Source organism: Rathayibacter sp. AY1C4 (genome assembly GCF_002932195.1).
GTDB lineage: Bacteria > Actinomycetota > Actinomycetes > Actinomycetales > Microbacteriaceae > Rathayibacter.
In genome coordinates this window covers 56816-98234 of sequence record NZ_PSWE01000013.1, presented here as the reverse complement: position 1 = coordinate 98234, position 41419 = coordinate 56816, and the positions used below count along the sequence as shown (strand labels likewise).

The following is a 41419-nucleotide window of genomic DNA, read 5'->3' as shown; positions in this document are numbered from 1 at the left end:
CCCCCGAGCCGACCGAGGCCCCGCAGCCGACGGCGGAGCCCCTGCCGCAGCCCGAGCCCACCGCGGTGCTCCCTCCGCGGACCTGCGCCGACGACCCCCGCCTCTGCACTCCTGCGCCCGAGCCGACCATCGGCGGGCCCCTCACCTGAGCCCCGGCTCGCGGCCCGCCCCGCCTGCGGCGATAGTGGAGGCATGAGCAGACTCCTCCTCGGCCTCCTGACCAACGCCGTCGCGATCTGGCTCACGACCCTGGTCGTGGCGGGCGTGCGCGTGGACCCGTACGAGGAGGGCCCCGCCGCGGCTGTCCTCACGTACCTGCTGGTGGCGGTGATCTTCGGCGTCGTCAACGCCGTCGTCGGCGGAGTGGTGCGGGTGGTCGCGTTCCCCCTGTACGTGCTGACGCTCGGCCTGGTCTCGTTCCTCGTCAACGGCCTCCTGCTGCTCCTGACCGCCTGGATCAGCGGCCTCTTCGGCTTCGGCCTCGTCGTGGACGGCTTCTGGTGGGGCGTGCTCGGCGCCCTCGTGCTCGCCCTGGTGAACTGGTTCATCGGCCTGCTCCTGCGCCCCTTCCTCCGCCGCCGTCAGGACTGACACCGCGGGCTCGGCAGTCAGCATCGGCCGCGCCGCCGCCGCCCGGGAGGCCGCGCGCGCCATCGGTGGACGGCGGCCGCGATCGGCCTGCTGTGGAGGAGCCGCGGTGCGCCATGATGGGCGGGTGACCCCCGACTCCCCTGCGCCCTCGGCCTTCGCCGTGTGCTTCGTCTGCACCGGCAACATCTGCCGGTCGCCGATGGCCGAGGTGGTGCTGCGCTCCCTGGCGGAGCAGGCGGGGCTCGGCTCCGCGATCGAGATCAGCTCGGCCGGCACCGGCGAGTGGCACCTCGGCGAGCACGCCGACAGCCGCGCCCTCGCGGCGCTGGAGCGGCACGGCTTCGACGGGGGCCGCCACCGCGCCCAGCTCTTCGACCCGTCCCGCTTCGCCGAGTTCGACCTGGTCGTCGCGCTCGACCACGGGCACGAGCGCGCGCTGCGCTCCTGGGCGCGCACCGAGGTCGACCGGCAGAAGATCCGCCGCCTGCTCGACTTCGAGCCCGGCCTCTCCCCGCAGGGCGACGTCCCCGACCCCTACTATTCCGATGCGGCGGCGTTCGACTCGGTGCTCGCGCTCATCGAGCGCGCCTGCCGGGCCCTCTTCGCCCAGATCGAACCAGGACTGCGCGGCAACCGCTCGGTCCGCCCCGACTCCACCGACGCGCGCGCCGCCCTCGCGCAGGACACCTGAGAACCGGAAGGCACCACCGCATGACCTCGCTCCCCACCCAGCCGCTGAGCCCTCTCGACGGCCGCTACAGCGGTGCCGTCTCGTCGCTCGGCGAGTACCTCTCGGAGGCGGGGCTGAACCGCGCGCGGGTGCACGTCGAGGTCGAGTGGCTGCTGGCGCTGACCGACCGCCGCCTCTTCGGCTCCGAGCCCGTCGACGCGGCGACCGCCGAGGAGCTGCGCCGCCGCGCCCGCGACTTCGGCCAGCCCGAGATCGACGAGCTGGCCGCCCTCGAGGCCCGCACCCGCCACGACGTGAAGGCCGTGGAGTACCTCGTCCGCCAGTGGCTCGAGGAGCTGGGACTGCAGCGCATCGCCGAGCTCACCCACTTCGCCGCCACCAGCGAGGACATCAACAACCTCTCCTACGCGATCGTGGTCCGCCAGGCCGTCGGCGAGATCTGGCTGCCGAAGCTGCGCTCGGTCGTCGCGTCGCTCCGGGAGCTGGCCGTCCGCTACCGCGACGAGTCGATGCTCAGCCGCACCCACGGCCAGCCCGCGACCCCGACCACGATGGGCAAGGAGTTCGCGGTCTACGCGTACCGGCTCGAGCGGGTCGTCGCGCAGATCGAGGCGACGGAGTACCTGGGCAAGTTCAGCGGAGCGACGGGCACGTTCGCCGCGCACCTCGCCGCCGACCCCGGCACCGACTGGCCCGCCCTCGCGGAGGAGTTCGTCACCTCCCTCGGCCTCGTCTTCAACCCGCTGACCACCCAGATCGAGTCGCACGACTGGCAGGCCGAGCTCTACGGCAGGGCCGCGCACGCGAACCGCATCCTGCACAACATCTGCACCGATGTCTGGACCTACATCTCGCTCGGCTACTTCCGGCAGATCCCCCAGGCCGGGGCGACCGGCTCGTCCACGATGCCGCACAAGATCAACCCGATCCGCTTCGAGAACGCCGAGGCGAACCTCGAGCTCTCCAGCGCCCTGCTCGACTCGCTCGCGCAGACCCTGGTCACCTCGCGCCTCCAGCGCGACCTCACCGACTCGACCACGCAGCGCAACATCGGCGTCGCGTTCGGCCACTCCCTCCTCGCCCTCGACAACATCGCCCGCGGCCTGCTCGAGATCGACCTCGACCCGACCGCCCTCGCCGCCGACCTCGACGGCAACTGGGAGGTGCTGGCCGAGGCGATCCAGACGGTGATCCGCGCAGAGGTGGCGGCCGGCCGCTCCTCGATCACCGACCCGTACGCGCTGCTGAAGGACCTGACCCGCGGCAAGCGCCTCGGTGCCGACGACCTCGCCGTCTTCGTGCAGGGTCTCGACATCGGCGACGCGGCGAAGGAGCGCCTGCTGGCGCTGACGCCGGGCGGCTACACGGGCCTCGCCTCGTCGCTGGTCGACCGCCTGAGCTGATCCGCCGGGCAGCGAGCGCGCGGGTGCCGCCGTCCTCGAGAGCGAGCACTCCGACTCCTGCGTGCTCGCGGCGGCGCGGTCGACGGCGGCGCGATGTCGGGGGTCGCACCTAGCGTCGGCGGCATGTCAGCGTGCGCGATCGGAGGGTGCGCCTCCTCGGCCGAGACGGGCGCCCCCCTCGCGCTCTGCGCGGCGCACCTCGAGCTCGCGCACGACTGGGTCGCCCGCGAGGACGGCGTGATCGACGCCCTGCCCTCGCCGTGCGCGGCGTGCGGGTCCCGCCTGGGCGTCCGGCTCCCCTCCGCCTGGCTCTGCGCCGCCTGCGAGTGGCGGCTCGGCGATGCTCCCGACGGCGAGCTCCCGCCGCCCCGGGTCGACGTCGTCTACTACATCCGCTTCGGCGAGCGGATCAAGATCGGCACCAGCGGCAATCCCCGGCAGCGCCTCCACCGGCTCCGGCACGAGGAGCTCCTCGCGTTCGAGCGCGGCGGGCGAGCACTCGAGCAGCACCGGCACGCCCAGTTCGCCGACGAGCGCCTGGAGCGCACCGAGTGGTTCGCGCGCAGCCCCGTGCTCGACGCCCACATCGAGACCGTGCGCGCCGGGGAGCCCGACCCCTGGGCCCTGCACCGCCGCTGGCGCAGCGAGGCGCTGGCCCTGCGGCTCTGACGCGTCGGCTGCGAGCCGGCGGCGACGACTCGACCGCTCCGACTCGCCGGCTCCCACTCGACGGTTCCCACTCGCCGGCACTGCATCCACGGGTCCCGCTCCGCCGAGCCGGACACCGCGACGGAGTGCCGGGGAGGGCGCGCCGGGGACGGGTCCCCCGAGGACCGTCCCGCAGCCGCCGCACGACGCGCTCAGCGCCCCCAGGCGTCGACGAGCAGCGGACCGCGGACATCGCGGAGCCGGTCGACCAGACGGTCCGCCAGCGCGGCCGTGACTCCCGTGGCGACCAGGTCGTGGGGGCCGAGCGGCAGCAGCTTCCCCGTGCGGATGCGCACCACCTCCCACCCGGCGGAGCGGAGCGCGCGGTCCTTCCGCCGGTCGGCCTCCTCGCGGTGCCCGACGTGCTCGAGTCCGTGACGGCCGGTGGAGTCGTACTCGATCGCGACGCGCAGCTCGCCGAGCACCAGGTCGGGCCACGCCTCGCAGTGCTCGAAGAACGGCCGCTTCAGACGGACCGCCGTGTGCGCCGGGTCGAAGACGAGCCGCTCGGCGAGGAGTGCCCGGAGCCGGGCCTCGACGGCGGAGGCGGGAGGAGGCGCGCACCGGCTCGCGAAGGGCTCGCCGACGGGGAGGTCCGGCGTCTTCGGGCACACGCGGGCGGGCCGTGGTCGGGAGCGCGCCGGGCGGGCGGCGGGGCCGGCGGACGGGACCGCGGCCGGAACGGCCGAGGCGGCGGCGGGAGGGGCGGACGGGAGCGCGGCCGGAGCGGCGGCAGTTGGAGGGGTGGATCGAGCGGACGGAGGAGTCGACGACGCGGCGGGCGCGGATCCGCTCGGGTCGGCGGGTGACGCGGACCCGCGGCCGGTGGGCGACGCGGACGTCGGGAGCCCCCGCGCGATCACGGCGGGCGGCGCCAGGAGGACGAAGGAGCCGTCGCCGGGGGCGGACGTCGGCGCGAGCACCTCGGCGAGCCGACCGCCGATCATCGGCGCGGCCCGGGGCAGGCGCGGCGAGGCGAGCTCGGCGCAGTCGGGGCACCAGGAGGAGCGGCGCCGCTCCCGGCCGGGACGGTGGCGCTGCTCCTCGGGGGTGGCGACGAAGACATGCCCGGCGTCGCAGAGCCAGCACAGGTACACGTCGGCCGCGGGCGGGATCTGGCTGAGCACGATGCCCTCGTTGTACTCGGGGCGGTACTGCCGCACCAGGACGGGGTAGGACGCCCACGCCTCCCGGTAGGTGCCGACCGCGTAGGGGACGTCGGCGCCGCGCGAGAACCGCCGCCGCTGCCACCACCGCCCGATCGCCTCCGCCACCCTCCGCACGCTACGCGCGACCACCGACGCGGAAGCGGCGCCCGCGTGCGCAGGCGGGATCTCGAGACGCCCTCCGGGCTGCTCCATCAGCATGCGCGGCGGAAGGGACTATCCGCCCGCGCGGCGTGCTCCCGGTCGACTGGGAGCGGCGGAGCCGTCCCTCGCCTAGTGAGCGGAGTCCTGCTCGTCGATGTCCGCGATCTCGGCCTCGTCCGGCTTGAAGGTCAGCGAGAACATGGCGATCGCGACGAGCACGACGATGAAGGCGACGCCGAACGAGATGAGCGCGACGACCGGCTCGCGGGTCGAGAGCATGACGACCAGGCCGACGAAGGCCGCCATCACCGCGGAGAAGCCGATGAGCTCGAGCGGGCGCAGGCGGTCCTTGCGGGTCGGCTGGAACGTGCGGGGCGTGAACTCGCCGGGGTCGCGCGCCGGGGCGGAGTCGGCCGCCGAGGCGCGGTCGGCGGGAGAGGCGGGGTCGGGCTGCTGGCCTTCGGCGGTCATCGGTCTCCTCCGGAGGTCGGTGTCGTGGGGGCGACGGGATCGTGTCCGGTGGCTGCGTCGGCGCCGGCGGCCCATTTGAGCGAGAACGCCGCGATGGCGAGGAAGACGGCGACCATCACGGCGTAGGCGCCGAGGAGGCCGACGGTGACGACGGGGTGGGGCGGGAGGAGTCCGAAGGCGGCGCCGAGGAGCATCGTGCCGACGCCGACGATCACGGAGTCGCGGGCGGCGAGGCCCTGACCGCGGCGGCCGCTCGAGAACTCGAGGAAGCCGGAGAGCAGCGCCCAGCCGGCGACGAGGGCGACGAAGGAGAGCAGGTTGGCGACCGGGAGCGCGACGAGCGCCGCGACTCCGGCGACCAGGGTGAGCACCGCGGAGCCGAGGGCGAGCGGGCGGGCCCGGCCGCTCCAGCTGCGGAGCCCGAGGGCGAGCGAGACGGCGCCGGTCGCGATCGCGAAGCCGCCGAAGACGGCGAGGCCGAAGGCGGGCCCGTGGTCGGGCGAGAAGGTGACGACGCAGCCGGCGACCGCCGCGATCACGGCGCGCGCGAGGGGCAGGGTCCACAGGCGGCGGTCGGAGTCGGCGGCGATGGCCACGGTCGAGCCTCTCTGGGATGGAGGGAGAAGGCGTCCGGGAGCGGACGGCTGGGCGCGCGACGGCACGGCGACGCGGACTCCAGCGATTTTACGCTCCCGCGGCTCCGCCCAGGCCCGGAGCGGGGCCCGGGGCGCGATCCGGGGCGAAGTCGCAGGCGGCTCAGCCGAGCCAGACCTCCTCGACCCGCGGGAACACGGCGTCGGCGGAGAAGCGCTCGCGGAAGCGCGCCCCGGCCTTCTCGACGACCTCGGCCCGGGCGTCCTCGTCGGTGATGAGCTCGGTCAGCGCGGCGGCGAGGCCCTCGACGTCTCCGGGCGCGACCACGCGGCCGCAGCCGTCGCCGAGGACCTCGGGGATGCCGCCGACCGCGGTCGAGACGACGGCCGCGTCGCGGGCGAGGGCCTCGAGGATGAAGATCGGCATCGCCTCGTCGCGCGAGGGCAGGACGGCGATGGACGCCTCGTCGAGCAGGGCGAGCAGGCGGGCGTTCTCGAGCGAGCCGAGGAACTCGATCCCCGGGACGCCGCGGTCGACGACCTCCGGCTCGCGGATCGGACCGGCGACAAGCAGGCGCCAGCCCTCCTTGCCCTCGACCTGCGCCCACGCCTTCTGCAGCACGTCGACGCCCTTGCGGTGGCTGACGACGCCGCCGAAGACGACGGTGCGGGTCTTCTCGCGCGGGGTGCCCTGCTCGAGCGCGTTGGGCACGAGGTGCACGCGCTCGGCGGGGACGTAGCGGCGGCAGATCGCCGAGGTCTCCTCCGAGAGCGAGATGATCTCGTCCGCGCTGCGCAGCACGTCCTTCACCAGGCGCGGGTGCGCGGCGGTGAAGGCGGCGAACTCACTGCCGTGCAGGTGGGCGACCGTGCGCAGTCCGAGACGGTGCGCGAGGCGGAGGAGGGACCCCTCGCGGAGGAACGAGCCGCGCTCCGAGAGGTGGACGACGATCACGGCGCCGGGCTCCCGGCGCGCGATCGCGACGATGCGGGCGGCGGCGCCGGCGGCCAGGCGGGCCGCGGCGACGTGCTCGCCCGGAGCGGTCCGGGAGGAGATCACCCGGACGTCCGAGCGCTCGAACGGCCAGCGGAGGTACCCGTTGACGACCTGCGTCATGCCTCCGGGGACCTCTCCGCTGCGGCCGACGTGGTACACCCGCGTCTTCGGGCCGGCAGGGGCTGCCGCGGCGGCCGGGCGGCTGCGGGGCGGCACGGCGAGCAGCGCCTGGATGTCGTCGCGGACGCCGCGGAGGCGTCCGCGGGCGACGAGCAGCTTCTCGAGCAGCTCGCTCCGGCGGGCGACCACGGCGGAGAAGGTCTCGACGCCGGCGGCCGGGGTCGTCCGGGACATGTCGACCGTGACGTCGTGGATCCCGATGGTCTCGAAGTGGCGCGAGGCCTTCGTCGATCCGTCCATCTGCAGGCTCACCGGGGCGGCGCCCTCGGTGAACGCCATGATGATCACGTGCAGGCGGTCGCTCATCGCGACGCGGGCCGTGCGGTAGAGCTCGCGCAGCAGGATCTCGTGCTCGTCGTGGGTGTGCGCCGGATCCCAGTCGAGGATGTCCGCGTCGAGGTCGGCGGCGAGACGGCGGGAGCGCTCGGCGTCGACGGCGACCTGCGTGACCACGACGATGTCGAGGTCCTCGCGCTCGGCGAAGCCCTTGATCGCGGCCAGCCACTCCTGCTCGGGATAGGGGCGGGCGTCCACCTCGTGGTCCTCGCGGAGGGAGAGGACCAGCACACGCCGCTCCTCGTCGGGCTGCGCGGCGAACGCGGTCAGCTCCGCGTCGCTCGAGCCCTCGCCGTAGCCGAGGTCGGGCATGGCGGCGCCGACGCGCATGTAGCCGGCGGTCTTGTCGTCGCGCCAGCGGGTGTAGCTCGAGAGCGCCATCGAGGGCCACATGATCGCGCGGGGCAGCGGGGCGAAGTTGCGGGTGCCCACGCCGGCGCGGATCACGCGGCCGCCGCCGAGGCGCACCAGGGCGATGCCCGGGAGCATCACGAGGTGCTCCTTCATCCCGATCAGGGTCAGCTGGATCTCTCCCGGCTTGAACACCGAGTTCGCCCGGCCGGCGAGGGCCTCGCGAGCGAGCGCCGCGTACCAGCGCAGGAGCGAGCGGTACACCGTGTCGTCCGGGCCCAGGCGCAGGCCGTCGTCGTAGCCCCACGGCGAGTGGCCCACGTAGACGTGGAGCGGACCCGACTCGCGGAGCCAGTCGAGGAGCTGGCGACGCAGGATGATGTCGCCGATGTTCTCGTACTGGCCGCGGCCGACGGCGAAGATCGATCGGGCAGGTGTCACGGGCGGGCCTTTCGGAGGGGTTCGCGTGGGGGTGACCGGTGCGGAGCGGGGAGCGTCGCGGGTCTCCCCGGTCGATCCTCCTGCCGCGCTGCCGTCGTGGGCCGGGCCGGCCGGGCTCCGCAGGAGCGGGCTCGGGGCCGATGGCGCCCCGGGCAGACTAGCGCAGGCGGGCTCGGCGGCTCGAGGAGGAGTGCTCGCGTCAACAGCCGTTGGTGACCAGGAAGGCCTTGAGGAACGCGCCGGTCTGGTAGACGTACTGGTTCACCAGGTAGTCCAGGCCCATCGGCTCGCCCGAGGGCACCATCGAGAGCTCGCCGGAGTAGCAGCGCTCGATGATCATCTCGGCGCGCACGAGGTGGGAGGCGTTGGTGATCACGATGACGTGGTCCCAGCCGTACTGCTCGGCCATGTCGCGCAGCTGCCGGGCCTCTCCCTGGGTCGTGAGCGGGTCGGCGGAGTAGCAGAGGACGTCGCCGCCGGGCTCGTTGCACTTCTTGTACTTCTTGGCCTCGTAGGGAGCGTTCATCTCGCCGGGGCCGACCGAGAGCACCATCGTGTCCGTCGCCCCGGAGGTGATGATCCGGCGGGCGAACTCGACTCGTGCCCTCGTGGAGGGGCCCAGCACGAAGACCGCGTCCGCCTGCTCAGGGATCGGGTCGATCGGGGGCGTGACGTAGAGCGGGATCCCGGCGCCGAAGAGGGCGAGCACCACGAGGGGGACGAGCAGGAGCCGTCCGATCACGGTGCGAGCGCGGACCCGGGGGCGCCTCGGGCGCTCCCGGGACGGCGGGGTGGACGGGCGGTCGCCGGTCGCGGTCGTGGCCGTGTCCATCGCGTCCTCCCTCTCGTCGGGACCGCCGCTCGCCCGCGGCGGGTGATCCGCGACGCGGGTGCGACGGCGATCACCAGTGGAGAGCCCATCATCGCAGTGTTTCGGCGAGGGGTCGGCCCGGTGAACGCCCGGTCAATTCTCTCGCCCAGCGGCCCGGCCCGGGGCCGTGTCCAGAGTCGCCGGGTAGGGTCTCCGTTCCTCGACCGAGCAGCACTCCCCCTCGTCCATTCCGCGGACGGGCATTCCCGGAGTCCCCTCCCGATCCGACATCCGCCCTCCGATCCGTCGTCGACAGCGCGTGTGACCGTTCCGTATACACGCATGCGCGGCGGTCCGCCAGTCCTTCAGCGGAATCGCTGATACAGGCCCGACCACCACGCCCGAATGGGGTACTACAACCTGAATCCGTCTCATCCAGCCATCAGTCGCAAGGCCCGTCTATAGCGTCGGGAGGACCAGCACCACCCCCTTGAGCAGCCCCCTCGAACCGCCCCCGACGCCCCCTCGAAGACCCGGAGCCGATCGTGAATCCTCAGACCACGCCAGACCCGACCCGCCCTCGCCGACGACGCGCACGCCTCTCCCTCACCACCGCACTGATCGCCGCTCTCGGCATCCTGGTCGCCCCCCTCACGGCGCCCGCCGCCTCCGCGGCCACTCTCGACCCGGGCGCCGGGCAGAGCACGCGGATCCAGGAGACGAACTCCTCGCTGACCTACAGCGGCTCGTGGCGCACGATGACGGGCGGCGACAGCGGCGGCGGGATCAAGTTCCTCAACAGCACCGGCTCCGTCTCGTTCAGCTTCCGCGGCACCGGCTTCAGCTGGGTCAGCCGCACCACCGCCTCCGCCGGCATCGCCACCGTCACGGTCGACGGCGCGAGCACCTCGGTCGACCGGTACACGAAGACCACGGCGTACCAGGTCCCGGTGTTCACGAAGAAGGACCTCGCCGACACCGTCCACACGGTCAAGATCGCCTGGAGCGGCACGGCCAACAGCTCCGCGAGCGACAAGAACCTGGTCATCGACGCGTTCGACATCACCCGCGCGACTCCCGCCACCGAGGAGCCGACCGACGAGACCGGCGGCGGCGAGGACGACGGCCCCGTGCTCGATCCTTCCGGAGCGACCAGCCTCCTCGTGCAGGAGACCGACCCCGCGCTGCAGTACACCGGCTCGTGGAGATCGATGGCGGGCGGCGACAGCGGCGGCGGGATGAAGTACCTGACCTCCGCCGGATCGGTGAAGTTCACCTTCGTCGGCACGTCGTGGCGCTGGATCAGCCGGAAGACCTCCTCCTCCGGCATCGCCGCGGTCTCGGTCGACGGCGGACCCGTCACCAAGGTCGACCGCTACAGCTCGACCGCGCAGTACCAGGTGCCGGTCTACGAGACGACCGACCTCGCCGAGGGCACGCACACCGTGACCATCTCCTACACGGGGACGAAGAACTCCCAGTCGACCGACAAGAACCTGATCATCGACGCGTTCGTCCTCGCCGAGGACGGCCTCGCGACCGACGCCGTGGAGCTCTCCCCCCTGACCGACGGCTACACCGTCGCCTGGGACGCGCCCTTCAGCTCGCGGGTCGTCTCGTACGACGTGCACCGCTCGAACGAGGACGGCTCCGGCGACACGGTCGTCGGCACCGTCGCCGACCCGGTGCGCCAGTACCGCGACGAGACCGCCGAGGCGGGACGCGCCTACACGTACACCGTCACGGCGACCGACGACGCCGGCCGCGACTCGCGGCTGAAGGAGTCGGCCACCACCACGGCCGACCTCCTCGCCTCCCGCGCCTCGCTGCTCGCGGCCTTCGACTGCCCCGCCGCCACCAAGACGGTGTCGACCTCGGCGCAGCTCGTCACGGCCCTGACCAACCCCTCGTCCGGCGACGTCATCCGCCTGGCCGACGGCGTCTACACCGGCAAGTTCGCCCTCCGCGGCACCGCCGCCCAGCCCGGGTCGATCTGGATCTGCGGCTCGCCCAACGCGGTCCTCACCTCCGGATCCACCTCGAGCGGTACCGCGCTCATCCTGAACACGGTGAGCGACGTGCACCTCGTGGGCTTCTCGGTCCGCAGCTCCTTCCAGGGCATCCAGGTGCTCGCCAGCAAGGGCGTCCAGATGGCCGGCCTGACGGTGAGCGAGATCGGCTACGAGGCGGTCCACTTCCGCAACCAGACCACCGACTCCCTGATCGTCGGCAGCACCATCCGCCGCACCGGCCTCGTCTCCGCCAAGTACGGCGAGGGCGTCTACGTCGGCACCTCCGACCGCAACTGGTGCGAGTACAACAGCTGCAACCCTGACCGCACGGCCCGCATCGCGGTCGTCGACAACGCGATCAGCGACACCGGCGCCGAGCCGATCGAGGCCAAGGAGGGCACCCTCGACGGCGACATCATCGGGAACACGGTCCTCGGCGGATCGCGGCTCGCCTCGGACGTCGTCTCGCTGATCCTGGTCTCGGGCAACAGCTGGCTGGCCGCGGGCAACTCCGCCGCGGGCACCACCACCTACGGCTACCAGGTGATCACCCGCGCCGACGGCTCGGGCAACGACAACACCATCAGCGGCAACCTCGCGCTGAAGACCAGCAACGCGGTGGTCTACCTCCACCAGCCGTCCAACTGGTCCACCAGCGGAAACACGCTGAGCTGCTCCAACTCCGGGAAGGACCTGATCGGGAACGTGGCCTGCACGCCGTGACCTGATCCGCTCCCCGCGCGCAGAACCGCCGCCGTCGTCCCCTCGACGGCGGCGGTTCTGCGTGTGCCCGCCTCCCGCCGACCACGCGGGAGCCGGCGGAGTCGCGCGCGACGACCGCGACCACCGCGGACTCGCGAGGGCGCGGGCGGGCGCTCGGCGTCTCCGGGGCCGCAGGAGTGGGCCGGTCGGACGGTGACGCGATCAGAGCCCGGCTGACGCGCCCGCGCCTCTCCAGCACGCAGAAGTGGGCGGAGTCGCGCGCGGGTACCGCGACTTCTGCGGCCTCGCGGTCTCAGCGGGCTCCCGGGAGCCGGTGAGGCACCTGGTCCGGCCACGGCGGGCGCTGGAGAGGCCGGAGGAGGTCCGGAGGGGCCGGCCATGCCCTGGAGAGCCCGCACGGGCCCGCCCCGGAGAGCCCGCTGGCCTAGGACGGGGACGCCGCCTCCTCTCGAGTCCGCGGAAGTCGGCGTGCTCGCGCGCGACTACCGCGACTCGTGAGGACTCGCGGGGTGAGCGGGCTCGCAGGGGACGGAGAAGGGTCCGGTCCGGCCACGGCGGGCGTTGGAGAGGCTTGGAGGACGGACGCGCCGGCCAGGCCTCGCAGAGCCCGCACGGGCCTGCCCCGGACAAGCGGCGCAGTCCCCGGACGCAGAAGAGCGCACCGCGGCCGGGGCCGGGGTGCGCTCTTCCGCAGCGTGCGAGGACGCGATCAGACGATCGCGGGGGCCTTCTGCAGCTTGTGGCGGGCCAGGACGACCGCGCCGACCACGGGGGTGCCGGCGGTCTCGATCCAGTGCACGTCGGCGGCGGCCTGGGGCGAGTCGACCCTGCCCTCGATCAGGACGAGGACGGCGCCGTCGGCCACGCCGCGGAAGGTCGGCGACTGCTCGGTCGCGCCGAGGGTGCCGGTGACGATCAGGACGATGTCGTAGACCTTCTCGAGCTCCTCGACCAGCGCGCGGAGGGCGTCGGTCGGCATCGGCGTGCCGGCCTGGGCGCCGCCCGCGGGGAGCAGGTCGACGCGGTCGGTCGAGCGCTTGATGATCGCGTCGTCGAGCGAGGCGGCTCCGGCGAGCACCTCGCGCAGGCCCGGGCGTCCGCCCGAGGCGGAAGCGAGAGCCGAGCCCTCGGCGGTGCCGTCCACGATCACGACGGACGAGCCGAGCACGGCCAGCGCCTTGGCGAGCAGCACCGCGCTGGCGGTGTGCGGGGTCTTCTCGGACGCCGGGGCGATCGCGAAGGAGGAGTACGAGCGGGTGCGCGCGATGGCGGAGAGCTCGAACGCCACGGCCGAGTAGCGGGCCGGGATCTCGGTCGAGTTCAGCATCTCGTCGAGCTTGGTGGCCTTGACCGGGACGATGCCCAGCAGCGGCCGGTCGATCGCGGAGCGGACGTCGTCGCCGCTGCGGAGGCGGCGGTCGAGGGCGGTCATCACGATCGCCACTCCCACGCCGACCACGGCGCCGCCGAGGATGCCGAGCGCGAGCAGGACGAGGATGCCACCGGTGACCGGCAGCTCCGGCGGGAGCGCCTGGCTGAGCACCTGGAGCTGGATCTGCGGGACGGCGACGCCGTTCGTGGTGGTCGCCGGATCGGCGCCCTTCACGGCCGCGTCGAGCTGGGCGGCGATCGCGTTCGCGATGACCGCGGCCTGCTCGGGCGAGGGGTCGGTGGCCGAGATCGTGATGACCACGGACTCCGGCTCGGCGAGGACGGTCACGCGCTTGGCGAAGTCCTCGATGGGCTCGTCGATGCCGAGGCCGTCGATGACGCCCTGCAGGACGGTGTCCGAGGTGCCGAGGGCGACGGAGGTGACCGTGGCCTGGGAGGCGGCGCTGTTGGCCGCGACCCGGTCCGCGGTCGAGAGGACTCCGGACGAGGAGACCGCGACGTACACGCGTGCGTCCGCCTTGTACTGCGGGAGGAGGACGGCGTTGAGTACCAGGGCCGCCACGGCGCCGAGCAGAGCGAAGGCGACGATGTAGACCCACCTCCGGCCGATGCCGGCGAACAGTCCGTTCAAGGTCATGGTGTGTGGTGTCCCTTTCGTCGACTGCACCGGAGTGCAGGGGGTCTGACTGTAGCGTCGTGATGTGTCGTCCGCGTTGCGCGGAACCGGCCGCGAGGTTTCGCGCGGGAGCGGTGGATCAGAGGTGTGCCTGCAGGAAGGCGAGGATCGCCTTCTTGTTGTTCGGGGTGTTGTTCTGGAGCCCGTGGTGGCCGGAGCCGTCCACGCCGACCTCGGACGCCACTCCGGCGTCCTGCAGGGCGACCTGCATCGCGTCGGCCTGCTCGACCGGGACGAGCTCGTCCTCGGAGGTCAGCCAGATCTGCGGGGCGTCCGTGGAGTCGACCGAGGTGATCGGCGACGCGGGGATGCTCTGCGGGCAGGTCGTCGAGTCGATCTCGTCGCAGTCCAGGTAGGAGAGGATCTGCTCCTTCGCCTCGGGCACCGGCGTGCCCAGCGACATCCCGGTCTCGGTCATGTCGGCGACCGCCGAGAAGGCGACGACCGTCTTGACCCGCGAGCCCTCGGTGAGGGAGCCCTCGCCGAGCGTGCCCATGGTCGCTCCGATGATCGCTCCGGCGGAGCTGCCCATCACGCCGATGCGGGCGGGGTCGAGGCCGAAGCGCGTGACCTGCGCGGGCTCGCGCAGCCACTCCACGGCGGCCTGCGCGTCCTCGATCTGCCCGGGGTACCGGCTGTCCTGGAGGAGGCGGTAGTCGACGGAGACCGAGACGAAGCCGCGCTCGGCGTAGTACTCGCAGAGCTCGGTCATCCCGCCCTCGTCGCGGGCGCCGTCGACGAACCCTCCGCCGTGCAGCATCAGCAGCGCGGGGCGGTCGGTGCCGCCCGCGGTGGGGAGGCAGGCGTCGGCCTTCAGCGAGACGCCGTCGACCGAGCGGTACTCGATCGCCTTCTCCGTCGTGAAGCCGTCGGGCGTGCGGACGGGCTCGGGCTGCGAGGAGCAGCCGGCCAGCCCGAGGGCGACGGCCACGACGGCCGCCAGGACTCCGGCTCTGCGTGCTCGTGTCGTCTTCACTCGTGGGACTCCGCTCTCTTCTTCTCGTAACTGGGGGAGGTGCCGGGCTCATCGGCCGGGACCGCGACGGGATCGGAGACGACTCCGGGGCCGCGCGCAGGGACGGGCACGGGCTTGCGCCGCTTGCCGGGGCCGCCGAGGGCGGCCGGGGGGACGTAGATCCACTTGACCTTCGAGAGGTAGCGGGTCACGAAGAGCGAGAGGACGACCGCGAGCACCATCACGACCAGCAGCAGCGGCACCTCGAAGCCGCCGATCTCGGAGCGGTCCTCGGGGAGGATCACCCGCAGGATCGTGATGGCGATCACGATGAAGTAGAGGTGCAGCAGGTAGATGTGCAGGCTGCGCTCGCCGCAGATCGTGAAGAAGTTCAGGAATCGCACTCGGGAGAGGGCCCGCGACACGAGGATGCCCATCGCGACGGCGGCCATCTGGCCGGCGAGGGCGAGGAACGGAACCCAGCGGATCGGGAAGAGGAAGAGCACCGCGCTCAGCACGACGAAGACCGGAGTGACGTAGAGGAACGCGCGGCTCCCCTTCTGCTCGACGAAGTCGATGATCCTCTTCGAGTAGAGCGTGCCCACCAGGAAGAAGACGAACAGGGCGCCGATGCGATTCCAGCCCACGTTGGTCGTGTTGAGGAGACCGGTGGTGAACATCGTCCCCATCACCGCGGCGAGGGCGACCTGCACACGGTGGTCGACCTTGCGCAGGAGCCACGCGCCGAGCGTGAAGAGGACGAGGCCGTAGATGAACCAGTAGCTGCTGCTGGGCCAGAAGAACAGCAGGAGCAGGTTGAGCGGGTCGGTCGCGGGGAGCTCGCCGAGTCCGCCGTTCGCGAGCGGCACGACCAGGTAGAAGGCCATGCGGATCACGGACCAGACCACGTAGAGCCAGAGCAGCGGGTAAAGCCTGCGACGCCAGAGGTCGGGGAAGCTCCAGGTGCGGATGCGCGAGCCGAAGAGGCCGGACACCAGGAAGAAGAGGGGCATCGGGAAGAGCTCGAACACGACCTTGATGCGGCCGAGAGTGTTCTCGACCCCGATGTCGCCGAGGTACAACGACGTGTGGTAGTACACGACCATCAGGATGGCGGCACCCTTGGCGAAATCCACCCATTCGCGGCGGGCCCCGCCCGCAGGCTTCAGCAGCTTCATTCTCTCCCCCTTGTGCCCGGTCGTACCGCTCGTGAATTCCATCCGAGGTGAACAAGGCTCAGAGAAGGACGCAGGCTCGGTCGCAGAATGCGACCGAGGATCAAGACTAAGGGTGTACCGTCTGCGCCGCACATTCGTCGGAATAGTGACGAGGACTCGATTGCCGGGAAGCGCACTCCGGCCTCTCCGCTCACCGAGGAGACGACGGTCACCGGCGTCCGTTCCCGGCGCTCATCGCCGCACGGTAGAGCGCGGGCGCCGCGGCGGCGAGCCCGAAGAGGACGGAGCGCTTCAGGTCGCGCCGGCGCACGAGCGCGACCAGGTGCCGGAGCCCCGCCTCGTCGTGCGCGGCCCGCCAGAGCCGGTCGGCCTCCTCGGGGCTGTGCGCGCCCGAGGTGGCGTCCTTGAAGCGGGAGAGCAGGGAGAAGCGCGCGCGGTAGTAGGAGTAGTCCTGCGAGTCGAGGAGGCGCGGGTCGAGCCCGCGGGCCGTCCGCTCGATCACAGCGGCGAGCCCGGCGAGCGAGTCGGCGCGCTTCGCGCCCGAGCGGATGATCGAGCCGGAGCGGAGGCGGTACTCGTAGACGGAGTCGGGGACGACGACGACCTCGTCGGCCGCGGCGAGCAGCTGCGCGACCTGCGCCTGGTCCGAGTGCTGGCGGATCCGCGTGAAGTCGATGCCGTCGAAGAGCTCGCGGCGGAACAGCTTGTTCCAGAGGTGCCCGGTCAGCTCCCCGACCAGGAGCGCGGTGAAGGCGCCCCGGCCCGAGAGCGCGAGCGGGCCGCGCAGGGAGCCGACGGGCGTGGATCCGGTGGCGTCGACCGTGACCGCCTGGGCGACCACCACGTCGGCGCGGCCCGCCTCCCCCGCCGCGAGCATGGCCTCGACCGCGGTCTCCGGCCACTCGTCGTCGGCGTCGACCAGCCAGACCCACTCGCCGGCGGCCTCGCCGACGGCGCGCTCGCGAGCGGCGGCGACGCCCTGGTTCTCGTCCTGGCGCAGGTAGCGGATCCGCTCGTGCTCCTCGGCGAACGCGCGGCCGATCGCCTCGGTCCCGTCGGTCGAGGCGTCGTCGACCACGAGGATCTCGAGCTCGGCGTGGGTCTGCCGCAGCAGGCGCTCCAGGGCGGAGGCGAGGTGCGCCTCCTCCTGGTGCGCCGGGACCACCACCGAGACGAGGGTCACTTCTGCCCCACGACCCGGCGGAGCACCGTCTCGAGGTCGCGGCCGCTGGACTCCAGCGAGAAGCGGTCGAGCCAGCGGTCGATGCCGGTGATCTCGAGCTCGCTCGCGCGGATCAGCGCGTCGGCGAGGTCGGAGGCGGAGGGGGTGAGCGCGAGCTCGCCGGTCAGGCCGGGGACGATCGCGTCCGCGACTCCGAGCGCCCCGGACACGGCGACCGAGGGGACGCCGGCGGCGGCCGCCTCGACCAGCACGTTGCCGAAGCCCTCGCGCAGCGACGGGAGCAGCACGACGGCGTTCTCGTCGAAGTGGTGGAACCAGTCCTCGACCCAGCCCATGTCCTGGAAGTCCACGCCGCGCGCGGTCGCCTCCGCCTTCATGCTGCCGAGCAGCGGGCCGCCGCCGAAGGAGACGACCTTCGCGGGGATGCCGCGGCGCTCCAGCTCCTCGGCCGCGAGGATCGCGAGCTCGGGGCGCTTCTGGACGACGAGGCGGCAGGGCAGCACGATCTGCAGGCCCGCCGCGGTGCCGGGGGTGCGCGAGACCTGGCGGGAGCGGTCGACCTTGGCGGTCGCCGGGTTCGGCACGACGGTGCAGCGCTCGCCCGAGACGCCGAAGCCGGCGACGAGCTCGCCTGCGACGGGGTGCGAGATCGCAATGACGTGGTCGGCGCGGCGGTAGAGCGTCTTGGCGAGCCCGAGCTGCACCTTCTGGGTCCTCGAGAAGCCCGGGATGCCGAGCGAGACGAGGTTGCGCTCGCTCACGATGGTCTTCGGGCGGTCCGCCTTCGCGGTCATCTCCGCCGAGGCCAGGAGCACGATGTTCGGGTAGCCCTGCAGGGCGACCGCGACATCGGGGGTGCGGCGGCGGAACAGCTCCTTGAGCATCCGCGCCTTGCCGACGTGGCCCTTGCCCTCGCCGATGCGGTGCAGCACCGCGCCCTCGGGGAGGTACTCGTCGGTGCCCTTCACCGACGTGGTGACGACGTCGACGTGGTGGCCCTGCTCGAGGAGCCAGCCCATCCAGGTGCGGGCGACGAACTCGGCCCCGCCGCCGTGCAGCGACGTGACGACGAACATGATCCGCATGCGCGGTCCCTTCTCCTGCGCCGCGCTCATCGCACGACCTCCGCGCCGAGGCCGCGGGTGTTGAGCGCCGAGAGGCGGCGCACCTCGGGCATGGCCGAGTCGATGGTGGCGCGCACGCCGCCGTCGCCCGGCTCCGCGAGGATGCGGTCGATCACCGGGAGGACGCGGTCGGCGAAGCCGGGGACCGGCTCGACGCACAGCTGCGGCAGGCCGATGAGGCGCATGATGCCCTCGACCTTGCCCTGGGTGGCGAGGGTGATCGCGGGGACGCCGAGCGAGAGCGACATGATCGCGAGGTGCATCCGCCCGGTGACGGTCAGCAGGGCGTCCTCGGCGAGGCCGCGGATCTCGGCGGGCATGAGCACGCGGTCGACGACGGTGACGCCCTCGGTTCCCACGCGCTCGGCGACCGCGCGGACGGCCACCTTGTCGTCGCCGATGGGGCGGGAGACGTGCGGGAGGAGCACGACGTGAACGCCGGCCGCGCGCAGGCGGTCGACGATGCGCTCGTACTCCGGCACCTGGTCGACCATGCCGGCGACGAGGGCGCTCGCGTTCACGAGCGCGAAGGGGACGCCCTCGGGCAGTCCCAGCCCCTCGCGGAAGCTGCGGTCGCGGGTGCGCGCCGAGAAGACGATGTCGGTGACCTCCTCGACGCGCTGCACGCCGATGCTCCGGGCGCGCTCCGCCGAGAGCGGGTCGCGGAGCATCGGGACGACGCCGGCGCGGGAGGCGGCGATCAGGGAGCGGCGGGCGGCGAGGCGGGCCGCCGCGTTCCAGGAGAAGCCGAGGACGCGCGTGGGCACCCCTGCCTCGGCGGCGGCCTGCGCGAGCAGGGAGCGGCGGACCGAGCCGCGGAGGCTGTACTTGCCGTCCATCATGTCGGCGCCGACGACCGAGACCGAGCGCGCGCGGCGGATCAGCGCGGCGTAGGCGCGGAGATCGGCGGCGTGCGCGTCGCCCACTCCGTAGACCAGGTGCGGGAGCGGGACGACCTCGACCCGGTCGGCCTGCTCCTCGGGGATCACGACGTCGCCGGCGTAGCGCTGGACGACCACGACGGGGCCGGTGGTGTTCTCGAGGAACGCCTCCAGCATGGCCTGGTCGCCGATGTTGCCGCTGCCGGGAGCGGCGATCACGAGGTGAGACTCGGGCTCGGGTCGGAGGTCCGCGAGGGCGGCGCGGAGCACCGCCGCGTCGCGTCGGGCGGGCAGGCGGGTCGTCGTGACGAAGTCCTTCTTCCAGGACTTGACGACGCCGAGCTTGAGTTTCATCGATCTCTTTCGGTGGGAGGAACGGCGGCGGGAGGCCGCTCGGAGTCGGGGATGCCGGCCGTGACGGCTCCGTCGACCAGCGCGCTGTCGCCGGTGGGGCTGATGGCGTCGACCGTGGCCGGGGCCGGAGCGGCGGCCGGGCGGCTGCGGCGGAAGTGGCGGCGCAGGTCGGCGAGGCTGAGGATCTGGCGGCGGAACGCGGGGAGGATCAGCATCCAGAGCCCGACCCCGACCAGGACGGCGGCGCCGCCCAGGAGGAGGCGGAGGACGGGCTGGTCGGCGGCGATCCAGACGGTGGAGAAGTAGGCGCCCACCGTGATCGATCCGAACGTGATGCCGCTGCGGAGGCCGTTGGTGAACATCTCGCGGACGGGGGCATCGGAGGTGCGGCCGATCCAGATCAGCGCGGTCGGCCAGGTGAGGGCGAGCGAGCCGGCGTACGCGACCGCGACGCCCGTCACTCCCCAGTTGGAGCCGAGCAGGATCAGGACGACCATCAGCGGGCGGGTCGCCAGGCTGTACCAGACGCTCTGGCGCACGAGACCCTTGGCGAGGAACACCCAGTTGGAGCAGTACGCCGTGGCCTGGAAGAACCCGGCCACGAGCAGGATCTGGAAGATCGGGACCGAGGCGAGCCAGCGCTCCCCCACCAGGATCCGGATGACCGAGTCGGACTGGGAGCCGAGGACGGCGAGCACGAGGCCCATCGCCGTCAGCATCGCCGACTGGCCGAAGAGGATGAACGTGCGGAACCGCTCGCGCTCGTCCTGCAGCTTGGACAGCACGGGCAGTGCCACGCGCTGCACCGGAGAGTTCAACTGCTGCAGCGGCAGCATCATCAGCTGGAACGCGCGGTTGTAGAGGCCGAGGTCGACCGGGCCGAAGCGCGCGCCGATGATGACGGAGTCGACGTTCTTGCTCACGTAGGTCAGCGCCTGGGTCGCGAAGACCCCGCCTCCGTAGCGGAGGAAGTGGCCCATCGCCTCGCCGCGGCGGTAGCGGCCGGGACGCCAGCCCGTGATGAAGACCAGCATCAGCACGCTGATGAGCGGCTGCACGATCTGGCTCCCGGCCAGCGCCCAGTAGCCGGCGCCGCCGAGCGCCATCAGCACGCCGACCACGAGGCCCAGCACCTGGGCGACGATGTCGACCAGGGTGATCTTCACGAAGCGGAGGTGACGGGCGAGGTCGGCGCGGAACTGCGTCGAGATTCCGTTGAGGAGGAACGTCGAGGAGAGCACGACGGTCAGCAGCTGGAGCCGGTCGTCGCCGTAGAGGGCGGCGATCGGCCAGGAGGCCGCGATGACCACCAGGGTGAGGGTGAGGCCGATGCCCGAGTTCATCCAGAACAGGTTGCTCTTCTGGCCCGGCGTGATCTCCTTCGCCTGGATGGCGGCGGAGGAGAGGCCGAAGTCGCGGAAGATCTCGCCGATGCCGATGATCGCCGTGACCATCGCGAGCAGGCCGTAGTCGGCCGGCGAGAGCAGGCGCGCGAGGATGACGATGCCGCCCAGCTGGACGGCGATGCGGATCGCCTGCCCGCCGATGGTGACGGCGGCGCCGCGGCTCGCCGAGCGGCTGAGGCTCGGTGACGGCTTCTGCGTGGTCCCGGTCATCGGGTCGAGCCCTTCTTGGTGGCGATCGCGCCCTCGTAGGCCTTCTTGAGCTGGAGTCCGAGCACGTCCCAGTCCCGTCCGGAGAGGGCGGGGAGCCCCTCCGGCGGCCGGGTGCGCGTGCGCTCGAGAGCGGCGGTGATCAGCTCGGGGGTGAGCTCGCCGTCGTACTCGATCACCCAGTCGCTGCCGACCTCCTCGGCCAGGGCCGTGTTGGTGGGCGTGCGAGGCACCAGGATCGGCCGGCCGAGCGACAGGGCGACCAGGATCGAGCCGGAGTTGTGCATCTCGCGGTAGGGAAGGACGATCAGCTCGGCCCGGCCGATCTCGTCGACCATCTCGGCGTCGTCGACCCGGCGGAGCGTGGTGCGCACCCGGGTGTCGCGGGCGGCCCGCTCCTCGACCAGCTCGCGCTGGCCCGTGCTGGGGCTGCCGACCACGTGCAGGGAGAGGGAGTCGTCCTCCACGCCGCGGAACACGTCCATCAGCTCGACGACGCCCTTGTACGGGCGGATGATGCCGAAGTAGAGGACGCGGCCGTGCTCGCGCTCGGGCAGCGGGTGCTGCGCGAACTGGTCGCGGTAGTGGCCGTGCAGCACGGTGACGGCGGGCGCCCGGCCGGGAGCGACGGTCGTCGGGTTCAGGCGGACGAACAGGTCGGTCGCGCGGTCGACCCGGGCCAGCGAGCGGCGCTCGGCGGCGGGACCGAGCTCGTGCGGGTGCAGGTTGTGCACCGTCCGCACGAGCGGGATGCGCTGGAGCGCGAGGCGCACCAGCAGCACGTCGAGGGCGCGGCGGCGCAGGAAGCGGTGCAGCGGGCTGCGGCCGCGGATCATCAGCTCGGGCCAGTGCACGTGCAGCACGTCGTAGTCGGCGAGCAGGGCGCTGCGCCAGGAGAAGAACAGCAGCTCGACGCCGGGCGCCAGGCCGTCGACGATCGAGTCGACGTACTGCGTGGTCGAGTCCGGCGGCGCGAGCGACTGCTGGACGACGAGCGCGGCCGGCGACGAGTCGTTCCTGCGGGCGAGGCGGCTCATCGCTCGCCCCGCATCCCGACGGCCATCGGCGCGTCGAAGATCCTCGCCCCGAGGGGCTGGCGCATCCGGATGCCCTTGGAGAAGTCGGGGACGTGCACCGGGTTCAGGCAGATGATGACGAGGAAGCCCAGGAGCAGGTGGCTGGGGCGGACCGCGTCGATGGCGTTGTAGCCGGCGAGGCAGACCATGAAGCCGAGCAGGCCGGCCGCGGGGCCGACGTCGCGACGGCTGAGCGTGGCGCCGAACATCGCGGCCACCATGATCACGAAGAGCAGCAGGCCGGGGATGCCGACGCTGATCAGCAGCTGCAGGAACGAGTTCTCGATGACGACGTCCGAGAACCGCCTGCCGCTGATGCCGGACGTCGCCGCTCCGGAGCCGAGCCAGTGCGTGAGCTCGGCCGCCTTCAGCGACACGGTCACCGCGAGGTCGCGGGCGCCGGCCGAGATGGAGGCGTCGAGGTTGTTGTTGCGGGCGGTGACGGGCTCGAAGTTCAGGACTCCGACACCCGCGACGAGCCCGGCGATCAGGATCGAGCCGGGCCGGAGCAGCGAGCGGTTCGGGTTGAGGAAGCCCACGGCGACGAGCGCGACGATGACTGCGACGGCGATGGCCGCCATCGGTCCGCGCGAGACGGTCGCGACGACGCCGCCCGAGGCCAGGATGCCCAGCAGCAGGTCCGACTTGCGGGAGCCCTGGAGCCAGGAGCCGAACGCGAGACCGGCGCCCACCGTGAGGAAGGTGCCGGCGAGCAGCGGGTGGCCGAAGGTGATCTCGGCGCGGTAGAGCGACCAGTGCTGGTCCTGCTCGTAGCCGAGGGCGCCGTAGACGGCACCGAGGATCGGGGAGCTCTGCGCGACCAGCTCGAGGGCGGCGTAGAGGGCGAGCAGCCCCGAGAGGATCACCCACGTCTTGCGCAGCAGCACGGCCTCGCGCTGGGCGTCGAAGACGAGCATCGGCACGCCCACGCAGATCGCGAAGCTGAACATCCACGAGACGCCCTCGGTCGCGTAGGAGCTGCGCACCGTCGCCACGGCGGACCAGAGCATGAGGGCGATGAACGCGAGGATCACCACGGCCCGCCACGGGGAGAGCACGAGCTCGCGGGTCCACGCCTTGACGGGGGCGCGCCACAGCTCGGGAGCGAGCCCGCGCCGGATCGCCCAGATCACGAGGATGACGGCCCAGAGCGTCATGCGGAACGTCAGGGTCGAGGGGGTGAGCGGCGTCGGGACGAGCGCGAAGAACGCGAGCGCCATCGCCGGCAGCCAGTGCGCGGGGACCCGCAGCAGCACGTAGGCGCCGACGATGCCGCCGACTCCGGCGGCGATCACCAGGAGGCCGGTGGCCGGCTCCCGGGTCGAGAAGATGTACCCCATCCCGAGGACGATCACCAGGGCGACCGAGAAGAGCGCGCCGACGAGGAGTCGTCGCGGGAGGATGTCGATCACGTCAGGGAGTCCTTCTGGCGTCGGAGCGGAGTGGTGGAGGAGGGGGCGGGCGGTGCGGCGCTCACGGGAGTGGTCCCGTCGGCCTCGATGAGGATCGCGATGCCCTCGCGAGCCGCCTCTCGGCGGCTGGGACGCCTGCGATGCCGTGCCCTCCTCCTCCACTGCTCGACCCTGGCGCCGACCCCCGGGGAGGAGGGGTCGCGTCGGTCCTGCCGCGGATCAGGCGGGGCCCTCCTGAAGCCAGCGGCGGAAGGTCGCGACCGAGTCCTTGTTGGTGAACTCCGGTACGACGTGACCATTATCGAATTCGGCGCCGCTGTGGTACGCGATCGTCGCCTCCCTGGCGACGGGGAGCGCCAGGCGACGCAGGCGTCCGCCGTGGAGCTCGGCGGGAGCGAGCTGGTCGGCCGTGCCGGCGCTGACGCGCAGACGCATGCCCTTCCACGCGTCCTGCGGCAGCCGGGCGGGGTTGGTCGCGCGCATCAGCGCCCGGTCTCCCCCGTACACGGCGAGAACGCGGTTCGACGGACTGGTATCGCGCGCCGCGAGGTCCTCGACGTCGAAGACGCTGCTGGCGTGGTACGCCCCGTAGATGTTCGGCACCATCTTCTTCGCGTAGGCCCAGCACATCATCGCTCCGCCGCCGGAGTTCGAGCGGAGGAAGCTCGCGCGGACGTCCCAGAGGTTCTGCACCCAGGCCGTGGCGGCCGTCTGCACGGCGAGCGCCGTGGGGTTGGTGTAGTTGCTCGGGCCGCCGAAGTTCGGGCAGATGCTGACGAAGCCCAGATCGACGAGTGGATCGGCCGAGTACCTGTAGGCGAAGTAGAGCGACGTGTAGTCGCTGCCGCTGGCGTGGTAGAACCAGGCGACCGGCACCGAGGAGCCTGATTTCGGCTTCGCCGAGTGCGGGACGAAGAGGCGGGTGGAGTCGCTGCCGATCTTCACATCGATGATCTCGTAAGGCTTCCTGCCGTTCTTCGAGAACGCGGTGTCGAGGCGCGAGACCTCGCCCGGAAGCTTCGGGATCACGCTGTAGTTCGGCGCGGCGAGCGCCGGGGTCGCTACGAGAGCGGAGGCGGTCGCGGCGGCTCCGACAGCGGAGGCGGCGAGCAGGAGGCGGCGCGAGAGGCCGCGCGGGGTGTCAGTCATATCGAGAATCCTTCGGAGCTTTCGCCATCAGTGTCGAGTCGGCCGACCATTCCGAATTCGACGCACATGAAGTGACGTCCGGCCCCCCAACCCATTCGAGAGTGTACGGGCCGCGGATGACGCGTGGATGTCGTTCTCATCACGTCTGGTCGCTCGGGCGGGGATCAGCGGGAGGAGGGGAAGAGTCGGCGGGAGAGGCTCGAGGACTTCTCGGCCGTCTCGTGCACCACGAAGGGCACGGCGGAATCGGCGGAGACGACCCGCCTCGCCGCGGCGAGTTCGAGCGTCTCGCGGGAGAGGCCCTCGATGTCGACGGTGACCGCGAGGCCGGAGTCGGCCAGGCGCGTGGCGATCTGCACCTGGTGGTCGTCGACGTGCTCGCCGAACGAGGCGCGGCGCGGGACCAGGATCGGCACCCGGCCCTGCTCGATGGCGCTGAGCGCGGTGCCCACTCCCCCGTGCGCGATGACGACGTCGGCCGCCTTCATCGCGGCGTTGAGCTCGTCGTGCGGCACGGAGTGGCGGCCGTCGATCCCGAGCCCGGAGACGTCGTTCGCTCCGGTCTGCCAGAGCACCTCCACGCCCTCGAGCAGCGGCGCGAGCGCGGCGAAGAAGCGGGGGAACGGGTAGCCGTCCTGCGTGCCGACCGAGACCACGGCGCGGCGGATCGGCTGCGGGACGACGTCCTCGACGCGGTAGGTGTCGAAGATCGAGCCGCCGAAGCTCCAGCGGTCGTCGGCCCAGGAGCGGTACTGGGTGTAGGTCGAGACGGCGGGGACCCGGGCGAGGATCCGACCGGTCATCGACGGGCCGAGCACGCGGGCGGCGCTCTCGATGTAGTGCGCGGGGATGCCGCGCGAGGCCGCGAGCGGCAGGAAGGAGAGGGCGGGGCTGGCGCCGGTGCTGAAGACGGCGTCGAAGGACCCGCGGGCCAGCAGGGAGCGGCCGATCATCGCGTTGCGGAGCACCGGCACCACGGCGCGGGGCGGCGGATCGGCGAGGTGGGTCACGCGCCGGTCGGCGAGGAGGGTGCGGCTGAGGGCGCTGTCGACGGTCGCCCAGTGCTGCTCCTCCGGGTCGACTCCGAGGAGCCCCGAGAGCGCGAACATCTCCTTGAGATGCCCGCCGCCGGAGCAGACGAAGAGATACGAAGCCATACGCGCCTTCACTGGTGATGATCGAGATAACAGGCGTGTGGATGATCGATCGTCCGCCGAGAACGACCCCCCGGTCCCTGGTGCAGAAGTCGCCCGATCATAGCAGGGAGGGTCTCCGAGGGGCACTTCTCTGAGAGAACTGTTCACCTCGCCGGAAAGCGATAGGGGCTCATTCGACAGGCGATATCCGCTCACTTCTCCGTAGGGTGGAAAGCGATATCCGCTCGATTCGGGGATGGCCGGGAACGTCGCTCGGCACCCCGATAGCGGACCGGCCGATTCCCGTCGATCACCTGCACCGCACGGGCCGCGCGCGTAGCGTCGGACCACCGGCGCAGAGGCCGGTCGACCCAGGAGGAGCGCCATGAGCGACAACGAGCAGAACAGCCCCGTGATGGACGGAGCCGAGGACGCCAGCAACGACGAGAAGCTCGGCGGCCTGATCGACCAGGTCGAGCACGACCACGGAGCCGAGGGCGCCGGCGCGATGGCCGACGCGCTCCGCGACCGCGCCGACGAGACCGACACCGAGATCACCGAGGAGTCGGACGCGTCCGGCCCGGTCGAGGACAGCGGCACCGCCCAGGTCTGAGCGACGGGGCCCGGAGGACGACTCCGGGCCCCGCTCCCTGATCGCTGGGGAGAGCGGTGGGCCCTCCGGATCGCTCGTCAGAGCGGCCCGGCGAGCGCCGCCCGATGTGCACCGGAGCGGCCCGGTGAGCGCCGCCCCACCCCCAAAGCCCTGTTTGACGGTGCGGGAGCCGCCGGTCACCATGGCCGCATGTCCTCTCTCGACGAGCTGCGCGCCACCGCGCATCCGATCCGCCTCCGCCTGCTGTCCCTGGTGACGGGAGCGGCGATGAGCGCCGCGGAGGCCGCCCGCGAGCTGCAGCTGTCGCAGGCGACGGCGAGCTACCACTTCCGCGTGCTGGAGCGCGCCGGGCTCGTGGCCGTCGTCGAGACCGTGCGCCTGCGGGGCGGCGAGGCGAAGAGGTACCGGCACGAGGCCTCCGGAAGGCCCTTCGACGTGACCGCGTCAGTGGACGCCGGGCCGGAGGAGGAGCGGGACCTGCACCTCGAGGCCCTGATCGAGGAGCTCCGGCGGCGCTCGTCGAGCCGGGCGGACGGTCCTCAGCTCTCGACGGACGCGGAGCTCTGGGTCGACCCCGAGGTCTGGCGGCGGGTGGTGCGGCACGTCGGGGAGGCGTCCGCGCTGCTGCACGCGGCGGCCCGGCCGCCGAGGACGCCCGGTACCTCGCCGGTGTCGATGACGACCGCCGTGTTCCCGCTCCGCCGGCCGTGACCCGCGACGGGCGCGGGCCGCTGGCGCACGGTCCTCTCGCGCACGGCCCCTTCCGCTGGCTCCTCGCCGCCCGCACGACCGGGGTCCTCGGCAACGCCGTCGCTCCGATCGCCCTGGCCTTCGCCGTGCTGGACCTGACGGGCTCGCCGACGGACCTCGGACTCGTCGTCGCCGCGCGCTCCCTCGCCAACGTCGCCGTCCTGCTGCTCGGCGGCGTCCTCGCCGACCGGCTCCCCCGCTCCGTGATCCTCGTCGGCACCTCGCTCGCGGCGGCGGCCACTCAGGCCGCGGTCGCCGTGACGGTGATCACGGGGACAGCGACCGTCGCGGCCCTGGTCGTGCTCAGCGTGCTCAACGGCGCCGTCGCGGCGATGAGCCTGCCCGCCGCGGCCGCCCTCGTCCCCGAGACGGTGCCGGTCGGCGAGCTCCGCCCGGCCAACGCCCTGCTCCGCCTGGGCCTGAACGCCGGGAGCATCGTCGGCGCCTCGGGCGGGGCCGCGCTCGTCGCACTGGTGGGTCCCGGGTGGGGGCTGGCGGTCGACGCCGCGGGCTTCGCCCTGGCCGCGGTCCTCTACTCCCATATGCGGCTGCCGCGGACGGTCCGCTCGGGCCCGGGCGCCTCCGTCCTCGCCGACCTCCGCGAGGGGTGGCGGGAGTTCACGAGCCGGCGCTGGGTGTGGATCGTCGTGGCGCAGTTCACCGCCGTCAACGCCGCGTTCGTCGGCGCGACCACGGTCCTCGGCCCGGTCGTCGCCGACCGGTCCTTCGGCCGAGCGGCATGGGGACTCGTGATCGCCGCGCAGACCGTCGGCCTGGTGATCGGGGCCGTGATCGCGCTGCGCTGGCGGCCCCGCCGGGCGCTCGGGGCGGGCGTCGCCCTCATGGCGGTGACGGCCGTCCCGGTCGCCGCCCTCGGGATCCTCCCGGCGCTCCCCGCCCTCCTCCTCGCCTTCGCCCTCGGCGGAGTCGCGCTCGAGATCTTCGCCATCGCCTGGGACCAGACGCTGCAGACCCACGTCCCCCGCGAGGCGCTCGCCCGGGTCTACTCCTACGACATGGTCGGCTCCTTCCTCGCCGTGCCGCTCGGGGAGGCGCTCGTGGGCCCGCTCGCCGACCTCGTCGGGCTCGACCGCACCCTGCTCGGCTGCGCCGCGGTCGTCCTCGTCGCCTCGCTCCTCGCGGCCTCCAGCAGGAGCGTCCGCGGGGTGGGCACGGACCGTCCGCGGCCGCAGACGCTCTAGCGCGTCACGGGAGGCGCGGGTGCGCAGGAAGGGGCGCACCACCCGGAGCCCGGGGGGAAGCAGCTCCAGGACGCCGTCCCAGGTGGCGGGGATGTCGGGGAAGCCGTGCACGAGCACGAGCGGAGTGCCGTCCACCGGTCCCTCGTCGAGGTAGTGGACGTCGGTGAAGCGCGTGGACAGGACACGCGCACCCGTCCCCTCCTGCTCCGGCCCGTCCGAACGGGAGTGCCGCGACCCGCTCACGGGCGGTAGAGGGAGTCGACGGAGACCTCGCGGCTCGAGCCGTCCCGGGTGGTGATCGTGACCGTGCCGGCGGGCCCGGCGGCGAGACCGTCGGACGAGGGCCACCAGGCGGTCCAGGAGCCGCCCTCGAGGGTCGCGACGACCGGCTCGACGCCGGCCTCGTTCAGCACCACCGATTCCACGTCCGCGCCCGCGAAGCCGACCGCGTAGATCAGAGCGGCGTCCCCCTCTCCGAAGGTGCCGGCCGAGCTGAGCTGGACGGCGTCCGCGGCGAGGGGGCCGATCGGTGCGGCGTCCGCCACCTCCCACATCCCCGCGCCGTTCCCGGCGCTGAGGCAGTAGTAGAGGGAGTCGTCGAAGCGGTAGATCATCGAGGCGGCGTCGCCGCGCGCGTCGAGGTGCGAGACCTCCGCCGGCCCGGCCTCGCCGTTGGGGCTCTGCAGGTTCGTCGCGCACCACTGCGTCGCCGACTGCCCGAGCTCGGAGCTCGGCAGGATGCGCTCGGGGATCGCGGTCCAGGAGGCGAGCACCGCGCGGTTCAGCCCGACGGAGCCGGTGCCGGGGATGAGACCCGGGACCACGACGACCACCGCGGCTGCGGCTGCGGCGGCCAGGAGCACGGTCGCCGCGCCGGCGACGGCCCAGTCGCGGGGGCGGAAGAAACGGGGAGCGGCCGCGTCCTCGCTGACCAGGATCTCGCCGAGGAGCGCGTCCCGACGTGCGGCCTCGGCAGCGGTGAGGGAGGTGCGGGGCTCGGCGTCGTGCGCGCGGAGCAGGTCGAGGAGCTGGTCGGTCATGAGAGGGTCCGTTCTGCCGTGCCGGAGAGGATGGTGGAGTCGAGGGGGGCGAGCAGCGCCGCCAGCCGCCGCTTCGCGCGGGTGAGCCGCATCGCGTAGGCGGCCCGGGAGCAGCCGAGCACCTGCGCCGCCTCGGCCTGCGGGAGGTCCTCCCACACGTGGAGGGCCAGAGCCTCCTGCTCGGCGAGGGGCAGCCGCTTCCACGCGCTCTCCAGGTCGAGGCGGTCGCCGACCGACGGGTCGGCCTGCTCCTCCGCGGCGAGGGTCCCGATCCGCACGGCCAGCGCCTGCCGGCGGTTCTCGCCGCGGGCGGCGTTGAGGATCGCGTGCCGGGCGGTGCCGAACAGCCAGGGCCGCACGTTCTCCGGCAGGTCCTGCCGGCGACGCCAGGCGGCGAGGAAGGTCTCGCCGACGATGTCGTCGACCGTCGCGGCGGGAGCGCGGCGGCGGACGAAGCGGAGCAGGTCGTCGAAGTGGGCGCGGTACAGCTCGGAGAAGTCGTCTCGGGAGCGGATGCTCATGGTTCCCCTTTCGCGGAGTCACAGGTACATGTCCGGCTGCGGCGGCGATGCAACATCCGTGTCGGCGGGAGTCCCGCTGGGGCGGTGGCCGCGGCGTCCTGCGCGGCGCTCCGTGTCCGGGCAGGATCCACCGCGCGGGGGAGGTCCTGCGAGCGGCAGGCGGCGATCCGCATCGACCGCACGCCGGAGAGGAGGGGCCCTCGGCGGGTGGCGGGCTGTCGGAGGGAGCAGCGGACGCGCGGTCATCCCCGAGGCGCACCGGACGCGACTCCCGGACGACGCACCGGACTCCTCCGGCCCGGGACTCTGGCAGAACGCCGCCGAGCCTCTGCTCCCGGCGCCCGTCCCGCCCCAGGAGACCTTCGTGAACCGCGCCCTCGCTTCCGCCGCCGCCTCAGCCCTCGTCGTCGTCGACGTCGTCCAGCGCGCCGCTGACGCCCGATGACCGGCTCCGGGAAGCCGGCCGGCGATCAGGCTCCGCTCCGCCTCGCGCTCGTGCACGTCGACTTCTGGTCGGCCGTGAAGCTCTCGTTCCTGCTCGGCCTCGCGCTCGCGATACTCGGCCTCGTCGCCGTCCTGGTCGCCCATCCGCTGCTCGTGCACTCGGACCTCTTCACCCAGGCCGACACGCTCCTCGGGCAGGTCGTCGGCGATCAGATCGACCTCGACGCGATCCTCTCGCTGCCGAACGTGCTGGGCTTCGCGCTCGTCGGAGCCGTGCTGAACACCGTCGTCGCCACCGCCCTGGGCGGGGTGGGGGCGCTGCTCTTCGGATCCGCCGCCGCCCTCGCGGGCGGGCTCCCGGTCGGCCTCGCTCGGCAGTGAGGGGCTCCGCTCCGACTAGGCCGCGAGCCCTCCCTCGGGAACCGGGGACGGACGGTCGTCACCGAGGAGCGGCGCCTGCTCGGGCTCAGCGGCGACGACCATGTCGCGCCCGGACGCGGGGGTGAGGAGCTCGCGCAGCCAGAGGCGGTTCACGGCGTGCAAACGGGGATGGTCGAAGCGGTACTCCAGCACCGCGTTCGGCTGCACGAGGATCGCGTGCGAGCGCGGCTCCGACTCCTGCAGCGTCCTCCAGGTCAAGCGGAACGACTGCCCCTGCTCCATCCGCGCGCGCACCGCGATCCGCACGTGCGCGAGCGTCCGGTCCTCGAACTCGATCCGGCGCCGCCAGGCGCCGAAGATCAGCACTCCCACAGGGGCTCTCCTCATCGTGTCGGTCGAGCAGCCCGCAGAACGGCGGGGGCGGCGGGCGCGAGGCTCGCAGGGCCGGACCGCCATCGGACGGTCCGGTCGTGGGGACCGGAGTAGAGGTGGGTCCGAGGCTGGTCCCTTCCCGGAGGTGTGCGGACGGAGTGCGCTCCCGCGTCAGTCGGCGAAGATCGCGCCGACCGGCTCGCGCTTCTCGGCCTGGAAGCGGTCCTCGGCGCGGCCGAGAGCCCAGTAGGCCGAGAGCGAGAGCGCCCGGCGCTCCACGCCCCACTCGTCCTGCAGGAGGGCGCGCAGCTGCTTCATCGCGGTGCGCTCGCCGTGCGCGAAGACCTCGAGCACGCCCTCGGGCCTCCGCTCGGCCCGGACGGCCGCGACCAGCGCCCGGCCGGCCTCGAGACCGCCGCGGTGCAGCCAGCGCACCTCCACTCCGGCCGGAGCGGGAAGCGCGAGCTCGTCGGCGGCCGAGTCCACCTCGATCAGGACCAGGCCGCGCGCGTGCGCGGACATCCCCTCGAGGGCGGAGGCGATCGCCGGCAGAGCGGAGTCGTCGCCGAGCAGCAGGTGCACGGCCTCGGGGTCGGCGCTCGGCGACCAGGCGCCACCGGGCGCGGAGAGCGCGATCCGGTCGCCGGGAGCCGCGGCGAGCGCCCACGGTCCCGCCACCCCTTCGTCGCCATGCACGACGAAGTCGACGGCGATCGAGCGCCGCTCGAGGTCGACCGAGCGGACGGTGTAGGTGCGGCGCACGGGCAGCTGCTCGGGGGCGACGCTCGCCCGGAGCGCGTCGAGGTCGAAGGGCGGCTGGAGGTCGGAGCCGCGCGGCGGGAGCAGGAGCTTCACGTAGCGGTCGGTCGCGGCGAGGCGCTCGGGGTCGGACTCGGCGAGGAACGCGTCGAGCCCGTCGCCGCCGAGGTGCACGCGGACCAGGTGACCGGTGAGGCGCTCGGTCCGCAGCACGGTGAGCACGTGCTGGCTGCGGGCGCGGCGCGGGCGGTCGGGGGACGGGGCGGCGTCGGTCATCCGCCCAGCATGCCCGGTCGTGCTCGGTGCGGGCCGAGTATAGGCCGCTCGCGGGCGGGCGCCGAGGGGTCACGATCGGTCGCTTCGGGAGGCAGGAAGGAGCCGTTCGTGACGCATCGGAGCAGGCCGATGCGAGGCCGGGACGTCGCGGCGGTGCCGAGCGCGAGGCGGCGGTGCCGAGCGCGAGGCGGCGGTGCCGAGCGCGAGGCGGCGGCGCGAGCGCGCGTGCGGACGAGCGCGCGTCGAAGGGTCACGAACGGTCGCTTCGGGAGGACGGAAGGAGCCGTTCGCGACGCATCGGAGCAGGCCGGAGGCACGGACGGGGCATTGCGGCGGGGATCCGCGCGAGGCGGCGGCGCGGGCGGGCGCTGATCCGTCGCTCACGGCCTGCGGAGGAGCGCAGGACGGGCCGTCAGCGACGGATCGGAGCGGGCCGGGCGCGACTGGGCGCCGCATGCGGAGCGAGCGCGGGCCTGCCGGAGGGCGCCGGGCGTCGATCCGTCACGAACGGCCCGTGCGGGAGGACGGAACGGGCCGTCAGCGACGGATCGGAGCGGGCGGCCGGAGGCCGGGCCGACGGAGGGGAGCGGACAGCAGCGCCCGTCGGCGGGGCGGGCGGCGCCGCGGCCGGTCAGCGACGGCTGGGAGCGGGCGGCCGGAGGCCCCGGCCGACGGAGGGGAGCGGACAGCAGCGCACGTCGGCGGAGCGGGTGGCGCCCCGGCCGACGGCCCGGCCGACGGCCCGGCGGGCGGCCGGTGGCGCGAGGTGCGCTCGCGCGGGGCGCGGCGGCGGGGGCGCGCCTACTCTCGCGGGATGACTGCGACGGCTCCGCGACTCCGGCACGACCGACTGGTCGCCCCCGACGTGCTGCGCGGAGTGGCGGTGGCGGCCATGCTCGTCGCGCACGCGATGCCGCTCGTGCCGAGCGCGCGCACGGGAGTGGTCGGGTTCCTGGCGTGGAACGTCAACGATCTCGCGTCACCGCTGTTCGCGCTGGTGATGGGGATGTCGGCGGCCCTGGTGCTCGCGCGGCCCGGTGCCTCCCCCGGGCGGGTGCTGCTGCGGAACGCGATCCGCGGCGCGGTGCTCGTGGCGCTCGGCGTCTGGCTCGAGACCTGGGGCAGCTGGATCGCGATCGTGCTGCAGTACCTCGGCGTCGTGCTCGTGCTCGGCACGCCGCTGCTGCTCCTCCGCTCCCGGACGATCGCCGCGCTGGCCGCTGTGCTCGCGCTCGCCGCGGGGCCCGTGAACGCCGCGGTCGCCGCCGCCGCATCCGGCTCTCCGCTCGCCCTCTGGCTCTTCACCGGGCCGAGCTACCGCGCGACCAACCTGCTCCCCTTCTTCCTCCTCGGAGCCCTGCTACTGCGGCACGGCGCGCAGCGCGACCGGCTGCTGCCGGTGCTCGCGGCGGTCGCGGTCGTCGCGTACCCGGTGCGGCCGCTGGTCGCGCTCCTGCTCGGCGTGGAGTCGCCCTCCGGCAGCCTCCCGGACACCCTGCACGACCTCGGGCTCGTGCTCCTGGCCTACGTCGCGGTGGTGCTGCCGACAACGTCGCGCTCCACCGCTGTCCAGCGGCTGCTGGTGCCGCTCCGCGCGATCGGCACGCTGGCGCTCTCGGTCTACGTGCTGCAGGTGGCTCTCGTCGCGGCGCTCGCGCGGGCGGGCCTCGGCTACTCCGCCGACACTCCGCTCGCCGCTCTCGCCCTCGTGCTCGGGCTGTGCGCGGCCGCCGTGCTGTGGTGGCGGTTCCTCGGTGCGGGTCCCGTCGAGCGGCTGACGGCGCGGCTCACCGGGCTCGTGCCGCGCTGAGCCGCCCGGCCGCCCGGCTGGGTCCGCGGCGAGGACCTGAGCCCGCTGCGGTCCGCGGCGAGCTCGCCTGAGCTCGCGTCGGACCGCGGCGAGCTCGCCTGAGCCCGCGTCGGACCGCGGCGACCCCGGCTGAGCCCCCGGCACCCGACGGCCCGCGCACGGGCCGCCGGGCGTCCCCTCCCTCAGCGCGCGAGCGCCGACGCCTCCTTCGCGAGGGCCGGGCCGTGCGCCGCGAGCACCAGGTCGCGCATCGCGGTGGCCGGGAGCGACGCGGCTCCGGCCGGCAGCAGGTCCGCGTCCGAGGCCAGCACGAGCGGAGTGTCCGCCGACGAGGACGGCAGCCTCCCGTGCGTGCCGCGCACGAGCGACGCGTCCAGGGGAACCAGGTTCATCGCGTAGCGCAGCCCCAGCGCCTTCTTGGCGAGGTTGCCCGCCGCCTTCGCCTTCACCAGCGGGTCGGCCGGGTCGAAGAAGAGCTCGGCCGGGTCGTAGCCGGGCTTGCGGTGGATGTCGACGCCGCGGGCGAAGTCGGGTGCGCGGTCGTCGTCGAGCCAGTAGTAGTAGGTGAACCACGCCCCCGGCCGGGCGACCACGACGAACTCGCCCGAGCGCTCGTGGTCGAGGCCGTAGCGGGCCTGCGCCTCCCGGTCGAGCACCTCGTCGACGCCGTCGAGCCCCTCGAGGATCGAGCGCACCCGCGGCAGGTCCGCCGCGTCCTGCACGTAGACGTGGGCGACCTGGTGGTCGGCGACGGCGAACGCGCGCGACGTCCACGGGTCCAGCTGCTCGCGGCCGTCCTGCACGTAGACCTCGAGCAGGCCCTCGCGGCGGAGCGCCCGGTTCACGTCGACCGGGGTGTCGGCGTCGGCGATCCCGTACTCGGCGACCACGATCACCGACGCGCCCAGCGCCTCCGCGTCGTCGAGCAGCGGAGCGAGCACCACGTCGAGCTCCGACGCGGCCCGGCGCGCCTCGGGCGAGTCCGGTCCGAAGCGCTGGAGGTCGTAGTCGAGGTGCGGCAGGTACGCCGTGGTCAGCTCGGGCGGGCCGGAGCCGTCGCCCGCCAGCACGTGCCGGGTCGCGTCGACCATCCACTGGGTCGAGCGGAGCGACGCGGTCGGCCCCCAGTACTGGAACAGCGGGAAGGCGCCGAAGCGCGAGACCAGCTCGTCGTGCAGCGCCGGCGGGCGCACGTACGCGTCCGGCGACTTGCGGCCGTCGGCGTGGTAGATCGGGCGCGGAGTGACGGTGACGTCGGTCGTCGCCCCCATCGCGTACCACCAGCCGATGTTGGCCGCGCGGTACGGCTCCCCGCTCAGCCGGCGCGCGGTCTCCCAGACCTTCTCCCCCGTGACCAGGCGGTTGTGCTGGCGCCACAGGTGCACCTCGCCGAGGTCGCGGAAGTACCAGCCGTTGCCGACGATCCCGTGCTGCGCGGGCATCGAGCCGGTGAGCATGGTCGACTGCACGCTGCAGGTGACCGCGGGCAGGACCGTGTCCAGCGGCAGGCGCCCGCCCCCGCGGGCCAGCCGCGAGAGGCGGGGCATGTCGGCGAGCGCCGTCGAGGTCAGCCCGACCACGTCGAGCAGCAGCACGGGCCTCACAGCGCCGCCGCCTGCGGGAGGAGGGGCGCCAGCAGCGCCTCTCGGGAGGCGGGCGTGAGCAGGTGCGCGGCCGCCCAGGCGAGCTCGGCGCCGATGCCCGTCGAGAGGTCGCTCGGGGCGTCGGCGAGCACCGACCAGGTGTAGGTCTCGACGTCGAGGTGGATCTCGTCGTACGGCCAGGCGGCGTCGACCGCCGAGACCGCCTCCGCCAGGACGGCCGTGGTCGCCGAGAGCGGCGCCTCCGGCCGGTGGTGCAGCGGCACGTGGAAGTGCACGCGCCACGGGCCGGTGCCGGGGAGCGTGTCCAGCGCCTCGGGCAGGTCGTCGACGCGGAGCACTCCGTCGATCCCGTTCTCGCGGGTCTGGTGCAGGTAGCGCTTCTCGACGAACGGGGTGAGCGCGGCGCGGCCCGAGGGGTCCTCCAGGTGGAGCGCGGCGGAGGCCTGCACCTTGACCACGCGCAGGCCCGCGTCGCGGATGCGGCGGACGGCCGAGGCCGGGTCGGCGAAGGAGACGGCGAGGTGGCAGGTGTCGAGGCACACGCCCACGTACGCCGGGTCGACCACTCCGATCCGCGGGTGCAGCCAGTCGACGACGTCGTCCACGGTGTCGAGGATGCAGCCGGGCTCGGGCTCGATCGCCAGGCGGATCGCGTGGCCGGTGGAGCGGCGCAGGTCGCGCAGCTCCTCGACGAGCCGGGCGAGGTTGCGGCAGGCGGCCTCGTCCTGCTCCCGTCCCCAGCCCTCGCGCCAGCCCAGCGGCAGCGTCGAGATGCTGCCGTCGGCGCCGGCGGGCAGCAGGTCGGCCAGGATCCGCGCGCAGTCGATCGTGTACTGCAGGCGCTCCGGCGTGGTCCAGTCGGGGCGGTAGACGTCGAGCTTCACGACCTCGGCGTGGAACGCGGCGTACGGGAAGGCGTTGAGCGTGCGCACCTCCAGGCCGTTGCGCTGCAGGGCCGCGCGGAGGACGGCGCGGTCCTCGGCGCTGGCGACCAGGCGGGCCGCGAGGTCGCGCGGGATCCACAGGCCGACTCCGACCAGGGCGAGCCCGGCGGCCACGCGCGCGGGTCCGGCGTAGACGTCGAGCTGGCGGACGACTCCGGCCAGGTCCTCGGCGGGATGGACGTTGGTGCAGTAGGAGAGGTGCATCACACGACCTCCGCCACGCGCGGCGCGCCCCGGAGCACGGAGTTGCCCTCGAAGGTGCGGCCGGCCGACTCCTGCACGTCGAAGCCCGCGACGGGCGAGAGGTCCAGGCGTCCGCTCTGCCCGTAGAACTCGACCGGGTTCTGCCAGAGCAGCCGGTCCACGTCGCCCGCGCTGAAGCCGGCGACGAGGAGGAGGCGGCCGGTCTTCGCGGTCGTGAGCGGGTCGGAGCGGCCCCAGTCGGCGGCGGAGTTGACCAGGACGCGGTCCAGCCCGATCCGCTCGACCAGCGTCACCAGGCGCGTCTCGTCCATCTTCGTGTCGGGGTAGATGGAGAAGCCCATCCAGCAGCCGGAGTCGCGGACCGCGTCGACGGTGACCTCGTTGAGGTGGTCGACGAGGACCCGCCCGGGCTCGAGCCCCGAGTCGGCGACGACCTCGAGGGTCCGGCGGGTGCCCGACTCCTTGTCGCGGTGCGGGGTGTGCACCATCGCGGGGAGGCCGTGCTCGCCGGCGAGCTCGAGCTGCTGGCGGAAGACCTGGTCCTCCTCGGGGGTGAGCGAGTCGTAGCCGGTCTCGCCGACCGCGACGACGCCGTCCTTGGCGAGGTAGCGGTCGAGCTCGGGCAGGACGGCCCGGCAGCGCGGGTCGTTCGCCTCCTTCGGGTTGAGCCCGATGGTGCAGTGGTGGCGGATGCCGAACTGCGCGGCGCGGAAGCGCTCCCAGCCGATCAGGGCGTCGAAGTAGTCCGTGAACGAGCCGACGTTCGTGCGCGGCTGTCCGAGCCAGAAGGAGGGTTCGACGACCGCGCGGACGCCGGCGTCGAACATCGCCTGGTAGTCGTCGGTGGTGCGGGAGGTCATGTGGATGTGCGGGTCGAAGATGCGCATCGTCGCGCCTTTCTCATCGGTGGTGGTGCCCCGCGGTCGGGGCGGCGTTCGGGGGCGGTCAGCTCGGCAGGAGCACCGCCAGATCGTCCGGGAGCGGGCGCCCGGCCGCGCGGCGCTCGTCGGCGAAGCGGCCGGCCATCGCGCGCAGCTCGGCGTCGCTGCGCTCCTCCAGCCCGGCGACCGCCGCGAGCGGGACGCCGAGGAAGACGAGCTTGAGCACCCCGTGCCGCCAGGCGTGCGCGTCGAGGTGGCGGCGGGCGAAGGAGCCCATCGCCGCGGCGACGAGCCGGGTGTCGTTGGCGCGCAGGGCGTCGGCGGTCAGCTCGAGGCCGGCGAGGGTCGTCGCCGGTCCCGGGTCGCCGAGGGCGTTCAGCCCGGCCAGCACTCCGCGGCGCTCGGCGCCGTCCCCGCCCCGGTAGAGGCGGAGGAGGAGAGCGGCCAGGTCATCGTCGCCGAGCGCCTGCGCGGCGGCCTGCACCAGGGCGGCGCGGGCCGCGTCGTCGTGCGTGCCGTGGACGAGGCCGTGCGGGTCCTCGGCGGGCCGGAGCGGCTCGCGTCCGGCCTCGCGGCCCGCGGCGGGGAAGAAGCGCTCGATCCGCGACGGGCGCTCGACGACGGCGGAACGGGCGGCCGCGGTCCACGGGTGCTCGGCGTGCGAGGAGGCGCCGCCGAGCGCCTCCTCCATCGCCGCGAGGCTCGCCACGGCCAGGCGGGGCGCGTCGTGCGAGTGCCGGGGCAGCTCGACGGCGGCGATCCCGCGGTAGCCGATCTCGGCGAGGGTCGCGAAGGCGGCCGCGAGGTCGAGCGATCCGGTGCCGAGCTCGAGGTGCTCGTGCCGCTCCGGGAGCATGTCGTCGACCTGCACGTTCAGGAGCAGGTCCCCAGCGCTGCGGAGGGCTCCGACCACGCCGTCCGGCTCCACCACGACGCAGTGGCCGAGGTCGACCGTCAGCCCGACCGACTCCGGGTCGCCGAGCTCGCGGCGCAGCAGCAGCGCGTCGGCCACCGTCTCCACCAGCATCCCCGGCTCGGGCTCGACGGCCAGCCGCACGCCGTGGCGCTCGGCCGTCGCGACGACGCCGCGCATCCGCTCGACGAGCAGCCGCCAGGCCGCGGCCGCATCCGCGCCCGCCGGCACGACCCCCGACCAGAGGGAGACGGCGTCGGCGTCCAGCAGCGCGGCGATCTCGATCGCGCGCTCGAGGAAGCGGACGCGGGGGCCGGCCTCTTCGCCGACCAGCGTGGGGCGGTGCTTCGCGAACGGGTCGAGCAGGTACCGCGCGCCCGTCTCGACGACCACGCGCAGGCCCAGCTCGTCGAGCCGCGTCCGGAGCGCCAGCGTCCGCTCGCGCCAGTCGGCCGCGAAGGGATCGAGGTGCGGGTGCCCGAGGGTGAGCGCGACGGCGCGGTACCCCGCGGCGTGGATCACCGTGAGCGCGTCGTCGAGGGTGTGGTCGGCGAAGCCGTTGGTGCCGTAGCCGAGGACGGGTCCGGTGGCGCTCATGTGATGTCCGCCGTCCGCGGGCGGCGGAGCAGGAGGGAGCCGAGCGCGTCGAGCGCGAGCAGCGCCGCCCCCAGCTCGGGACGCTTCAGACCGGCGAGCGCGGCCTGCAGCGGGATCATCCCGGTGATGCCCGCGCGGGTGGCCGTCCGCGCGGCCGCGGCCGTCGGCGTTTGCACGGCCTGCAGCTGCGCGGTGAGCACGAGCAGGAGCCAGCGCCCGAGGCCCGCGGCGACGACCGCGGCGGGGGCGGCCCGGCGCTCGGCCAGAGCGCCGGCCGCGGTGGACAGCGCGATCGCCGCGGTGCCGGCCGAGACCGCTCCCGCCGCGACCGGGGTGGTGCCGTGCACCTCGCCGCGCGAGAGCACGGTGACGCCGAGCGTGTGCGCGGCCACAGCGGCGGAGGCGGGGGCCGCCGCGCGCACGCCGTCGACGCCCGCGCCGAGCAGCACGTCGAGACCGCGGCAGGCCGCCATCACGACCGGGCCCAGCGGAGTCGGCTTCGCGAGCAGGTCGTACGACCAGATCCCGGCCGCGAGCGGCAGCGAGAGCGCGAGCGAGCGCCGCCCGTCCACGACGGCCGCCACGGCGATCCCCGCCGCGGTCAGCGCGGCCGCCGTGCCCAGCGCCGCCGAGCGCCGGATGCGCCCCGAGGGGATCGGCCGCTCGGGCCGCTCCCGGGCGTCGAGCTCGGCGTCCGCGTAGTCGTTGAGCGCCATGCCCGCCGAGTAGAGCAGCGCCGAGGACAGCGGGAGCGCGACCGTGCGCGCTCCCACGCCGCGGCCCGCCCACGCTCCGCCGGCGACGGTGTCGCCGATCACGGTCAGCGCGGCCTTCGCGCGGACGAGCTCGAGGTAGTCGCGCAGCTCAGCCATCGCTCCGCGTCCCGCTCGTCACCGGGGTGCGGCGCTCGGCGACGAGCGCGCCGGTGCGGGCGGACCAGGCCACCAGCTCCGCGGTCTGCTCGGCGAAGCCGTGCACGTCGCTGCCCCACGGGTCCTTGAAGAAGAAGCCGAGCTCGCCGACCGGGCCCGAGACGCCGGCCTCGTCCGCGAGCGCCAGCAGGCGGGCGAGGTCGAGGATCAGCGGCGCCGCGAGGGCCGAGTCGTACGCCGACCAGATCGTCTGCACCGTGATCCGCGAGCCGAGGAAGCCCTCGGCGTGCACGTGGTCCCAGGCGGTCTTGACGTCGCCGAGGTCCGGGACGTTGTCGATGTGGAGCGGTGTGACGACGTCGTCGCCGAGGAGGCTGCGCAGTCCGCGGTTCTTCGAGACGAGCTTCGAGCGCACCGCCTCCGGGTCGGCGAGGGTCTGCCCGTCGCCGCCGCCGAGGAGGTTCGCGCCCGCCCACGAGAGCACGCGCATCCCACGTGCCGTGAACATCGGCGCGAGCACGCTGCGGAGCAGGGTCTCCCCCGTCTTGCCGTCCTGGCCGGCGATCGGGATCCCGGCCTCGGCGGCCCACTCCTCCAGGGCCGGCAGAGCCAGCGCGGTCGAGGGAGTGAAGCAGGCGTAGGCCGCGCCCGCGACGACGGCCGAGAGGGCGGCGATCGAGCTCGGCGGCAGGAGGCGCTCGCCCGGACGCGCCAGGGCGGCGCGCAGAGCGGCGAGGTCGTGGAACTCGGGACGGTCGGCCGGCAGCACCTCGGTCGAGGCGACGTCGATCACGACGACCCGGGCGAGGCCGTGGCGCTCGCGGAAGGCGACGATGTCGGCGGCCCGGCGGTCGATCTCCTCCTGCTGCGACGCGGCGTCGGCGGGGGCGAGGCGGATCTCGGCGTCGGTCGCGTCGATCCGGTCGGCCACCTCGGCGACGACCGAGGTCGGGAACATGCCACCGGCCGCGAGGCCCGTGGCCTTCTCGAGCAGCGGGGTCGGCGAGACGTCGTGGCCGCCGATGACGATGTCGGCGAACCCGGCGAGCGGGACGTCCTCGAAGGCGGGGGTCGCGGTGGCGCAGCCCGAGCTGGGCGCGGCTCCGGCGGCGATGGCGTGCAGGCCCACGGCGGCCGTGGTGGCGACGCTGCCCCGGGCCCCGATCAGCCAGAGGCCGATGCGCCCACTCGATCGGGGGGCGCCTGTGGTGGTGGTGTCGGACGAGGTCATCGTTCTCTCCTGTCTGGAAGGGCTGGCTGAGCGGCGATCGTCGGGGCGCACCCGGGCGATCGGAGTGGGGAGGGGCCTCGGCCGGGCGCGCGTCGCGCCTCCGGCCGGCCGTGTTGCGCAGGAACCGCACGCAGGGCCCGCCGAGATTGCGCGACCGTGCGTCGACTGGTTTCCTCAGGTGTGCTGTCCCCCGAACCCGTCCTCCGGGCCGAGAGAAGGAGCTGAGCGTGGCCGAGCGCGCCGGTACCGCGACCGGCG

The 41419-nt window shown here is 73.6% G+C and carries 37 protein-coding genes (1 of these 37 only partly in view); 11 read left to right on the top strand and 26 right to left on the bottom strand.

The window, feature by feature from the left end; all coding sequences use genetic code 11:
• Positions 1-192 precede the first annotated feature (192 nt).
• The 4 genes from C5C99_RS08760 (at position 193) to C5C99_RS08745 (ending at position 3354) form a co-directional block, all read left to right on the top strand.
• Entirely contained in the window at positions 193-591 is a 399-nt protein-coding gene (locus C5C99_RS08760; protein WP_104225199.1) for a phage holin family protein, read from the top strand.
• A gap of 124 nt (positions 592-715) precedes the next feature.
• Entirely contained in the window at positions 716-1282 is a 567-nt protein-coding gene (locus tag C5C99_RS08755; protein WP_181027248.1) for a low molecular weight protein-tyrosine-phosphatase, read from the top strand.
• 20 nt (positions 1283-1302) lie between these two features.
• Positions 1303-2685, top strand: coding sequence for an adenylosuccinate lyase (gene purB / locus C5C99_RS08750; protein ID WP_104237969.1), 1383 nt, complete (start codon positions 1303-1305; stop codon positions 2683-2685).
• Between the two features lie 123 nt (positions 2686-2808).
• Complete coding sequence (locus C5C99_RS08745; RefSeq protein ID WP_104296284.1) at positions 2809-3354, top strand: GIY-YIG nuclease family protein; 546 nt, start codon at positions 2809-2811, stop codon at positions 3352-3354.
• 191 nt (positions 3355-3545) lie between these two features.
• On the opposite strand, the gene C5C99_RS08740 is transcribed toward C5C99_RS08745, so the two are convergent.
• The 5 genes from C5C99_RS08740 to C5C99_RS08720 form a co-directional block, all read right to left on the bottom strand.
• Positions 3546-4667, bottom strand: a complete 1122-nt coding sequence (locus C5C99_RS08740) for a hypothetical protein (protein WP_258063671.1) — start codon at positions 4665-4667, stop codon at positions 3546-3548.
• 165 nt (positions 4668-4832) lie between these two features.
• The gene (locus tag C5C99_RS17500; RefSeq protein WP_258059918.1) at positions 4833-5174 is read right to left on the bottom strand and encodes a hypothetical protein; all 342 of its coding nucleotides are present in this window, start codon (positions 5172-5174) and stop codon (positions 4833-4835) included.
• Positions 5171-5770: a DUF308 domain-containing protein gene (locus C5C99_RS08730; protein ID WP_104225185.1), complete on the bottom strand. Its 600-nt coding sequence runs from the start codon at positions 5768-5770 to the stop codon at positions 5171-5173. Before C5C99_RS08730 ends, C5C99_RS17500 begins: the two co-directional genes overlap by 4 nt.
• Before the next feature lie 160 nt (positions 5771-5930).
• The gene (locus C5C99_RS08725) at positions 5931-8072 is read right to left on the bottom strand and encodes a glycosyltransferase family 4 protein (protein ID WP_104226626.1); all 2142 of its coding nucleotides are present in this window, start codon (positions 8070-8072) and stop codon (positions 5931-5933) included.
• Between the two features lie 199 nt (positions 8073-8271).
• Complete coding sequence (locus C5C99_RS08720) at positions 8272-8904, bottom strand: YdcF family protein (protein WP_104324840.1); 633 nt, start codon at positions 8902-8904, stop codon at positions 8272-8274.
• 524 nt (positions 8905-9428) lie between these two features.
• Here C5C99_RS08720 and C5C99_RS08715 point away from each other — a divergent pair.
• On the top strand, positions 9429-11618 hold the full coding sequence (locus C5C99_RS08715) for a hypothetical protein (RefSeq protein WP_104233545.1): 2190 nt from the start codon (positions 9429-9431) through the stop codon (positions 11616-11618).
• Positions 11619-12327: 709 nt separating this feature from the next.
• Here C5C99_RS08715 and C5C99_RS08710 read toward each other — a convergent pair.
• From C5C99_RS08710 to C5C99_RS08660, 11 genes are all read right to left on the bottom strand, one after another.
• Complete coding sequence (locus tag C5C99_RS08710; RefSeq protein WP_104335822.1) at positions 12328-13647, bottom strand: Wzz/FepE/Etk N-terminal domain-containing protein; 1320 nt, start codon at positions 13645-13647, stop codon at positions 12328-12330.
• A 118-nt stretch (positions 13648-13765) separates the two neighbouring features.
• Positions 13766-14662: an alpha/beta hydrolase gene (locus C5C99_RS08705; RefSeq protein WP_104247646.1), complete on the bottom strand. Its 897-nt coding sequence runs from the start codon at positions 14660-14662 to the stop codon at positions 13766-13768.
• Complete coding sequence (locus tag C5C99_RS08700; RefSeq protein WP_181074569.1) at positions 14659-15819, bottom strand: acyltransferase family protein; 1161 nt, start codon at positions 15817-15819, stop codon at positions 14659-14661. Before C5C99_RS08700 ends, C5C99_RS08705 begins: the two co-directional genes overlap by 4 nt.
• A 208-nt stretch (positions 15820-16027) precedes the next feature.
• Positions 16028-17002 (bottom strand): glycosyltransferase family 2 protein, encoded by a 975-nt coding sequence (locus C5C99_RS08695; protein WP_104339940.1) that lies wholly within the window; start codon positions 17000-17002, stop codon positions 16028-16030.
• Positions 16999-18117 (bottom strand): glycosyltransferase, encoded by a 1119-nt coding sequence (locus tag C5C99_RS08690; RefSeq protein WP_104222481.1) that lies wholly within the window; start codon positions 18115-18117, stop codon positions 16999-17001. The genes C5C99_RS08695 and C5C99_RS08690 overlap by 4 nt, the downstream gene beginning before the upstream one ends.
• Positions 18114-19361, bottom strand: coding sequence for a polysaccharide pyruvyl transferase family protein (locus C5C99_RS08685; RefSeq protein WP_104339939.1), 1248 nt, complete (start codon positions 19359-19361; stop codon positions 18114-18116). The genes C5C99_RS08690 and C5C99_RS08685 overlap by 4 nt, the downstream gene beginning before the upstream one ends.
• The gene (locus tag C5C99_RS08680) at positions 19358-20977 is read right to left on the bottom strand and encodes a lipopolysaccharide biosynthesis protein (RefSeq protein ID WP_104288121.1); all 1620 of its coding nucleotides are present in this window, start codon (positions 20975-20977) and stop codon (positions 19358-19360) included. Before C5C99_RS08680 ends, C5C99_RS08685 begins: the two co-directional genes overlap by 4 nt.
• Positions 20974-22011: a glycosyltransferase gene (locus C5C99_RS08675; RefSeq protein ID WP_104226616.1), complete on the bottom strand. Its 1038-nt coding sequence runs from the start codon at positions 22009-22011 to the stop codon at positions 20974-20976. The genes C5C99_RS08680 and C5C99_RS08675 overlap by 4 nt, the downstream gene beginning before the upstream one ends.
• Positions 22008-23462, bottom strand: a complete 1455-nt coding sequence (locus C5C99_RS08670) for an O-antigen ligase (RefSeq protein WP_104317926.1) — start codon at positions 23460-23462, stop codon at positions 22008-22010. The genes C5C99_RS08675 and C5C99_RS08670 overlap by 4 nt, the downstream gene beginning before the upstream one ends.
• A gap of 219 nt (positions 23463-23681) precedes the next feature.
• Complete coding sequence (locus C5C99_RS08665) at positions 23682-24611, bottom strand: S9 family peptidase (RefSeq protein ID WP_104339938.1); 930 nt, start codon at positions 24609-24611, stop codon at positions 23682-23684.
• Between the two features lie 164 nt (positions 24612-24775).
• On the bottom strand, positions 24776-25768 hold the full coding sequence (locus C5C99_RS08660; protein WP_104324895.1) for a glycosyltransferase: 993 nt from the start codon (positions 25766-25768) through the stop codon (positions 24776-24778).
• 364 nt (positions 25769-26132) lie between these two features.
• Here C5C99_RS08660 and C5C99_RS08655 point away from each other — a divergent pair, with 364 nt between their 5' ends.
• The 3 genes from C5C99_RS08655 (at position 26133) to C5C99_RS08645 (ending at position 28312) form a co-directional block, all read left to right on the top strand.
• A complete protein-coding gene (locus tag C5C99_RS08655) occupies positions 26133-26360 on the top strand; it encodes a hypothetical protein (protein ID WP_104222474.1) in 228 nt (75 codons plus the stop codon).
• 189 nt (positions 26361-26549) lie between these two features.
• Positions 26550-27071, top strand: a complete 522-nt coding sequence (locus C5C99_RS08650) for a helix-turn-helix domain-containing protein (RefSeq protein ID WP_104339936.1) — start codon at positions 26550-26552, stop codon at positions 27069-27071.
• Positions 27068-28312: an MFS transporter gene (locus tag C5C99_RS08645; RefSeq protein ID WP_258063670.1), complete on the top strand. Its 1245-nt coding sequence runs from the start codon at positions 27068-27070 to the stop codon at positions 28310-28312. Before C5C99_RS08650 ends, C5C99_RS08645 begins: the two co-directional genes overlap by 4 nt.
• A gap of 239 nt (positions 28313-28551) precedes the next feature.
• Here the strand turns inward: C5C99_RS08645 and C5C99_RS17110 are convergent, their stop codons facing one another.
• Together C5C99_RS17110 and C5C99_RS08635 are read right to left on the bottom strand one after the other, a co-directional pair.
• Positions 28552-29352: a hypothetical protein gene (locus C5C99_RS17110; RefSeq protein WP_181074568.1), complete on the bottom strand. Its 801-nt coding sequence runs from the start codon at positions 29350-29352 to the stop codon at positions 28552-28554.
• Positions 29349-29873: an RNA polymerase sigma factor gene (locus C5C99_RS08635; protein ID WP_104339935.1), complete on the bottom strand. Its 525-nt coding sequence runs from the start codon at positions 29871-29873 to the stop codon at positions 29349-29351. Before C5C99_RS08635 ends, C5C99_RS17110 begins: the two co-directional genes overlap by 4 nt.
• A 441-nt stretch (positions 29874-30314) precedes the next feature.
• Here C5C99_RS08635 and C5C99_RS08630 point away from each other — a divergent pair, with 441 nt between their 5' ends.
• Complete coding sequence (locus C5C99_RS08630; protein WP_104269484.1) at positions 30315-30698, top strand: DUF3566 domain-containing protein; 384 nt, start codon at positions 30315-30317, stop codon at positions 30696-30698.
• Between the two features lie 15 nt (positions 30699-30713).
• Here C5C99_RS08630 and C5C99_RS08625 read toward each other — a convergent pair whose 3' ends face one another.
• Positions 30714-31085 carry a hypothetical protein gene (locus tag C5C99_RS08625; RefSeq protein ID WP_146085485.1) on the bottom strand — a complete coding sequence of 124 codons (372 nt, stop codon included), beginning with the start codon at positions 31083-31085 and terminating at the stop codon, positions 30714-30716.
• 156 nt (positions 31086-31241) lie between these two features.
• Positions 31242-32105, bottom strand: a complete 864-nt coding sequence (locus C5C99_RS08620) for a siderophore-interacting protein (RefSeq protein WP_104339933.1) — start codon at positions 32103-32105, stop codon at positions 31242-31244.
• A gap of 814 nt (positions 32106-32919) precedes the next feature.
• On the opposite strand from C5C99_RS08620, the gene C5C99_RS08615 reads away from it, so the two are divergent.
• On the top strand, positions 32920-33915 hold the full coding sequence (locus C5C99_RS08615; protein ID WP_104339932.1) for a DUF418 domain-containing protein: 996 nt from the start codon (positions 32920-32922) through the stop codon (positions 33913-33915).
• Positions 33916-34097: 182 nt separating this feature from the next.
• Here the strand turns inward: C5C99_RS08615 and C5C99_RS08610 are convergent, their stop codons facing one another.
• Genes C5C99_RS08610 through C5C99_RS08585 form a run of 6 tightly spaced genes read right to left on the bottom strand, consistent with a single transcriptional unit; the run spans position 34098 to position 41161 of the window.
• Positions 34098-35519 carry an alkaline phosphatase family protein gene (locus tag C5C99_RS08610; protein WP_104339931.1) on the bottom strand — a complete coding sequence of 474 codons (1422 nt, stop codon included), beginning with the start codon at positions 35517-35519 and terminating at the stop codon, positions 34098-34100.
• A complete protein-coding gene (eboE, locus tag C5C99_RS08605; protein ID WP_104226604.1) occupies positions 35516-36667 on the bottom strand; it encodes a metabolite traffic protein EboE in 1152 nt (383 codons plus the stop codon). Before eboE ends, C5C99_RS08610 begins: the two co-directional genes overlap by 4 nt.
• A complete protein-coding gene (locus C5C99_RS08600; RefSeq protein ID WP_104222466.1) occupies positions 36667-37554 on the bottom strand; it encodes a TatD family hydrolase in 888 nt (295 codons plus the stop codon). Before C5C99_RS08600 ends, eboE begins: the two co-directional genes overlap by 1 nt.
• Before the next feature lie 58 nt (positions 37555-37612).
• Complete coding sequence (locus C5C99_RS17495) at positions 37613-39058, bottom strand: EboA domain-containing protein (RefSeq protein ID WP_104339930.1); 1446 nt, start codon at positions 39056-39058, stop codon at positions 37613-37615.
• Positions 39055-39930 carry an SCO3242 family prenyltransferase gene (locus tag C5C99_RS08590; protein ID WP_219813336.1) on the bottom strand — a complete coding sequence of 292 codons (876 nt, stop codon included), beginning with the start codon at positions 39928-39930 and terminating at the stop codon, positions 39055-39057. The genes C5C99_RS17495 and C5C99_RS08590 overlap by 4 nt, the downstream gene beginning before the upstream one ends.
• Entirely contained in the window at positions 39923-41161 is a 1239-nt protein-coding gene (locus tag C5C99_RS08585; RefSeq protein WP_104222464.1) for an inositol-3-phosphate synthase, read from the bottom strand. Before C5C99_RS08585 ends, C5C99_RS08590 begins: the two co-directional genes overlap by 8 nt.
• A 227-nt stretch (positions 41162-41388) precedes the next feature.
• Between C5C99_RS08585 and C5C99_RS08580 the strand changes: the two genes are divergently transcribed.
• Positions 41389-41419, top strand: the 5' portion of a protein-coding gene (locus tag C5C99_RS08580; RefSeq protein WP_258059432.1) for an ROK family protein. 1163 nt of this gene lie beyond the right edge of the window; only the first 31 of its 1194 coding nucleotides appear in the window; the start codon lies at positions 41389-41391; its stop codon lies off the right edge, out of view.

What these genes read in the sequence shown, in the direction of transcription:
- C5C99_RS08590 (WP_219813336.1), bottom strand. Translation starts at nt 39,930, where the DNA reads ATGGCTGAGCTGCGCGACTACCTCGAGCTCGTCCGCGCGAAGGCCGCG.
- C5C99_RS08685 (WP_104339939.1), bottom strand. Translation starts at nt 19,361, where the DNA reads ATGAAACTCAAGCTCGGCGTCGTCAAGTCCTGGAAGAAGGACTTCGTC.
- C5C99_RS08655 (WP_104222474.1), top strand. Translation starts at nt 26,133, where the DNA reads ATGAGCGACAACGAGCAGAACAGCCCCGTGATGGACGGAGCCGAGGAC.
- purB (WP_104237969.1), top strand. Translation starts at nt 1,303, where the DNA reads ATGACCTCGCTCCCCACCCAGCCGCTGAGCCCTCTCGACGGCCGCTAC.
- C5C99_RS08745 (WP_104296284.1), top strand. Translation starts at nt 2,809, where the DNA reads ATGTCAGCGTGCGCGATCGGAGGGTGCGCCTCCTCGGCCGAGACGGGC.
- C5C99_RS08675 (WP_104226616.1), bottom strand. Translation starts at nt 22,011, where the DNA reads ATGAGCCGCCTCGCCCGCAGGAACGACTCGTCGCCGGCCGCGCTCGTC.
- C5C99_RS08690 (WP_104222481.1), bottom strand. Translation starts at nt 18,117, where the DNA reads ATGAGCGCGGCGCAGGAGAAGGGACCGCGCATGCGGATCATGTTCGTC.
- C5C99_RS08660 (WP_104324895.1), bottom strand. Translation starts at nt 25,768, where the DNA reads ATGGCTTCGTATCTCTTCGTCTGCTCCGGCGGCGGGCATCTCAAGGAG.
- C5C99_RS08630 (WP_104269484.1), top strand. Translation starts at nt 30,315, where the DNA reads ATGACCGGCTCCGGGAAGCCGGCCGGCGATCAGGCTCCGCTCCGCCTC.
- C5C99_RS17495 (WP_104339930.1), bottom strand. Translation starts at nt 39,058, where the DNA reads ATGAGCGCCACCGGACCCGTCCTCGGCTACGGCACCAACGGCTTCGCC.
- C5C99_RS08615 (WP_104339932.1), top strand. Translation starts at nt 32,920, where the DNA reads ATGACTGCGACGGCTCCGCGACTCCGGCACGACCGACTGGTCGCCCCC.
- C5C99_RS08585 (WP_104222464.1), bottom strand. Translation starts at nt 41,161, where the DNA reads ATGACCTCGTCCGACACCACCACCACAGGCGCCCCCCGATCGAGTGGG.
- C5C99_RS08665 (WP_104339938.1), bottom strand. Translation starts at nt 24,611, where the DNA reads ATGACTGACACCCCGCGCGGCCTCTCGCGCCGCCTCCTGCTCGCCGCC.
- eboE (WP_104226604.1), bottom strand. Translation starts at nt 36,667, where the DNA reads ATGCACCTCTCCTACTGCACCAACGTCCATCCCGCCGAGGACCTGGCC.
- C5C99_RS08600 (WP_104222466.1), bottom strand. Translation starts at nt 37,554, where the DNA reads ATGCGCATCTTCGACCCGCACATCCACATGACCTCCCGCACCACCGAC.
- C5C99_RS08760 (WP_104225199.1), top strand. Translation starts at nt 193, where the DNA reads ATGAGCAGACTCCTCCTCGGCCTCCTGACCAACGCCGTCGCGATCTGG.
- C5C99_RS08635 (WP_104339935.1), bottom strand. Translation starts at nt 29,873, where the DNA reads ATGAGCATCCGCTCCCGAGACGACTTCTCCGAGCTGTACCGCGCCCAC.
- C5C99_RS17500 (WP_258059918.1), bottom strand. Translation starts at nt 5,174, where the DNA reads ATGACCGCCGAAGGCCAGCAGCCCGACCCCGCCTCTCCCGCCGACCGC.
- C5C99_RS08700 (WP_181074569.1), bottom strand. Translation starts at nt 15,819, where the DNA reads ATGAAGCTGCTGAAGCCTGCGGGCGGGGCCCGCCGCGAATGGGTGGAT.
- C5C99_RS08625 (WP_146085485.1), bottom strand. Translation starts at nt 31,085, where the DNA reads ATGAGGAGAGCCCCTGTGGGAGTGCTGATCTTCGGCGCCTGGCGGCGC.
- C5C99_RS08680 (WP_104288121.1), bottom strand. Translation starts at nt 20,977, where the DNA reads ATGACCGGGACCACGCAGAAGCCGTCACCGAGCCTCAGCCGCTCGGCG.
- C5C99_RS08650 (WP_104339936.1), top strand. Translation starts at nt 26,550, where the DNA reads ATGTCCTCTCTCGACGAGCTGCGCGCCACCGCGCATCCGATCCGCCTC.
- C5C99_RS08720 (WP_104324840.1), bottom strand. Translation starts at nt 8,904, where the DNA reads ATGGACACGGCCACGACCGCGACCGGCGACCGCCCGTCCACCCCGCCG.
- C5C99_RS08620 (WP_104339933.1), bottom strand. Translation starts at nt 32,105, where the DNA reads ATGACCGACGCCGCCCCGTCCCCCGACCGCCCGCGCCGCGCCCGCAGC.
- C5C99_RS17110 (WP_181074568.1), bottom strand. Translation starts at nt 29,352, where the DNA reads ATGACCGACCAGCTCCTCGACCTGCTCCGCGCGCACGACGCCGAGCCC.
- C5C99_RS08710 (WP_104335822.1), bottom strand. Translation starts at nt 13,647, where the DNA reads ATGACCTTGAACGGACTGTTCGCCGGCATCGGCCGGAGGTGGGTCTAC.